The 56,455-nt window shown below is 72.2% G+C and carries 52 protein-coding genes and 1 pseudogene (1 of these 53 cut by a window edge); 18 read left to right on the top strand and 35 right to left on the bottom strand.

Going from position 1 to position 56,455, the window contains the following annotated elements; genetic code table 11:
- The 5 genes in view from HW837_RS44615 to HW837_RS44595 are tightly spaced (at most 15 nt apart) and all read right to left on the bottom strand, a layout consistent with a single transcriptional unit that may run on beyond the window.
- Positions 1-386 carry the start of a type III pantothenate kinase gene (locus HW837_RS44615; RefSeq protein ID WP_045562636.1) on the bottom strand. It extends 412 nt beyond the left edge of the window, so 386 of the gene's 798 nt are visible here — the first part of the coding sequence; its start codon is at positions 384-386; its stop codon lies beyond the left edge, outside the window.
- A 15-nt stretch (positions 387-401) separates the two neighbouring features.
- Entirely contained in the window at positions 402-1,385 is a 984-nt protein-coding gene (nadC, locus tag HW837_RS44610; RefSeq protein ID WP_045562635.1) for a carboxylating nicotinate-nucleotide diphosphorylase, read from the bottom strand.
- Between the two features lie 5 nt (positions 1,386-1,390).
- A complete protein-coding gene (locus tag HW837_RS44605) occupies positions 1,391-3,103 on the bottom strand; it encodes an L-aspartate oxidase (RefSeq protein WP_045562634.1) in 1,713 nt (570 codons plus the stop codon).
- Positions 3,100-4,092, bottom strand: a complete 993-nt coding sequence (panC, locus tag HW837_RS44600) for a pantoate--beta-alanine ligase (protein ID WP_045562633.1) — start codon at positions 4,090-4,092, stop codon at positions 3,100-3,102. The genes HW837_RS44605 and panC overlap by 4 nt, the downstream gene beginning before the upstream one ends.
- The gene (locus HW837_RS44595; RefSeq protein ID WP_045562632.1) at positions 4,089-5,045 is read right to left on the bottom strand and encodes a Rossmann-like and DUF2520 domain-containing protein; all 957 of its coding nucleotides are present in this window, start codon (positions 5,043-5,045) and stop codon (positions 4,089-4,091) included. The genes panC and HW837_RS44595 overlap by 4 nt, the downstream gene beginning before the upstream one ends.
- 209 nt (positions 5,046-5,254) lie before the next feature.
- Between HW837_RS44595 and HW837_RS44590 the strand changes: the two genes are divergently transcribed.
- Together HW837_RS44590 and HW837_RS49365 are read left to right on the top strand one after the other, a co-directional pair.
- On the top strand, positions 5,255-6,445 hold the full coding sequence (locus tag HW837_RS44590) for a threonine aldolase family protein (RefSeq protein ID WP_045562631.1): 1,191 nt from the start codon (positions 5,255-5,257) through the stop codon (positions 6,443-6,445).
- 45 nt (positions 6,446-6,490) lie between these two features.
- Positions 6,491-6,857: pseudogene (locus tag HW837_RS49365) on the top strand (DUF5937 family protein); the annotation flags it as partial.
- Positions 6,858-6,962: 105 nt separating this feature from the next.
- Here HW837_RS49365 and HW837_RS44585 read toward each other — a convergent pair.
- Together HW837_RS44585 and HW837_RS44580 are read right to left on the bottom strand one after the other, a co-directional pair.
- A complete protein-coding gene (locus HW837_RS44585; RefSeq protein ID WP_045562630.1) occupies positions 6,963-7,634 on the bottom strand; it encodes a response regulator in 672 nt (223 codons plus the stop codon).
- A gap of 82 nt (positions 7,635-7,716) precedes the next feature.
- Positions 7,717-8,919 (bottom strand): sensor histidine kinase, encoded by a 1,203-nt coding sequence (locus HW837_RS44580; RefSeq protein ID WP_045562674.1) that lies wholly within the window; start codon positions 8,917-8,919, stop codon positions 7,717-7,719.
- Between the two features lie 118 nt (positions 8,920-9,037).
- Between HW837_RS44580 and HW837_RS44575 the strand changes: the two genes are divergently transcribed.
- Positions 9,038-10,030 carry an SAM-dependent methyltransferase gene (locus HW837_RS44575; protein WP_193382083.1) on the top strand — a complete coding sequence of 331 codons (993 nt, stop codon included), beginning with the start codon at positions 9,038-9,040 and terminating at the stop codon, positions 10,028-10,030.
- A 12-nt stretch (positions 10,031-10,042) separates the two neighbouring features.
- Here the strand turns inward: HW837_RS44575 and HW837_RS44570 are convergent, their stop codons facing one another.
- Positions 10,043-11,203, bottom strand: coding sequence for an NADH-quinone oxidoreductase subunit D (locus HW837_RS44570; protein WP_045562628.1), 1,161 nt, complete (start codon positions 11,201-11,203; stop codon positions 10,043-10,045).
- A gap of 31 nt (positions 11,204-11,234) precedes the next feature.
- Between HW837_RS44570 and HW837_RS44565 the strand changes: the two genes are divergently transcribed.
- A complete protein-coding gene (locus tag HW837_RS44565) occupies positions 11,235-11,750 on the top strand; it encodes a PH domain-containing protein (protein WP_193382082.1) in 516 nt (171 codons plus the stop codon).
- A 143-nt stretch (positions 11,751-11,893) separates the two neighbouring features.
- A complete protein-coding gene (locus HW837_RS44560) occupies positions 11,894-13,195 on the top strand; it encodes a PH domain-containing protein (protein ID WP_107073845.1) in 1,302 nt (433 codons plus the stop codon).
- Positions 13,196-13,379: 184 nt separating this feature from the next.
- Here HW837_RS44560 and HW837_RS44555 read toward each other — a convergent pair whose 3' ends face one another.
- Both HW837_RS44555 and HW837_RS44550 read right to left on the bottom strand, forming a co-directional pair.
- Entirely contained in the window at positions 13,380-15,245 is a 1,866-nt protein-coding gene (locus tag HW837_RS44555; RefSeq protein WP_237270672.1) for a hypothetical protein, read from the bottom strand.
- A 336-nt stretch (positions 15,246-15,581) separates the two neighbouring features.
- Entirely contained in the window at positions 15,582-16,706 is a 1,125-nt protein-coding gene (locus tag HW837_RS44550) for an alpha/beta hydrolase (RefSeq protein WP_093791963.1), read from the bottom strand.
- Positions 16,707-16,899: 193 nt separating this feature from the next.
- Here HW837_RS44550 and HW837_RS44545 point away from each other — a divergent pair, with 193 nt between their 5' ends.
- Complete coding sequence (locus HW837_RS44545) at positions 16,900-18,762, top strand: phosphatidylglycerol lysyltransferase domain-containing protein (RefSeq protein WP_237270669.1); 1,863 nt, start codon at positions 16,900-16,902, stop codon at positions 18,760-18,762.
- A 164-nt stretch (positions 18,763-18,926) separates the two neighbouring features.
- Here HW837_RS44545 and HW837_RS44540 read toward each other — a convergent pair whose 3' ends face one another.
- The 11 genes from HW837_RS44540 to dacB all read right to left on the bottom strand — a co-directional run bounded on the left by HW837_RS44540 (position 18,927) and on the right by dacB (position 30,105).
- Positions 18,927-19,412: a DUF3180 domain-containing protein gene (locus tag HW837_RS44540; RefSeq protein WP_045562624.1), complete on the bottom strand. Its 486-nt coding sequence runs from the start codon at positions 19,410-19,412 to the stop codon at positions 18,927-18,929.
- 119 nt (positions 19,413-19,531) lie between these two features.
- Positions 19,532-20,143: a 2-amino-4-hydroxy-6-hydroxymethyldihydropteridine diphosphokinase gene (gene folK, locus HW837_RS44535; protein WP_045562623.1), complete on the bottom strand. Its 612-nt coding sequence runs from the start codon at positions 20,141-20,143 to the stop codon at positions 19,532-19,534.
- On the bottom strand, positions 20,140-20,499 hold the full coding sequence (folB, locus tag HW837_RS44530; protein ID WP_045562622.1) for a dihydroneopterin aldolase: 360 nt from the start codon (positions 20,497-20,499) through the stop codon (positions 20,140-20,142). Before folB ends, folK begins: the two co-directional genes overlap by 4 nt.
- Positions 20,500-20,757: 258 nt before the next feature.
- Entirely contained in the window at positions 20,758-21,261 is a 504-nt protein-coding gene (locus HW837_RS44525) for a nuclear transport factor 2 family protein (RefSeq protein WP_045562621.1), read from the bottom strand.
- A complete protein-coding gene (folP, locus tag HW837_RS44520; RefSeq protein WP_045562620.1) occupies positions 21,258-22,124 on the bottom strand; it encodes a dihydropteroate synthase in 867 nt (288 codons plus the stop codon). Before folP ends, HW837_RS44525 begins: the two co-directional genes overlap by 4 nt.
- 58 nt (positions 22,125-22,182) lie before the next feature.
- Complete coding sequence (folE, locus tag HW837_RS44515) at positions 22,183-22,788, bottom strand: GTP cyclohydrolase I FolE (RefSeq protein WP_045562619.1); 606 nt, start codon at positions 22,786-22,788, stop codon at positions 22,183-22,185.
- A 202-nt stretch (positions 22,789-22,990) separates the two neighbouring features.
- Positions 22,991-25,006, bottom strand: coding sequence for an ATP-dependent zinc metalloprotease FtsH (gene ftsH, locus HW837_RS44510; RefSeq protein ID WP_045562618.1), 2,016 nt, complete (start codon positions 25,004-25,006; stop codon positions 22,991-22,993).
- Positions 25,007-25,185: 179 nt separating this feature from the next.
- A complete protein-coding gene (hpt, locus tag HW837_RS44505; protein WP_045562617.1) occupies positions 25,186-25,746 on the bottom strand; it encodes a hypoxanthine phosphoribosyltransferase in 561 nt (186 codons plus the stop codon).
- Between the two features lie 91 nt (positions 25,747-25,837).
- Positions 25,838-26,989, bottom strand: coding sequence for a tRNA lysidine(34) synthetase TilS (gene tilS / locus HW837_RS44500; protein WP_045562616.1), 1,152 nt, complete (start codon positions 26,987-26,989; stop codon positions 25,838-25,840).
- A 191-nt stretch (positions 26,990-27,180) separates the two neighbouring features.
- Complete coding sequence (locus tag HW837_RS44495) at positions 27,181-28,305, bottom strand: zinc-dependent metalloprotease (RefSeq protein WP_045562615.1); 1,125 nt, start codon at positions 28,303-28,305, stop codon at positions 27,181-27,183.
- A gap of 147 nt (positions 28,306-28,452) precedes the next feature.
- A complete protein-coding gene (gene dacB / locus HW837_RS44490; protein ID WP_045562614.1) occupies positions 28,453-30,105 on the bottom strand; it encodes a D-alanyl-D-alanine carboxypeptidase/D-alanyl-D-alanine endopeptidase in 1,653 nt (550 codons plus the stop codon).
- A gap of 79 nt (positions 30,106-30,184) precedes the next feature.
- Between dacB and HW837_RS44485 the strand changes: the two genes are divergently transcribed.
- Both HW837_RS44485 and HW837_RS44480 read left to right on the top strand, forming a co-directional pair.
- A complete protein-coding gene (locus HW837_RS44485) occupies positions 30,185-30,676 on the top strand; it encodes an inorganic diphosphatase (RefSeq protein WP_045562613.1) in 492 nt (163 codons plus the stop codon).
- Between the two features lie 182 nt (positions 30,677-30,858).
- Positions 30,859-32,553 carry a threonine/serine exporter family protein gene (locus HW837_RS44480; RefSeq protein ID WP_193382084.1) on the top strand — a complete coding sequence of 565 codons (1,695 nt, stop codon included), beginning with the start codon at positions 30,859-30,861 and terminating at the stop codon, positions 32,551-32,553.
- Between the two features lie 138 nt (positions 32,554-32,691).
- Here the strand turns inward: HW837_RS44480 and HW837_RS44475 are convergent, their stop codons facing one another.
- The 3 genes from HW837_RS44475 to HW837_RS44465 all read right to left on the bottom strand — a co-directional run bounded on the left by HW837_RS44475 (position 32,692) and on the right by HW837_RS44465 (position 37,099).
- Positions 32,692-33,678, bottom strand: coding sequence for a DedA family protein (locus HW837_RS44475; RefSeq protein ID WP_045562612.1), 987 nt, complete (start codon positions 33,676-33,678; stop codon positions 32,692-32,694).
- A gap of 204 nt (positions 33,679-33,882) precedes the next feature.
- Positions 33,883-34,644 (bottom strand): MerR family transcriptional regulator, encoded by a 762-nt coding sequence (locus tag HW837_RS44470; RefSeq protein ID WP_045562611.1) that lies wholly within the window; start codon positions 34,642-34,644, stop codon positions 33,883-33,885.
- 424 nt (positions 34,645-35,068) lie between these two features.
- A complete protein-coding gene (locus HW837_RS44465; protein ID WP_193382849.1) occupies positions 35,069-37,099 on the bottom strand; it encodes a helix-turn-helix domain-containing protein in 2,031 nt (676 codons plus the stop codon).
- Positions 37,100-37,303: 204 nt separating this feature from the next.
- Here HW837_RS44465 and gad point away from each other — a divergent pair, with 204 nt between their 5' ends.
- Complete coding sequence (gad, locus tag HW837_RS44460) at positions 37,304-38,743, top strand: glutamate decarboxylase (RefSeq protein ID WP_045562609.1); 1,440 nt, start codon at positions 37,304-37,306, stop codon at positions 38,741-38,743.
- A gap of 188 nt (positions 38,744-38,931) precedes the next feature.
- On the opposite strand, the gene HW837_RS44455 is transcribed toward gad, so the two are convergent.
- The 5 genes from HW837_RS44455 to HW837_RS44435 form a co-directional block, all read right to left on the bottom strand.
- Positions 38,932-39,729, bottom strand: a complete 798-nt coding sequence (locus tag HW837_RS44455) for an ABC transporter permease (RefSeq protein ID WP_093791957.1) — start codon at positions 39,727-39,729, stop codon at positions 38,932-38,934.
- Positions 39,726-40,715, bottom strand: a complete 990-nt coding sequence (locus HW837_RS44450; protein WP_193382080.1) for an ATP-binding cassette domain-containing protein — start codon at positions 40,713-40,715, stop codon at positions 39,726-39,728. Before HW837_RS44450 ends, HW837_RS44455 begins: the two co-directional genes overlap by 4 nt.
- Positions 40,716-40,825: 110 nt before the next feature.
- Complete coding sequence (locus HW837_RS44445) at positions 40,826-41,467, bottom strand: PadR family transcriptional regulator (RefSeq protein WP_045562607.1); 642 nt, start codon at positions 41,465-41,467, stop codon at positions 40,826-40,828.
- 153 nt (positions 41,468-41,620) lie between these two features.
- Positions 41,621-43,081, bottom strand: coding sequence for an aldehyde dehydrogenase family protein (locus HW837_RS44440; protein ID WP_045562606.1), 1,461 nt, complete (start codon positions 43,079-43,081; stop codon positions 41,621-41,623).
- A 110-nt stretch (positions 43,082-43,191) separates the two neighbouring features.
- Positions 43,192-44,016 (bottom strand): helix-turn-helix domain-containing protein, encoded by an 825-nt coding sequence (locus HW837_RS44435; RefSeq protein ID WP_060883799.1) that lies wholly within the window; start codon positions 44,014-44,016, stop codon positions 43,192-43,194.
- 445 nt (positions 44,017-44,461) lie between these two features.
- Here HW837_RS44435 and HW837_RS44430 point away from each other — a divergent pair, with 445 nt between their 5' ends.
- Complete coding sequence (locus HW837_RS44430) at positions 44,462-44,962, top strand: ATP-binding protein (RefSeq protein ID WP_060883800.1); 501 nt, start codon at positions 44,462-44,464, stop codon at positions 44,960-44,962.
- A gap of 78 nt (positions 44,963-45,040) precedes the next feature.
- Here HW837_RS44430 and HW837_RS44425 read toward each other — a convergent pair whose 3' ends face one another.
- The 5 genes from HW837_RS44425 to rpmG all read right to left on the bottom strand — a co-directional run bounded on the left by HW837_RS44425 (position 45,041) and on the right by rpmG (position 47,727).
- Positions 45,041-45,307, bottom strand: coding sequence for a DUF397 domain-containing protein (locus HW837_RS44425; protein WP_193382079.1), 267 nt, complete (start codon positions 45,305-45,307; stop codon positions 45,041-45,043).
- A gap of 467 nt (positions 45,308-45,774) precedes the next feature.
- Positions 45,775-46,008, bottom strand: a complete 234-nt coding sequence (rpsR, locus tag HW837_RS44420) for a 30S ribosomal protein S18 (protein ID WP_045562603.1) — start codon at positions 46,006-46,008, stop codon at positions 45,775-45,777.
- 6 nt (positions 46,009-46,014) lie between these two features.
- The gene (locus tag HW837_RS44415; protein ID WP_193382078.1) at positions 46,015-47,265 is read right to left on the bottom strand and encodes a CobW family GTP-binding protein; all 1,251 of its coding nucleotides are present in this window, start codon (positions 47,263-47,265) and stop codon (positions 46,015-46,017) included.
- Between the two features lie 5 nt (positions 47,266-47,270).
- The gene (locus HW837_RS44410; protein WP_045562601.1) at positions 47,271-47,555 is read right to left on the bottom strand and encodes a type B 50S ribosomal protein L31; all 285 of its coding nucleotides are present in this window, start codon (positions 47,553-47,555) and stop codon (positions 47,271-47,273) included.
- A gap of 7 nt (positions 47,556-47,562) precedes the next feature.
- Positions 47,563-47,727, bottom strand: a complete 165-nt coding sequence (gene rpmG / locus HW837_RS44405) for a 50S ribosomal protein L33 (protein ID WP_033524681.1) — start codon at positions 47,725-47,727, stop codon at positions 47,563-47,565.
- A gap of 61 nt (positions 47,728-47,788) precedes the next feature.
- Here rpmG and rpmB point away from each other — a divergent pair, with 61 nt between their 5' ends.
- The 4 genes from rpmB to HW837_RS44385 all read left to right on the top strand — a co-directional run bounded on the left by rpmB (position 47,789) and on the right by HW837_RS44385 (position 50,122).
- Positions 47,789-48,025 (top strand): 50S ribosomal protein L28, encoded by a 237-nt coding sequence (gene rpmB, locus HW837_RS44400; protein ID WP_045562600.1) that lies wholly within the window; start codon positions 47,789-47,791, stop codon positions 48,023-48,025.
- Positions 48,025-48,330, top strand: coding sequence for a 30S ribosomal protein S14 (rpsN, locus tag HW837_RS44395; RefSeq protein ID WP_045562599.1), 306 nt, complete (start codon positions 48,025-48,027; stop codon positions 48,328-48,330). Before rpmB ends, rpsN begins: the two co-directional genes overlap by 1 nt.
- 509 nt (positions 48,331-48,839) lie before the next feature.
- Positions 48,840-49,313 (top strand): hypothetical protein, encoded by a 474-nt coding sequence (locus tag HW837_RS44390; protein ID WP_045562598.1) that lies wholly within the window; start codon positions 48,840-48,842, stop codon positions 49,311-49,313.
- A 239-nt stretch (positions 49,314-49,552) separates the two neighbouring features.
- The gene (locus HW837_RS44385; protein ID WP_045562597.1) at positions 49,553-50,122 is read left to right on the top strand and encodes a DUF4232 domain-containing protein; all 570 of its coding nucleotides are present in this window, start codon (positions 49,553-49,555) and stop codon (positions 50,120-50,122) included.
- Positions 50,123-50,168: 46 nt separating this feature from the next.
- Here the strand turns inward: HW837_RS44385 and HW837_RS44380 are convergent, their stop codons facing one another.
- A complete protein-coding gene (locus tag HW837_RS44380) occupies positions 50,169-51,371 on the bottom strand; it encodes a DUF2786 domain-containing protein (RefSeq protein WP_045562596.1) in 1,203 nt (400 codons plus the stop codon).
- Between the two features lie 170 nt (positions 51,372-51,541).
- Here HW837_RS44380 and HW837_RS44375 point away from each other — a divergent pair, with 170 nt between their 5' ends.
- The 4 genes from HW837_RS44375 (at position 51,542) to HW837_RS44360 (ending at position 56,315) form a co-directional block, all read left to right on the top strand.
- A complete protein-coding gene (locus HW837_RS44375; RefSeq protein ID WP_234442817.1) occupies positions 51,542-52,387 on the top strand; it encodes an ABC transporter ATP-binding protein in 846 nt (281 codons plus the stop codon).
- Entirely contained in the window at positions 52,381-54,600 is a 2,220-nt protein-coding gene (locus HW837_RS44370; protein ID WP_193382077.1) for an ABC transporter permease, read from the top strand. Before HW837_RS44375 ends, HW837_RS44370 begins: the two co-directional genes overlap by 7 nt.
- Before the next feature lie 218 nt (positions 54,601-54,818).
- Positions 54,819-55,484, top strand: coding sequence for a LysE family translocator (locus HW837_RS44365; protein ID WP_193382076.1), 666 nt, complete (start codon positions 54,819-54,821; stop codon positions 55,482-55,484).
- A gap of 75 nt (positions 55,485-55,559) precedes the next feature.
- Positions 55,560-56,315 (top strand): Clp protease N-terminal domain-containing protein, encoded by a 756-nt coding sequence (locus HW837_RS44360; protein ID WP_193382075.1) that lies wholly within the window; start codon positions 55,560-55,562, stop codon positions 56,313-56,315.
- Positions 56,316-56,455: the final 140 nt, after the last annotated feature.

Genomic DNA, 56,455 nt, shown 5'->3' with positions numbered 1-56,455 from the left:
GGACCGCCGTACAGCTCGACGGCGGCGACCGCGTTGATGATGCGGTCGGCGCCGACCTCCTTGGGGTTGTCGGTGAGGATCGGGACGCCCGTCTTCACCCCCGGCTCGACGAGGACCGCGGGGACGTCGCCGTAGTAGCGGCGGGTCACCTCGCGCAGTTCGTGCAGCACCGAGGGGACGGTGGCGCAGATCGCGATGCCGTCGATGCCGTCGCCCAGTTCCTCACCGAGCAGCGGGTGCATGCCCATGAGGCCCTGGAGGAGGACCGCCAGTTCGTCGGCGGTGCGGCGCGCGTCCGTGGAGATGCGCCAGTGTTCGACGATGTCCTCGCCGTCGAACAGACCGAGGACGGTGTGGGTGTTGCCCACGTCGATCGTCAGCAGCATGGCCCGTCCCCGTCCCTACTCGGCCGCGCGCAGGTCGAGGCCGATGTCCAGGATCGGGGACGAGTGGGTCAGCGCCCCGACGGCCAGGAAGTCGACGCCCGTGTCCGCGTACGCCTTGGCGTTGGTGAGGGTCAGCCGGCCCGAGGCCTCCAGGAGGGCGCGGCCGTCGACGATCGAGACGGCCTCCTCGCATTCGAGCGGGGTGAAGTTGTCCAGGAGGATCAGATCGGCGCCCGCGTCGACGACCTCGCGCAGCTGGTGCAGGGTGTCGACCTCGACCTCGATGGGCACCTCGGGGAACATCGCGCGCACGGCCTCGAAGGCCTGGGCGACTCCGCCCGCGGCGACGACGTGGTTGTCCTTGACGAGGGCCGCGTCCGAGAGGGACATGCGGTGGTTGATGCCGCCGCCGCAGCGGACCGCGAACTTCTCCAGGGAGCGCAGCCCCGGCGTCGTCTTCCTGGTGTCGCGCACCTTGGCCTTCGTGCCCTCCAGCGTGTCCGCCCACGCGCGCGTGGCGGTCGCGATGCCGGAGAGGCGGCACAGCAGGTTCAGGGCGCTGCGCTCGGCGGTGAGCAGGTCGCGGGTGGCGCCGGTGACGCTGAGGAGCTTCTGGCCGGCCTCGACACGGTCGCCGTCGTCGACGTGCCGCTCGACCTCGAACTCGTCCGTGCAGGCCACCGAGAGGACCGCCTCGGCGACACGCAGGCCCGCCACGACGCCGCCCTCGCGGGCGGTGAAGTCGGCGGTGGCCCGCGCGTCCTCGGGGATCGTGGCGACCGTGGTCACGTCCACGCCGTGGTCGAGGTCCTCCTGGATGGCGACGTTGGCGATGTCCTCGACCTCCACGGGGTCGAGTCCGGCGTCGGCCAGGAGCTGGGCGAGCGCGGGATCGAGCCCGCACTCCAGGTACTCCTCGCTGAGGCCGTCGTCGGCGCCGCAGGCGCAGCCGTCGCCGCAGCCGCCGCTCTGGGCGAGGGGAAGGTCGGGGGTGCTCACGTCTGTCACTGCTCCTGCTGCTGCCGGGTCGGGGGGAAGTCTGCGGTATCCGTGGTGTGTACGGCGAGCGTCCGGTCCGGATTCAGCCGTACGACGATGTGGCGGCGCCAGGCGGTGTCGTCGCGCTCGGCGCGGTCCTCGCGCCAGTGGCAGCCGCGGGTCTCCTCGCGCAGCCGGGCGGCGGCGACCAGGACGCGGGCCACACACAGGAGGTTGGTGGTCTCCCAGGTGTCGACGCCGGGCTCGGCCGTCTTGCCGTTCTCCGCGAGGGCGTCGCGGGCCTGGGCGTGCAGCCGGTCCAGGGCGGCCGCGGCGGTGGCCAGGGACGCCTCGGAGCGCAGCACGCCGGCGCCTTCGGTCATGGTCCGCTGGATCGCGAACCGTATCTCCGGGGCGAGCAGCGGGTGCGCGGGCTGCTCGGCGTGCGGGACGGGCTGGGGCACGCGCGCGTGGAGGGTGTTCTCGGCGTGGGCGGCGGCGATGTCGGCGACGATGCGCTCGGCGTAGACCAGGCCCTCCAGGAGGGAGTTGGAGGCGAGCCGGTTGGCGCCGTGCACGCCGGTGCAGGCGACCTCACCGCAGGCGTACAGGCCGGGGACGGTGGTGCGGCCGTGGGAGTCGGTGCGCACGCCGCCGGAGGCGTAGTGGGCGGCCGGGGCGACCGGGATGGGCTCGGTGACCGGGTCGAGGCCGTGGGCGCGGCAGGCGGCGAGGATCGTCGGGAAGCGGTGCTCCCACATGTGCGCGCCGAAGTGCCGGGCGTCCAGGTACATGTGTTCGGCGCCCTGTTCCTGCATGCGGCGCATGATGCCCTTGGCGACGATGTCCCGGGGAGCGAGTTCGGCCAGCTCGTGCTGTCCGACCATGAAGCGGGTGCCGCCGGCGTCGACCAGGTGGGCGCCCTCGCCGCGGACGGCCTCGGAGACCAGGGGCTGCTGGCCCTCCGCGTCCGCGCCGAGGAACAGCACGGTGGGGTGGAACTGGACGAATTCGAGGTCGGAGACCTCGGCGCCCGCGCGCAGGGCGAGGGCCACGCCGTCGCCCGTAGACACCGAGGGGTTGGTGGTGGCGGAGAAGACCTGGCCCATGCCGCCCGTCGCGAGGACGACCGCGGGGGCGTGCACGGCTCCCACGCCGTCGTGCTGGCCCTCGCCCATGACGTGCAGGGTGACACCGGCGGTGCGGCCCTCGGCGTCCGTCAGGAGGTCCAGGACGAGCGCGTTCTCGACCGTGCGCAGTCCCCGCGCGCGTACCGCCTCGACGAGGGCCCGGGAGATCTCGGCGCCGGTGGCGTCGCCGCCCGCGTGGGCGATGCGGCGGCGGTGGTGGCCGCCCTCGCGGGTCAGCTCCAGGCCGCCCTCCTCCGACTCGTCGAAGTGGGCGCCGGTCGCGATCAGTCGGCGTACGGCGTCGGGGCCCTCGGTGACCAGGAGGCGTACGGCTTCCTCGTCGCACAGGCCCGCGCCGGCCACCAGGGTGTCGTCCAGGTGCTGTTCGGGGGTGTCGCCCTCGCCGAGGGCCGCGGCGATGCCGCCCTGGGCCCAGCGGGTGGAGCCGTCGTCGAGGCGGGCCTTGGTGACGACGACCGTGGTCAGGCCGGCGGCCTCGCAGCGCAGCGCGGCGGTGAGGCCGGCCACGCCCGAGCCGACGACCACGACGTCGGCGTCGACGGACCAGCCCGGGGCTGGCGCGTGCAGTCGTATGCCTGTGCTGGTCACGAGGCGGCTCCGAAGGTCAGGGGGAGGTTGTCGATCAGCCGGGTCGTCCCCACCCGGGCCGCGACGGCGAGGACGGCTTCGCCGGTGAAGTCGTCGGGGATGTCGGTGAAGTCGGACGGGTCGACCAGGGCCAGGTAGTCCAGGGTGAGCGGCGGCTTCATGCGCAGGGCCTCGTCGAGGACCAGCCGGGCGGCGGCGCGGACGGCGGCGGGGCCGCCGGGGGCGGACTTGGCCATGGCGTGCGCGTCGGCCGCCGCGCGGGACTCGCCGATCGCGCTCAGCGCCTCGGCACGCGCGCGCGAGGCGGGCACCTCGCGGGCGCGGGCGCGCAGCGCCTCCTGCGCGGCGTGCCGGTCGCGGCCCGCGAACAGGGCCTGGGAGAGCGCCAGGGCGGTGCGGCGCTCCCCGGTGGACAGGTACCGGTTGCGGCTGGACAGGGCCAGCCCGTCGGGCTCGCGGACCGTGGGGACGCCCACGATCTCGATGCCGAAGTTCAGGTCGCGGACCATGCGGCGGATCAGGGCGAGCTGCTGGGCGTCCTTCTGGCCGTAGAGCGCCACGTCCGGGCGGGTGAGGTGGAGCAGTTTGGCGACGACGGTGAGCATGCCGTCGAAGTGCCCGGGGCGGGAGGCGCCCTCCAGGCGTTCCCCCATGGGCCCGGCGGTGATCCGGACCTCCGGTTCGCCGCCCGGGTAGACCTCGTCGACAGACGGGGCGAACACCACGTCCGCGCCCGACTGTTCGGCGAGCTCGACGTCGGCGTCGAGGGTGCGCGGGTAGCGGTCGAGGTCCTCGCCGGCACCGAACTGGAGGGGGTTGACGAAGACGGTCACGACGACCTCGCCCGTGTCGCCGGCGATCTCGCGGGCGGCGCGGACCAGGGTGGCGTGGCCCTCGTGCAGGGCGCCCATGGTCATCACGACGGCCCGGCGTCCCGTACGCGCGCGTGCGTGCAGTTCGCCGGCGGTGCGCAGCACGGTGATGGTCATCGGGCGTTCCCTTCGGTCCCGTCGGTGCCGCCCGCTCCGGTGGCGCGGTCCGTCCCGCCGGCGAGCACCCCGAGGAGGTCCTCGGCGAGCTCCGGCTTGAGCAGTCCGTGGGCGAGGGCCCGGTCGGCGGTCGCGCGGGCCATCGCCAGATAGCCGGCGACGGTGGCCGGGGCGTGCGCGCGCAGTTCGGCGACGTGCGCGGCGACCGTGCCCGCGTCCCCGCGCGCGACGGGGCCGGTGAGGGCCGCGTCGCCCGACCTGAGGGCGTTGTCCAGGGCGGCGCCGAGCAGCGGGCCGAGCATGCGGTCGGGGGCGGTGACCCCGGCCGTGCGCAGCAGCTCCATGGACTGGGCGACCAGGGTGACCAGGTGGTTGGCGCCCAGGGCGAGGGCGGCGTGGTAGAGCGGGCGGTTCTCCTCGGCGATCCACTCGGGCTCGCCGCCCATCTCGATCACCAGCGCCTCGGCGGCCATCCGCAGCTCGTCCGGGGCCGTGACCCCGAAGGAGCACCCGGCGAGCCGCTGCACGTCCACCGCGGTCCCCGTGAACGTCATCGCGGGGTGCAGCGCCAGGGGGAGCGCACCGGCCCTGAGCGCGGGGTCCAGCACCTTCGCGCCGTACCGCCCGGAGGTGTGCACGAGGAGCTGGCCCGGGCGTACGGAGCCCGTCTCCGCGAGGCCCTCGACCAGCCCCGGCAGGGCGTCGTCGGGGACGGTCAGCAGGACCAGGTCCGCGTGGCGCAGCACATCGGCGGGGGGCATCAGCGGGACGTCGGGCAGCAGTTCGGCGGCGCGTCGCCGGGAGGCGTCGGAGACGCCGGAGACGGCCACCGGCCGGTGACCCGCCAGCTTCAGCGACGCCGCCAGCGCGGGACCGACCCGGCCGGCGCCGACGACACCGACGGCGAGCCGCGCGGGGCGGTCCTTCGGCTCCGGTTGCTGGAATGTACTCACTCGGTGGTGACCTTCCCGTTCCAGTCCGCTCTGGGTACCGGACGATTTCTCGTCATGTTAACGCGATCGGTCACAGGGGTGTTCGGTCGTCCACAGGCTGTGGGTGACGCGGGACCGTTTCCGCAGGTCGTGTCGGGGAGCCCGGCGGGCGCGGAATCGGCGAGGAAAACCGGGTGCCGGGCGGGCCCCGGCCGGGGGATGATCCCGGGATGAGCGAAGCGGCGGGGACCACCGAGGACGGCACGGCCGACGGGGACTCCCCGGCGATGCTGCGGTACGAGCGGCGGCGGGCGGCCCACCGGACGGCGTCGCGGGTGCTGTCGCGGACCAGTGCGCTGGCGACGATCCGCGAGCGGCTCTCCCTGCTGGACCTGGCCGGCGAGGTGTACGACCTGGACAAGTCGGCGGACCTCTACGGCAACGGGGTCGTCGAGGCGCTGGAGGAGCGGACCGCCGCGCTGCTCGGCATGGAGGCCGCCGCGTTCTTCCCGACCGGCACGATGGCCCAGCAGGTGGCCCTGCGGTGCTGGGCGGGCCGTACCGGGAACCCGACGGTGGCCCTCCACGGGCTCTCCCACCCCGAGAGGCACGAGCGGTACGCGTTCAGCCGGGTCAGCGGATTGCGCCCGGCCGTGCTGACGAGCGAGCCCCGGCTGCCGAGCGCCGACGAGGTGCGCGGCTTCGACGAGCCCTTCGGCGCGCTGATGCTCGAACTGCCGCTCAGGGAGGCGGGTTTCGTGCTCCCCTCCTGGGAGGAGCTGACGGCGGTCGTCGACGCGGCGCACGAGCGGGAGGCGGTCGTCCACGTCGACGGGGCCCGGCTCTGGGAGTCCACGACCCACTTCGGCCGCCCCCTCGACGAGATCGCCGGCCTCGCCGACAGCGTCTACGTGTCGTACTACAAGTCCCTCGACGGCTACAGCGGTGCCGCGATCGCCGGCCCCCGGACCCTGGTCGACGAGGCGAAGGCCTGGCGGCACCGGTACGGCGGCGACCTCTTCCACCAGTTCCCCACCGCCCTGTCGGCCCTGGTCGGCCTGGAGCGCGAGCTGCCCCGGCTGCCGGAGTACGTGCGCCACGCGCGCGTGGTCGCCGCCGCGCTGCGGGAGGGGTTCGCGGAGGCGGGGGTGCCGTGGTCCCGCGTGCACCCCGAGGAGCCGCACACCCACGAGTTCCAGGTCTGGCTGCCGTACGACGTCGATGTCGTCGCGGAGGCCTCGGTCCGCCAGGGCGAGCGGACGGACACGCTGCTCTTCGCCCGCCCCTGGGACCGGGGCGGGCCGGGGCTGGCGGTCACCGAGGTCGAGGTGCGGGCCTCGGCGCTTCAGTGGACGGCCGAGGACGTCCGGCGGGCGGTCGGGGACTTCGTGGCACTGGTGGAGAAGGTCGCGGGCGAATAGCCGCCGGGCCGGGCCGCGCGGGCGGGGCACCATGGGGACACGAGTGTGCGCATCGACATCACCGGGCCGCGGCGGGAGAAGGTGGCCGTCGTGCCCTCGCCACCGGCCGAGCTCGGCATGGCGCTGCACGTGCTGTCCGAGCCCGGGCACCAGCCCCGGGCGCCAGGGCTGGGTGACGGGGCTGGGTGACGGGGTGACAGCCCGGCTCGACGCGCATCTCGCCGACCGGATGTCCGAGGCGGACTTCCTGTGGCGTACGTCGTTCTCGGACCTGTTCATGCCCTTCGCCGGGATCCCCGGCCGTGACACCCTCCCGGGCGCGACGCTCGCCGCCGACCTCGATCTGCTGGACGAGCTGACGGACGACCAGTTCGTCGACGCCGGGCTGGAGTTCGTCTGCTCCCCCGAGTACGCCTACGACTGGGTTCGCCGGGCGGCTGCTGGCGGACCCGCCCGGTGTGCGGGGAGGGCCTGCTCAGATGACCGGCCGAACCGGGTGAGCCGTACGCCGGACGCCTCAGCCGTGTCCCCCCGCGCGCACCAGCCCGGTCTCGTACGCCAGGACGACCACCTGGACGCGGTCGCGCAGACCCAGCTTGGTGAGGATGCGGCCGACGTGGGTCTTCACCGTGGCCTCGGAGAGGACCAGGCGGGCGGCGATCTCGCCGTTGGAGAGGCCCTGGGCGACGAGGATCATGACCTCGCGTTCCCGTTCGGTGAGCCGTTCCAGCTCCTTGTGCCGGGGCTCCGAGCCGGTGCCCGGGAGCATCGGGGCGAACCGGTCCAGCAGCCGCCGGGTCGTGGACGGCGCGACGACCGCGTCCCCGCTGTGCACGGCACGGATCGCGGCCAGCAGCTCACCGGGCGGCACGTCCTTGAGCATGAAGCCGGAGGCGCCCGCCTTCAGCCCGGAGAAGGCGTACTCGTCGAGGTCGAAGGTGGTCAGGATGAGCACCTTGGGCGGCTCGGGCTCCGCGCAGATGCGCCGGGTGGCCTCGACCCCGTCCAGCTTGGGCATCCGGACGTCCATGAGGACCACGTCCACCTCGGTCGACCGCACCACCTGGAGGGCCTCGACGCCGTCGCCCGCCTCGGCCACGACCTCCATGTCCGGCTGGGCCGCCAGCACCATCCGGAACCCGGTGCGCAGCAGCACCTGGTCGTCGACGAGCATCACGCGGATCGCCATCGGTTCCTCTTCCGTCTACAGATGTCGGTGGTCGGTGGTCGGCTGACAGCGTCTACAGGTGTCAGCGGCCGGCACGGCCTGGTCAGTGCGCGGCCTTCAGGGGCAGCAGGGCGCTGATCCGGAAGCCGCCGCCGGGGCGGGGGCCCGCGTCCAGCGTGCCGCCGACCATACCGACGCGCTCCCGCATCCCGATGAGGCCGTGCCCCTGACCGTCGGCGCCGCCCTCCTCGTACAGCTCGTGGGGCGCGCCCTTGCCGTCGTCCTCGACGAGCAGACCGAGGCCGTCGTCGAAGTAGACCAGCCGGACACTCGCACCGGCGTTCGGGCCGCCGTGCTTGCGGGTGTTGGTGAGTGCCTCCTGGACGATGCGGTACGCCGTCAGCTCCACCCCGCTGGGCAGCGGGCGCGGGGTGCCCTCGATCTTGAAGTCCACCGGCAGCCCGGCGACCCGGCACTGCTCGACCAGGTCGTCGATCTGCTCGACGTCGGGCTGCGGGACGTACTCGCCGACCTCCTTGTGCTCACCGGTGCGCAGCACGCCCAGCAGGCGGCGCATCTCGGCGAGGGCCTGGCGGCCGGTGGAGGAGATCGTCTCCAGGGCCTTCTTGGCCTGGTCGGGGGCGGCGTCGAGGACGTACGCGGCACCGTCGGCCTGGACGACCATCACGGACACGTTGTGCGCGACCACGTCGTGCAGTTCACGGGCGATCCGGGCGCGCTCGGCGGCGACGGCGACCTTGGCCTGCGCCTCGCGCTCCTTCTCCAGCCGGGCGGCGCGCTCCTCCAGCTGCGCGAAGTACGCGCGGCGGGTGCGCAGCGAGTCGCCGAGCACCCAGGCGAGGGCGAAGGGCACGGTCAGGAACAGCGCGAGCACCGCGTTGCCCATCGTGCTGGTGTCCTCCACGGTCCAGCGCAGCTGTCCCAGCGTCGCCGCGCAGAGGCCGCCGCCCAGGGCGAACCAGGAGGCCCAGCGGGCGCCGTTCGCCGCGACCGTGTAGATGACCACGAGCATCGCGAAGTCGGCCGGGATCCTCGGCACGTCGAGGATCAGCTGCGCGATGCCCGCCGCGGCAGCCAGCATCAGCATCTTCTCGGGCATCCGGCGCCGCAGGGCGATCGACAGACAGAGCACGAGCGAGATCACCACGAACGCGGTCTCGTTCGTGTCGGTCCCGTAGTCCGGGTCGATCGCTCCGCCGGCCAGGGTCACCGCGAGCAGGACGACGGCCCAGAAGCTGTCGACCCATGTCGGGTGCCGGCGGAGGAAGTCATAGAGGCGCTGCACGTAACCCAGCGTAGGGAAGGCCGCGGTGTGCACGGGTCAACCGGAGGGCCGATCCATGACGGGGGCATGTACTCCCCAAGGTGGAGGCGGCGTCGGCCCTTCCGCTTAGCCTGGTGCTGTGACGGATCATCCACGGGCCCGGTCCTGGCGCACGGCGACCGAGGAGGCCCTCTACGGGCCCACGGGCTTCTACCGGCGCCCGGAAGGGCCCGCCGGACACTTCCGGACCTCCGTGCACGCCTCCCCGCTCTACGCGGCCGCCGTGGCGCGGCTGCTGTGCCGGGTGGACGAGGCGTCGGGGCGGCCGGACGAGCTGGCCTTCGTGGACCTGGGGGCCGGGCGCGGCGAGCTGGTGAGCGGGGTCCTGGACGCCCTCCCCGCCGAGGTGGCGTCCCGCACGCGCGCGTACGCCGTCGAACTGGCCGGCCGGCCCCCGGCTCTCGATCACCGCATCGAGTGGGTCGCCGAGCCGCCGCAGGGGGTCTCGGGGCTGCTGTTCGCCAACGAGTGGCTGGACAACGTGCCCGTGGACGCCGTCGAGGTGGACGCGGCGGGCACGGCCCGGCTGGTGCTCGTCCGGGAGGACGGCGCCGAGGTGCTCGGGGCGCCCGTCGGCGGGGCCGAGGCCGAGTGGCTGGCCCGGTGGTGGCCGCTCGCCCCCGAGGAGGGGCTGCGGGCCGAGGTCGGGCTGCCCCGGGACCGGGCGTGGGCCGCCGCCGTGGCGGGCCTCGTACGCGGACTCGCCGTCGCCGTCGACTACGCGCACCTCGCCGGCTCCCGGCCGCCCTTCGGGACGCTCACCGGCTTCCGCGACGGGCGGGAGACCGCACCGGTCCCGGACGGGTCGTGCGACATCACCGCGCACGTGGCGCTGGACGCGTGCGCGCTGCCGGGTGCGCGGCTGCTCACCCAGCGGGAGGCCCTGCGCGCCCTGGGCGTCACCGGCGGCCGTCCGCCGCTCTCCCTGGCCACCACCGACCCGGCGGCGTACGTACGGGCCCTCGCGGGCGCCGGCGAGGCCGCCGAGCTGACCGCGCCGGGCGGCCTGGGCGACTTCGGGTGGCTGCTCCAGCCGGTGGGGATCCCGGACCCGCTGCCGCGCGACCAGTGAGGCCGGGCCGCCCTACTTGTCGATGTCCCCCACCACGAAGAACAGCGAGCCGAGGATGGCCACCATGTCGGCCACCAGCGTCCCCGGCAGCAGTTCCGTGAGGGCCTGGATGTTGTTGTACGAGGCGGAGCGAAGCTTCAGGCGGTAGGGGGTCTTCTCGCCCTTGCTGACGAGGTAGTAGCCGTTGATGCCGAGGGGGTTCTCGGTCCAGGCGTAGGTGTGTCCCTCGGGGGCCTTGAGGACCTTCGGCAGGCGCTGGTTGACGGGGCCGGGCGGCAGGTCGGCCAGCCGGTCCAGGCAGGCGTCGGCGAGGGCGAGGGCGTTGTGCGTCTGCTCCAGCAGGCACTCGAAGCGGGCGAGGCAGTCGCCCTCCTCGCGGGTGACGACCCGAAGGACGTCCTGGAGTTCGCCGTACGCCAGGTACGGCTCGTCGCGCCGCAGGTCGAAGTCGACACCGGAGGCGCGGGCGATCGGGCCGCTGACCCCGTACGCGTGCACGGTCTCCGGCGCGAGGACGCCCACGTCCCGGGTGCGCCCCCGGAAGATCTCGTTGCCGAGCACCAGGTCGTCGAAGACGTCCATGCGGGAGCGGACGTCGGCGACGGCCGCACGCGCGCGTGCCGTCCACCCGGCCGGCAGGTCCTCCTTCAGACCGCCCACCCGGTTGAACATGTAGTGCATCCGCCCGCCGGAGATCTCCTCCATGACGTTCTGGAGCTCCTCGCGCTCCCGGAAGGCGTAGAAGACCGGAGTGATGCCACCGAGCTCCAGCGGGTACGAGCCGAGGAACATCAGGTGGTTCAGGACCCGGTTCAGCTCGGCGAGGAGCGTGCGCATCCAGACCGCGCGCTCCGGGACCTCCATGCCGAGCATGCGTTCGACACCGAGGACGACGCCGAGTTCGTTGGAGAAGGCGGAGAGCCAGTCGTGGCGGTTGGCCAGCATGATGATCTGGCGGTAGTCACGCGCCTCGAAGAGCTTCTCCGCGCCCCGGTGCATATAGCCGATGACCGGCTCGGCATGCTGGATCCGCTCGCCGTCGAGGACCAGGCGCAGCCGCAGCACACCGTGCGTGGACGGATGCTGCGGGCCGATGTTCAGCACCATGTCCGTGCTCTCGGCGGCACCGCCGATACCGACCGTCGTCTCTCGGGTCTCCGTCGGGGGAGTCATGGACACAGTCTGTCGTACGTACGCTGGCGGAATGGAGACGGGGAGCTTGGGGACCTTCGAGGACGGCGCCGGGCGCGCGGAGGACGAGCCGGTCTGGACGGGACTGCCGCCCGGGCTGCTGCGGATGAGGCGGCTGCTGCTGGTGGTGTGGCTGGTGCCGGTCACCGTCGGTACGGCCGTCCTGCTGGGCCGGCTGGCGGGGCCGCCCTGGGCGGCGTTCGCGCTCCTGCCCCTGGGGCTGCTGCTCTGGGGCTGGCCGATGCTGGGCCGCAACTGGCGGTCGTGGCGGTACGCCGAGCGGGCGGACGACCTGCTGATCAGCCGGGGGGTGCTCTGGCGCGAGGAGACCGTCGTGCCGTACGGGCGCATGCAGCTGGTCGAGGTGACCTCCGGTCCCGTCGAGCGGCACTTCAAGCTGGCGAGCGTGCAGCTGCACACGGCCGCGGCCGCCACGGACGCCCGTATCCCGGGCCTCGACCCGGCCGAGGCGGAGCGCCTGCGCGACCACCTCACCCAGCTGGGCGAGGCCCGATCGGCAGGGCTGTGACGGTGTCGGCACAGGAGGCGGGCGGGGCGCTGGGGGACGACCCGGTACGGGCGGAGCGCGCGGTGGGGGCGGACGGCGCGACGGAGGACGAGGCCGTACGGGCGGACGGGGAGGACGAGGCCGTACGGGCGGACGGAGCGGGGGTGGAGAAGCCGGTCGTCGAGCATCGGCTGCATCCGGTGACGCCGTTGCGGCGGGCCTGGGCGCCGGTGGCGGTGCTGATCGGATGGGGGGTGCACGATCCGGACGGCGCGCAGCGGCAGCTGATGCGGCTCGACACGTCGACCCTGCTGATCGGGCTCGCCGTGTTCGTCCCGGCCGCCGCCCTCTACGGCTTCCTGACCTGGTGGTTCACCCACTTCGCGGTGACCGACAGCGAACTGCGCATCCGGACCGGCCTGTTGTTCCGCCGCACCGCCCACATCCGTCTCGAACGCATTCAGGCCATCGACGTCACCCGCCCGCTGCTCGCCCGGATCGCGGGCGTCGCCAAACTCAGACTCGATGTCGTCGGCACCGACAAGAAGGACGAGCTGGCCTATCTCGGCGAGGCGCACGCCGTCGCTCTGCGGGCCGAGCTCCTGGCCCGCGCGGCCGGTTTCGCGCCGGACACCGCGCACGAGGTCGGCGAGGCGCCCGTACGGCAGGTGCTGAAGGTCCCGGCGGGCGTGCTGGCCATGTCCGTCGTGCTGACCGGCGCCACCTGGGGGACCCTGGTGGCCGCGATCGTCGTACCGTCCGTGCTGTGGTTCGCCACGGAGAGCGTGTGGACCGTCCTCGCGACCGCGCTGCCGCTGATCGGCGCGGCCGGGGCGAGCAGTGTGGGGCGGTTCGTCGGGGAGTACGACTGGACGGTCGGCGACTCCCCCGACGGGCTCCGCATCGACCACGGGCTCCTCGACCGCGCCCACGAGACGGTGCCGCCGGGCCGCGTGCAGACCGTGCGCATCGTCGAACCGCTGCTGTGGCGGCGCCGCGGGTGGGTCCGGGTCGAGCTGGACGTGGCGGGCTCGACCAACTCCGTCCTGCTGCCGGTCGCGCCGCGGGAGGTGGCCGAGTCGGTCGTCGCGCGGGTGCTGCCGGGGACACGTGTGCCGGACGCGACGGCCCTCGTACGGCCACCGGGGCGGGCGCGGTGGTGCGTGCCGTGGTGGTGGCGGGGGTACGGACTGGCCGTCGACGACAAGGTGTTCGCGGCACGGCACGGCCTGCTGCGCCGCCGGCTCGACCTCGTACCGCATGCGAAGGTGCAGAGCGTACGGCTGTCGCAGGGGCCCTGGCAGCGGCACAAGGGGCTCGCCGACGTCCATGTCGACACCGGCGCCAACAAGACGGTGACGGCCCGTCTGCGCGACGCGGACGAGGCGGCGGCCCTGCTGCGGGCCCAGGCGGAACGGTCCCGCACGGGCCGCCGGGAGGCGCTGCCGGACCGGTGGATGGTGTAGGACGCGGCGGAAGCGGGCGGGGACGGCGGCGGGGGCGGGGCTCGAACGAGGGAGTCGGCGCCTGTCGGGTGCAGCGGGTGCAGCGGGTGCAGGCAGACCCGGGGGCCCTCTGGACAGACCGGCGGCCGCCCACCGGGAAGGGTGGGCGGCCGCAAGGGTGGCGCGATGACCTCCGTCGGCTCGGCTAGGACGCCGCCGTGCGCAGGCCCTGGAGGTCGATCTGTTCCGTCTCGTCGTGTGCCGTGAGGTCGATGACCTGGCCGATGCCCCGGGAGGCCTCGTCGGCGCGCTTGAACCGGGCCTCCGACTCGGCCTTGTGGAGCGCGAGCGCCTCCTGGCCGACCACATCGGCGAGGTCCTCGTTCTGCACGGCGTCCAGGACGTCCGCCTCCTTCTGCGTACCGAAGAAGTCGAACCCTCCCTCCACCGCGGTCCGCCGCCGCGGCGCCGCCGGAACGACCGCCACGGCCGTGGGCACCGTGAAGTGGCCGACCGGCGGAAGCGCGGGCAGCGCCGCCGGGGCCATCGGCTCCGCCCGCTGCTCCTGCCCGGCACGCCCCGACGGGTCCACGCGGGTCAACTCCTCCACCCCCGTCGAACCGGTCGGCGCCGCCACCACGGGCACGGGGCCGCCGGCCGCACGCTCATGACCCCGGTCCGCCACCGAACTCCCCACCGCGTCGCCCTCCTCGGCGGTGAGCACCGGCACCGGCTCCTCCTCCACCTCGGCGGAACGTCCCTGCCGCGTGCCCCCGTCCGTCGGCCCGTCCGGGTCACCCTTGGGAGAAGGGCCCTTGGGGGAACCGCCCTTGGGTCCCTCGCCCTTGGCCGTCTCGTCGGATGATTCGGCGGGCTCGGTGGACTCGGCGGGCTCGAAGGACTCGGTCGGCTCGGTGGACTGGCCGGTTTCGGCGGGCTCGGTGGATTCCACGAAGTCGGCGGGCTCGGCCGGCGTCGGATCGTCGGCAGGCGTCTCCGGTGCCTCGCCGACCGACCCATCGATCGACCCATCGACCGACTCCTCGACCGGTTCGTCGGCCTGCTCGCCGGTCGGCTCCTCCGCCTGCTCGCCCGTCGGCTCCTCCGCCTGCTCCCCGACCGCCTGCTCCAGCGACTCGTCGACCGGCTCGGCGATCGGGTCATCGCCCGCCGTGTCGGCCTGGTCGTCGACGTCCAGGTCCACGTCCCCGGAGTCGGAACTCCCGGGCTCCGCACCCCCGGTCGTGTTCGCCCCCGCGTCCTTCACCGAGCCCCGCTGGGTGATGATCCGGTCCAGCGCCGAGTTCGCGCGCAGGAAGAGCGACGAACCGTCCGGCGAGAACACCGAGGGGGACGTTGTCTCCGCCTCCGCCCCCTCCGCGCCCTTCTTGGCGGAAGTCCCCGTAGCCGCCCCGCCCGTCGCGCCTTGTGCCGCCGCCTTCGCCGCCGCGGCCTTGGACGCCGTCTCCCACGAGGCCCAGGGCGCTCCCGGCGCGGGGGTCCCCTGCGGCGGCACCGTCGAGGTCCGGGACACCGCCGTGGCCGCGTCGCCGTCGCCCGCCTCCGCGTCCGCGTCCGCGTCCGCCGCGGGCAACGCCCGCGTGTCCTCGGGGCCGGTCGCCTCGATCTCCAGCAGACGGCGGCCCTCCAGCGCGCTGGCCCGCTCGGTCTCGGCGGTGGCGTAGCGCCTCAGCAGCGCCGCGTGCTCGTTGCGGAGGTTGGCCAGTTCGGTGCGCTTGGCGCGCAGCTTGTGCTCCAGCTTGGTGCGCAGCTCACGGGATTCGTCGAGGTCGGTCTCCAGTTCGGCGACCTTCTCCTCGTGACGCCACTCGTCGCTCGCACGCGCGCGCGTGAGGTCGGCGACGCGTTTGCCCGCCTCGACGTCCCAGCGGCGCATGACCGCCGCGCCCACGGCCGCGGTCGCCGCGGCGACGGCGGCCATGACCCGGAGCACCGCCGACCCGGAGAACAACCATGGCCCGAGGGCGCAGACGAGCGAGACGCCTGCGATCGCCGTGGGGGGCAGCAGCCTGTGCAGAGGCGGTGAATGGCGGTGACGTCCACGTGGCATGGCCAGAAACTTACCGCGCGTAGGCGAATGATGGTGCCCCGGGTCACAAAAACTCAGCCGCCCCTCTCACCTCTCACAAGCCTTCACAAGCGTGCCCAGCTCCGGTGCGGCAATGCGCCCACCGGCGGCTCCTCCAGTGGATCAACCCCATTGAATGCGGATACGCCTTGGCCGCATCCGGCTCTTTCCCGGCCGGTGAATTCCACGAATTGCCGATCCCGCCGCCGAACCGTTACCGAACTCGTCGCCGACCCGTCGCCGCGCCGTGACCGAACCGCTCTTCACCGGCCCACCTCGCCGGTCACCCGGCCGACTTCGCGAGGTGCCCCGGCGGCTTCACCTGTCGCTCAACCGCCCGCTGATCCACTGCAACGTCGCCGGGATCTCCCGGCGCCACGTGTTGAAGTTGTGCCCTCCGCTGTCGAGGATGATCGACGAGATCCGCGTCGGCCGCTTCTCCTTCACCTGTTCGATGAACTTCAGCGTGGCCTTGTAGTTGGTCTCCCCCTGTTTGCTGCTGGTGACCAGCAGAGAGGTGTCCGGCGCCGGACGGTGCCTCAGATACCAGAACAGGTCCGCCTCGTTCCGCAGTGTCTTGTTCCCCTGGAAGAGATCACCGGTCGTCGGGTCGGTCGGCGCCTTGTAGTACGGCGAGAGGCCCGCGCCGGCGGCGAACACCCCGGGGTGGTGCATGGCGAGTTTCAGCGCACAGTAGCCGCCGGTCGAGTCGCCTATGACACCCCAACTGCCCGGCTTCTTCCCGACCCTGTAGTGATGGCCGACGGCGTCCGGCAGATCCCTGGCGAAGAACGTCTCGGTCTGCGGCCCGCCCGGGACGTCCACACACTCGGTGTCACGCGGCGGCGCCACGGTCGGCCGCAGCATGACCAGGATCATCGGCTGCGCCTTCCCGTCGCGGGCCAACGCGTGGGCCGTCTGCGGAAAGTGGAGCCCCTTGATGAGCGCCTCGGCGGTGCCCGGATAGCCGGTGAGGACGACCGCGGCGGGGAAACTGCGGGTGCGGTACCGGGGCTGGAAGTACTCCGGCGGCAGATACACGTACGCCGGGCTCGCGATCCGGCTCCTGCGGCCGACGATCTCGACCTTCTGGATCTGGCCGCCGACCGCGGGACGGCCCCCGCCGGCCACGTTCACCTGCTGGGTGTCGACGACCCGCAACGGCCCCCCGGTCTCGACCCCGTCGTGGTCGACGACCACCCCCTGCCCGGTCTCCCGGCCGAGGAGGTCCGCCCAGCTGGCGTAGAACCCGAACGCCTGGTTGGCGGCGAGGCCGACCGACACGAAGACGGCGATCTGCGTGGCCAGCAGGACGGCGATCCGACCGCCGACCGACCGCCATCCGCGCCGGGCCAGCTTCGGCCACAGCCACACCGTGCCGATGAACAGCAGTACGGCGGACAGCACGGCCAACGCCAGCACCTTGTTGCTCGTAAGACCCATCGGGACGTCCCCCGCCGACCTTTCTTTCCTAGTCTTTCCCTGTCCTTTGGTTCAGCTTTCCGATGGAGAGTGAACCTCCCCCGCCGCTGCACCGTCCTAGAGGGCGCAATGTCGCCGGATGCCGGAAAAGGCACCGGATCCAAGCTCTCTCGCGGAACTACGGGATGCGATGTCTGTCAGGACAGATGGGGAAATGTCGGGTGCGGTTCCGGTCCGATCGGACCGCTCCGCGCCGAGCGCCGACCGGCAGCCGAAGGGCGCGCCCCGGGGCGTACCGCATGGTGCCCTGCGCGGCGCGCTGCGCGGCCCGCGCCCCGAGGCCGTGCCCGCGCTGGTCGCCAGGGCCTGCACACTCGTCGGGCTCGTGGACATCGCCGCGGGGGTGTTCCCCCGCTTCCGCAACAGCCGGATGCACGCGCTGGCCGAGGTGCTGCCCGGCGCGCTCGGCCCGTTCGCGGCGGCGCTCTCCCTGAGCGCCGGCGTCCTGCTGCTGCTCCTCGCCCACGGTCTGCGCCGGCGCAAACGGCGCGCCTGGCGGGCGGCCGTGGTGCTGCTCCCGGCCGGGGCGATCGCCCAGTTCGCCTATCGGCACTCGCTCGTCGGCGTGCTCGTCTCACTCGCCCTGTTCATCCCGCTGCTGCGGCACCGCGACGAGTTCCCCGCCCTGCCCGACCCCACCAGCCGCTGGCGGGCGCTCACCAACTTCGTGCTGATGGGCGCCGGTTCGATCGTCCTCGGTCTGGTCGTCGTCAGCGCCCACCCGGGACGGATGGTCGGCGACCCGAGCCTCGCCGACCGGCTCGAACACGTCATCTACGGCCTGTTCGGCTTCGAGGGCCCGGTCGACTACGCGGGCACCACGTCATGGACGGTGGCCTTCTCCCTCGGCGCCCTCGGTCTGCTGACCGCCATCACCACCATCTACCTGGCCTTCCGCCCCGAACACCCGGCGGCCCGCCTCACCGACGACGACGAGGCGCGGCTGCGCGCCCTGCTCGACAGGCACGGCGGCCGCGACTCGCTCGGCCACTTCGCGCTCCGCCGCGACAAGGCGGTCGTCTTCTCCCCGAGCGGCAAGGCGGCGGTGACGTACCGCGTCGTCTCCGGGGTGATGCTCGCCAGCGGCGACCCGATCGGCGACGTCGAGGCCTGGCCCGGCGCGATCGAACGCTTCATGGACGAGGCCAAGGCCCACTCCTGGACCCCGGCCGTCATGGGGTGCTCGGAGACCGGCGCGGAGGTCTGGACCCGGGAGACCGGCCTGGACGCCCTCGAACTGGGCGACGAGGCGGTGGTGGACGTCGCGGATTTCTCCCTCGCCGGACGTGCGATGCGCAACGTGCGTCAAATGGTGAAGCGCATCGAGCGCCTCGGTTACGAGACCCGGGTACGGCGCGTCCGTGACCTCGGCGAGGCCGAGCTGGACCGCGTCCGCCGCGCCGCCGAGGACTGGCGCGGCACCGACACCGAGCGCGGATTCTCCATGGCGCTCGGCCGCATCGGCGACCCGGCCGACGGCGACTGCCTGATCGCCACCGCGCACAAGGCCGACGAGACCCCCGGCCCCTACGGCGACCTGAAGGCCGTCCTCCACTTCGTGCCCTGGGGGCCGGACGGCGCCTCGCTGGACCTGATGCGCCGCGACCGCTCCGCCGACCCCGGCATGAACGAACTGCTCATCGTCGCCGCCCTCCAGGCGGCGCCCCGCCTGGGCGTCCGGCAGGTCTCCCTGAACTTCGCGATGTTCCGCTCGGCCCTGGCCCGCGGCGAGAAGATCGGCGCCGGCCCGGTCCTGCGCGCCTGGCGCGGCCTGCTGGTCTTCCTCTCCCGCTGGTTCCAGATCGAGTCGCTCTACAAGTTCAACGCCAAGTTCCACCCGCGCTGGGAGCCCCGCTTCGTCGTCTACGCCGCCTCCCGCGACCTCCCCCGCCTCGGCCTGGCCGCCATGCAGGCCGAGGGCTTCGTCAACCTCGCCCTGCCCCGCCTGCTGCGCCGCCGCGCGAAGGCTCCGGCCCCCTGTGCCCATGCGGTGCGCTCCGCGAGCAACGCCGCCTGAGTGGCCGCGCCGCAGGGTCGGCGCGGCCCGCCGTAGGAACAGTGCGGCCCTAGGAACAGTGCCGGCCGTAGCAACAGTGCGGGCCGTGCGTGGCTGGCCGCGCAGTTCCCCGCGCCCCTTTCGTGGCCTTCGGCCGACTCAAGGGGCCGCGGGCCCGCCCGATGTCATGTCGCCCGCGCCGCCCCGCCGCCCGTGTCGTCGTCCTCCGGGAGTTTGCAGACGCGCTCCAGGAAGAAGGCGGCCACTATGACGGCGATGCCCGCGAGGACGGAGAAACCGGCGTAGATGGCCTGGTCACGGCGGGCCGGGACCTCCAGGGACTCCAGCAGGAAGACCCCGACGCCGCCGTACATCCCGGCGACGAGAGCGGCGACGAGAGCGCTGGCCTGGCCGAAGACGACCGCGCGGGCGGCCATCAGGGGGTCGACGCCCTTGGCCTCCGGCCGGCGCTCCCGCTGGGCCTTGAGCCGGCTGCGCAGCGACAGCGCGGTGGCCGTCAGGACGACGGCGATCAGAGCGAGCACGATGGGGGCGGCCAGCGGGACGCTCGGCAGGGTGTCCACCGAGTTCCACAGCCGGGCCCCGGCCCAGGACAGCACCCCCGCCACCACGAACACCGCGGCCAGCGTCCTGATGCGCAGCTCTTTCACGATGCCCCTTCGACGAGCCCGATGGTCCACGGACGCCGGGCCCCACGGGCGCCGGGTGGTCGGCCCGGCGCGTGGTCCCGACGGCGTCAGGATGATCCCGACCCGGTAGACCTTAACGACTACTCGGGCAGCTGGAGTTCCAGGTCGGCGCGGGGCGACACACCCTCGCGGGTGATGCCGTCGAGGAGCTGGGCGACCGGGCCCCGGCCGGCGAGCCGGGCCTCCGGCTCCACGTCGTGCCACGGCGCGAGCACGAAGGCCCGCTCGTGCGCCCGCGGGTGCGGCAGGGTCAGCGCCGGGTCGTCGGAGACGACGTCCGCGTACGCCACGATGTCGACGTCCAGCGTGCGCGGGCCCCAGCGCTCGTCCCGCACCCGGTGGAAGGCCTCCTCCACCGCCTGGGCCCGCTCCAGCAGCGAGGAGGGCGGCAGGGTGGTCTTCAGGACCACCACGGCGTTGAAGTACGAGGGCTGGCTGCCCGGCGCCACACCCCACGGCTCGGTCTCGTACACCGGCGAGACGGCCTTGATGCGGACGCCCGGGGTGTCCTCCAGCGCGTCGACGGCGCCCTGGAGGTTCTCCAGCCGGTTGCCCAGGTTCGAGCCGATGGAGATCACGGCCCGGCGGGGGTTGTGCAGGGTCGTGTCGGCCTCGTCCACCTTCTGCACGACGGAGGCCGGCACCGGCTGGACGGTCGGGTCGCTCTGACCCCCGGTGAAGAACGCGGTCATACTCGGCTCCGGGTGATGGTGACGGTCGTGTCGTCGAAGGGGACCGTGATCGGCGCGTTCGGCTTGTGGACGGTGACCTCGACCTCCTGGACCACCTCATGCCGCAGACACGCCCGGGCGATGCGCTCGGCGAGCGTCTCGATGAGGTTCACCGGCTCGCCCTCGACGATGGCGACGACCTCCTCCGCGACGATCCCGTAGTGCACGGTCTTCGCCAGGTCGTCGTCGGCCGCGGCCGGCCGGGTGTCCAGCCCGAGCGTGAGGTCCACGACGAAGGTCTGGCCCTCCTCGCGTTCGCCCGGGAACACCCCGTGGTACCCACGGGCCCTGAGGCCGCGCAGCGCGACACGATCCACGCGAATCACTCCTGCCGTCGTCGGGAACGGCCGGCGCCCTCCGCCTCGTCCGAGGACGGTCGGCACACCGGCCACCTTCGAATCTACCTGCGGGCACTGACAGCGCTCACCCACGGAAGGCTCGATTCCACTCTCGTACGGACAGGGTTCATCGAGCGTTTCCCCGGGGGAACGCGGCGGCTCACGGGTCGGAAGCCGCCCCTACCCGCGCACCCGTGTCCCCAATCGCCCCTTGGGCCCCGCGGCACACCCGCCCACTCAGGAAGGTGACTCCTCGGCGTCGTCGTCCTCGGACTCCGCCAGGACCGGGGACCCGTGGTGCGACCACAGCTTCCAGCCGTCGGATGTGCGACGGAACACATTCGTGGCGACCACCAGCTGCCCCACGAGCGGCCCCAGCTCGTCACCGCCGTCCGGCGCGGGGCCCCCGCTGAGGATGTTCTCGGTGCAGGTGACGAGCGCGGTGTCCCCGGTGACCGACACATGCACGTCGGTGAGGAAGAACTGGATGTACTCCGTGTTCGCCATGATCAGCGCGTACGAGCGCAGCACCTCGCCGCGTCCGGTGAGGACCGGCCAGCCGGGGTGGACGCAGGAGATCACGCCGGTCTCGGCGGGGTCGTGCCACTCCTCGTCCACGCCCACGTCGGCCGGGGCCAGCCAGAGCGCGGAGAGCGTTTCGAAGTCGCCCTGTTCCATGGCCTCGTAGAAGGCCCGGTTGGCGAGTTCGACCTGTTCGACGTCGGTGTGGGGAGCGCTCACCGCTCCCGGGCCCCTTCGATGGCGCGGGTCACACGGACCGCGTCGGCGGTGGCGCGGACCTCGTGCACGCGGACCGCCCAGGCGCCCTGCTGCGCGGCCAGCGCCGACACGGCGGCCGTGGCCGCGTCCCGTTCCCGCGCGGGCGGCGGGGCACCCTCGGAGCCCGCCAGCACCCGGCCGAGGAACCGCTTGCGGGAGGCGGCGACCAGCAGGGGCCGGCCGAGGCCGTGCAGCCGGTCGAGGTGCGCGAGGAGGGCGAGGTCGTGCTCGGCGTCCTTGGAGAAGCCCAGCCCCGGGTCGACGACGACCCGGTCCGCCTCGATGCCGCCCTCCAGCACGGCCTCCACGCGCGCGTGCAGCTCGTCCAGCACCTCGGTGACGACGTCCGCGTAGACGCCCTTGACGTTGCCGCCCTCCAGGAAGCCGCGCCAGTGCATCACCACGAAGGGGGCGCCCGCGTCGGCGACCACCGGGATCATCGCGGGGTCGGCGAGTCCGCCGCTGACGTCGTTGACGAGGGCGGCGCCGGCCGCGAGGGCCTGCTCGGCGACGGACGCGCGCATGGTGTCCACGGAGACGGTGACGCCCTCGGACGCCAGCCCACGGACGACCGGGACGACCCTGCGCAGCTCCTCCGCCTCGTCGACGCGGGCCGCGCCGGGGCGGGTCGACTCACCGCCGACGTCCACCAGGTCCGCGCCCTCGCCGACCATGTCCAGGCCGTGCTTGACCGCCGCCGTGGTGTCGAAGAAGCGGCCGCCGTCGGAGAAGGAGTCCGGGGTGACATTGACGACCCCCATGACCGCACATCGGTCCCACCGGGGCAGTCCGGCCACCCACCCACGCCGGTTCAGCTTGCTCATGCGTCAAGCCTAGGCCCCCGGCAGCAGCCGCGGTCCTCCGCTCCCGGGACTGGGGAGGTCAGTGGGCCATGATGAGGCTCATCGCCTCGTTGCGGGTCGCCGCGTCCCTGAGCTGGCCGCGCACCGCCGACGTTATGGTCTTCGCGCCCGGCTTGCGGATGCCCCGCATCGACATGCACATGTGCTCGCACTCCACGACCACGATCACCCCGCGCGGCTCCAGGATCTCCATCAGCGAGTCGGCGATCTGCGTCGTCATCCGCTCCTGCACCTGCGGGCGCCTCGCGTAGACGTCCACGAGCCGCGCCAGCTTCGACAGGCCGGTGATCTTGCCGCTGGTGGAGGGGATGTACCCGACGTGGGCGACGCCCCGGAACGGGACCAGGTGATGCTCGCAGGTGCTGTACACCTCGATGTCCTTCACCAGCACCATCTCGTCGTGCCCGAGGTCGAACGTGGTGGTCAGCACATCCTCCGGCTGCTGCCACAGCCCCGCGAAGATCTCCTTGTACGCCCGCGCCACCCGCGCCGGCGTCTCCCGCAGCCCCTCCCGGTCGGGATCCTCGCCGACGGCGATCAGAAGTTCTCGTACCGCGTTCTCGGCGCGCTTCTCGTCGAACTCGCCGATGGTGCCCTCGCCGTCCAGCGTCACGGGGTCGGTCATGTCGTGCCTCGCTCCTGAGCCTGTGACACGTACGGATGACGCGTCTCGTCCTCGGCCTTCTTGCGGCCTTTTTTCGGCCATACGAAAATGCCGCGCCCCCCAGGCTAGAACCAGGGGGGCGCGGCAATCATTCCGGGCCTGACGAGGCGGACCGGGCCGGGAGCCGGCAGGCTCCCGGTGGCCGGTTCTCATCTGTTCGGCGTCAGCTCTCCGGGCTCTCCTCCGGGGTCGCCTCGGCGGGCGCCTTGGTGGTGATCGCCGGAGCCGCGCCGTTGGCGCCGTTCGTCAGTGCGAGCTCCTTCGGGGAGAGCACCGGCGGACGGGTGGACGGGGTGCGGCGGGAGGAGCCGGTCCAGGCGGGCCGGGCCGGGCGCTTGACGATGGCGGAGAAGATCTCGGCGATCTCCTCCTTGCCCAGCGTCTCCTTCTCCAGCAGCTGGAGCACCAGGTTGTCGAGGACGTCGCGGTTCTCGACCAGGATCTCCCAGGCCTCGTTGTGCGCGTTCTCGATGAGCTTCTTGACTTCCTCGTCCACGAGCGCGGCGACCTCTTCCGAGTAGTCGCGCTGGTGAGCCATCTCACGTCCGAGGAACGGCTCCGTGTTGTCGCCGCCGAACTTGATGGCGCCGAGCCGCTCGGTCATGCCGTACTGCGTGACCATCGCGCGGGCCAGGTTGGTGGCCTTCTCGATGTCGTTCGCGGCACCCGTGGTCGGGTCGTGGAAGACCAGTTCCTCGGCTGCCCGGCCACCCATCATGTACCCGAGCTGGTCGAGCATCTCGTTGCGGGTGGTCGAGTACTTGTCCTCGTCCGGCAGGACCATCGTGTAGCCGAGTGCACGGCCTCTCGACAGGATCGTGATCTTGTGGACCGGGTCGGAGTTCGGTGAGGCCGCCGCGACCAGGGCGTGTCCGCCCTCGTGGTACGCGGTGATCTTCTTCTCCTTGTCCGACATGATCCGGGTCCGCTTCTGCGGGCCCGCGACCACACGGTCGATCGCCTCGTCCAGCATGTGGTTGTCGATCAGCTTCTTGTCGCTGCGGGCCGTGAGGAGCGCGGCCTCGTTCAGGACGTTGGAGAGATCGGCACCCGTCATACCGGGGGTGCGGCGGGCGACGGCGCCGAGGTCGACGTCGGGCGCGACCGGCTTGCCCTTCTGGTGGACCTTGAGGATCTCCAGACGGCCCTGCATGTCCGGGCGGTCGACCGCGATCTGACGGTCGAAGCGGCCGGGGCGCAGGAGCGCCGGGTCGAGGATGTCCGGGCGGTTCGTCGCGGCGATGAGGATCACACCGCCCTTGACGTCGAAGCCGTCCATCTCGACGAGCAGCTGGTTGAGCGTCTGCTCGCGCTCGTCGTGACCGCCGCCGAGGCCGGCACCGCGGTGACGGCCGACCGCGTCGATCTCGTCGACGAAGACGATCGCCGGGGCGTTCGCCTTGGCCTGCTCGAAGAGGTCACGGACCCGGGAGGCACCGACACCGACGAACATCTCGACGAAGTCGGAACCGGAGATCGAGTAGAAGGGGACGCCCGCCTCGCCGGCGACGGCGCGCGCGAGGAGCGTCTTGCCCGTACCGGGCGGGCCGTACAGCAGCACGCCCTTGGGGATCTTGGCGCCGACGGCCTGGAACTTGGCCGGCTCCTGGAGGAACTCCTTGATCTCGTGGAGCTCCTCGACGGCCTCGTCCGCGCCGGCGACGTCCGAGAAGGTCGTCTTCGGGGTGTCCTTGGTGATGAGCTTGGCCTTGGACTTCCCGAAGTTCATGACCCGGGAGCCGCCGCCCTGCATCTGGTTCATCAGGAACAGGAAGACGACCACGATGAGGACGAAGGGGAGCAGAGACAGCAGGATGCCGACGAAAGCGTTCTGCTTGGTCGGGGAGACCGTGTAGCCGTCGGGGATCTGCTTGTTCTGGAACTTGTCCTGCAAGGTGTTGGCGAGGGTGACGCCCTGGTCGCCGATGTAGCTCGCCTGGATCTTCGAGCTGCCCTCGATCTTCTGGCCGTCCTTGAGCTGAACCTTGATGGTCGACTCTTCGCCGGTGGTCAGCTTGGCTTCTTTGACCTTGTTGTCATTGATCGCCTGGACCACCTGGCCGGTGTCCACCGTCTTGTAGCCGCCGGACGAGCCGACGACCTGCATCAACACGACCACGGCAAGGACGGCCAGCACGATCCACATGACTGGCCCACGGAAGTATCGCTTCACGTCCATCCATACGGAGCGGTGCCGCCCCGTCCCTCCTGCCATAGTGAGTTTGATAAAAGACTGTTCTTCGGACGGTACCCCAGCTTTGTCACACGAAGCCGCAGCGGACTGCTGTCAATACCGTCCTCGCAGTCTCCAACGGCGCGAAACCCGCTGGGGTTCCCGAGCGTCTTGCGGGGGTTGGTTCAGCCGCCGTAGACGTGGGGCGCGAGCGTACCGACGAACGGGAGGTTGCGGTACTTCTCGGCGTAGTCGAGGCCGTAGCCCACGACGAACTCGTTGGGGATGTCGAAGCCGACCCACTCCACGTCGATGGAGACCTTCGCGGCGTCGGGCTTGCGCAGCAGCGTGCAGATCTTCAGGGACTCGGGCTCGCGGGAGCCGAGGTTGGAGATCAGCCAGGACAGCGTCAGCCCGGAGTCGATGATGTCCTCGACGATCAGGACGTGCTTGCCCTTGATGTCGGTGTCGAGGTCCTTGAGGATCCGCACCACGCCCGAGGACTGGGTGCCCGCGCCGTAGGAGGACACGGCCATCCAGTCCATGGTGACCGGGGTGGACAGCGCCCGGGCGAGGTCCGCCATGACCATCACCGCGCCCTTGAGGACACCGACGATCAGCAGGTCCTTGCCCGCGTACTCCGTGTCGATCTTCGCGGCCAGCTCGGCCAGCTTCGCGTCGATCTCTTCCTTGGTGATGAGCACCTCTTTGAGGTCGGTGCCCATGTCTTTCGCGTCCACCCGCATCACTTTCGGTCGTCCCAGGGCCGCTTCCGGACGCCCGCGTCCCGTGCGGGGGGCTCGGGGCCCGTCGCGCGGGCCCCGTCGGCGTCCGGTTTCAGCCTTGCCGAATCACCAGTCTGCCACCCTGCCGCCGGGCGACGACCCGGCCGGGGAGATTGATGGCCCCCTGACCGCGCCAGCCGGTGATCAGACGGTCGATCTCCTCGATGTGCCGGGCGAAGAGGGAACCCGCCGGGGCACCGGCCTCGATGGCGGCCCGGCGCAGGATCCGGCGGCGCACCGCGGGCGGCAGGGCGTAGAGCTTGGCGCACTCCAGCAGGCCCGCGGCGTCACGGACGGCGGGCTCGGCCTGGCGGGCCCAGCTGTCGAGGGCGTCGGCGTCGTCCCGGGAGAGCTGGGCCGTACGGGCGAGGGCCTCGACGACGCCCTTGCCGAGCGCCTTCTCCAGGGCGGGCAGGCCCTCGTGGCGGAGCCGGGAGCGGGTGTAGGCGGGGTCGGCGTTGTGCGGGTCGTCCCAGACGGGCAGCGACTGGACCATGCAGGCCTTGCGGGCGGTCTGCCGGTCGAGCTGGAGGAAGGGGCGCCGGTAGCGGCCGTCGGCCCCCGAGACCGCGGCCATGCCGGACAGGGAGCGGATGCCGGAGCCGCGGGCGAGCCCGAGGAGGACGGTCTCGGCCTGGTCGTCGCGGGTGTGGCCGAGGAGGACGGCGGCGGCGCCGTGGCGTTCCACCGCGGCGTCCAGGGCGGCGTAGCGGGCGTCGCGGGCGGCGGCCTCGGGGCCGCCGTCGCGGCCGACGGTGACGGCGACGGACTCGACCGGGTCGAGGCCGAGTTCCCGCAGGCGCAGGGCGACTTCCTCGGCGCGCAGGTCGGAGCCGGGCTGCAGGCCGTGGTCGACGGTGATGCCGCCGGCGCGGACGCCGAGCTTGGGGGCCTCGAAGGCGAGGGCGGAGGCGAGGGCCATGGAGTCGGCGCCGCCGGAGCACGCCACGAGCACGAGCGGCTGCTCGTGCGTGTCGGAGCCCGCGCGTGCGGCACCCGGGCGTGCGGAACTGCCACGCCTGACCTCGACGGGCACGGCCACGGGGGGCGTGGGCACCGGTGGTGCGCCGGGGTCCGAGGGCGCGCCCGGGAGCGCGTGGGCGGGCGCGTGGAGGCTGGTGTTCGTGTGGTGTTCGGTGAGGAGGTCGTGGAGTACGCGGCGGACCGCCAGGCGTATCGCCGCGACCGCGGGGTGGGGACCCATGTCCGGTTCCCTTCATGAAATTGTCGGGGGGTGAGCCCGAGTTCGGTCACTCAGAGTGTGTAGATGGTGACAGAACCGGGCCGTTCCCCGAGCATTGCACGCCTACCCCTCGCTCACGGTCCCTCGGACGGGTGATTGGAGGGGCGTTCGCCTGCCGTCGGCCGGATTCGCGCACCACGCTCACGCGCGGCTCACGACTCCGCCTTGCGATGCACCCGCGCGACCCAGTCCGCCGGTTTGGCGATCTCCGCCTTGGTCGGCAGGGTGTTCGGGGAGGTCCACACCCGGTTGAAACCATCCATACCGACCTGTTCGACGACCGCCCGTACGAACCGCTCGCCGTCCCGGTACTGCCGGAGTTTGGCGTCGAGGCCCAGCAGCTTGCGCAGGGCCTGGTCGAGGCGGGAGGCACCCTTGGCGCGGCGCTGCTGGAACTTCTCGCGGATCTCGGCGACCGAGGGCACGACGGCCGGGCCGACGCCGTCCATCACGAAGTCGGCGTGGCCCTCCAGGAGGGACATGACGGCGGTCAGCCGACCGAGGATCTCGCGCTGGGCGGGGGTCTGCACCAACTCCACGATCGAGTGACCGTCGTCGCCGACCTCGCCCTCGGGACGGCCTCCCGCGAGTGACTGGGCGGCCTCCCTGATGCGCTCCAGGAAGGTCGAGGGGTCGACCTCGGTCTCCCCCAGGAACGACTGGATTTCACCCTCCAGATGGTCCCGCAGCCAGGGGACGGCCGTGAACTGGGTGCGATGGGTCTCCTCGTGCAGACAGACCCAGAGGCGGAAGTCGTGGGGCTGTACGTCGAGTTCGCGCTCCACGTGCACGATGTTCGGGGCGACGAGCAGGAGTCGGCCGCCGCCGTTCTCGCCGGCGGGCAGTTCGCGGCTCGCGGGGGCGAAGGTCTCGTACTGGCCGAGGACCCGGGAGGCCAGGAAGGACAGGAGCATGCCCAGCTCCACGCCGGTCACCTTGCCGCCGACCGCGCCGAGGACGGCTCCGCCGGGGGTGTTGCCGCGACGTTCCTGCATCTTGTCGAGCAGTGGCTTCAGCAGTTCCCGGAAGCCGGCGACGTTGGCCCGGACCCAGCCGGGCCGGTCGACGACGAGGACGGGGGTGTCGTCGCCCGTGTCGGGGAGCATCCGGGTGAAGGCCCGGACGTGCTCCTCCGAGGCCTTCGCGTGCCGGCGGAGCTCGGAGACGATGGCCCTGGCCTCGTCGCGGCTCACCTCGGGGCCCGGCCGTACGAGCCGGGTCGCGGTCGCCACCGCGAGATTCCAGTCGACCATCTCGGCACCACCGATACGAGTCATGTTGTCAACCGTACGTGAGCGCTGCCGCTTGGGGCAGGCCGTGGGGTCGGGTGCGTTGGGGCCGGTGGGTACGTGCGGGCAGGTGGAGGTCCTCGCGCAGTTCCCCGCGCCCCTGAAGGCTTGGGGCTGCGCCCCTGCCTTCCCCTCTCAGCGGCAGCCGCAGGTCGCCAGGGTCGATGTCGCGTCGGTGAGGAGGTTCTTGGCCGGGTCGGTGTTCTCCAGGGGGGTCTCCGTGGCGAGGAAGGCGAAGGCGAGGAGGCGGCCGTCGGCGTCGACGACGGTGCCGGCGAGGGTGTTCACGTTGCTGAGGGTGCCGGTCTTGGCGCGGACGACGCCCGTGCCGTCGGCGTCGCTGGGGTAGCGGTTGCGCAGGGTGCCGGTGAAGCCGGCGACGGGGAGGCCGGTGAGGACGGGGCGGAGTCCGGGGTGGTCGGGGGCCGCGGACCTGGCGAGGAGGGCGGTCAGGAGGGCGGGGGTCAGGGCGTTGCCTCGGCTGAGGCCGCTGCCGTCCGCGAACTCGACGCCCTCCAGGGGCACTTCGAGCTTCTTCAGTTCCTTCTTGATGGCCGCCGCGCCGCCCTCGAAGCTCGGCTGCTCGCCCGTCGCGAGCGCGACCTGGCGGGCGAGGGCCTCGGCGATGTCGTTGTCGCTGTTGGTGAGCATGCGCTCGACCAGGGTGGAGAGGGGTGGCGAGGAGACCGCCGCGAGTTCCTTCGCGTTCTTCGGGGCCGTGGCGGAGCCCCCGGTCCTCACCTTGACGCCCCGGTCCTCCAGGAGGTCCGCGAACTCGGCGGTCGCGTCCCCCACCGGGTCCGGGTCTCGGTCCGCCTGGCCGCTGGAGGAGTCGTCGAGGCGGGCCTCGTCGACCATCAGCGGGACGACCAGCGCGAGGTTGGGGTTCGCGCCGATGGTGTGCTGCTCGGGGCCCTCGTAGAGGGAGGTGTCGTGGGCGAGGGTGATCTCGTTCAGGTGACGCCGGTCGAGGGCGGCGGCGGTCCTGTCGGCGAGGGTGCGCAGGCTCGCGTAACCGTCTGTGTCCTTGTGGCCGGAGAGAGTGGGGTCGCCGCCGCCGACGAGGACGACCTCGGCCGAGTCGGGCTTCAGCACCGTGCGGGTCTCGATGCGGTGGTCGGGGCCGAGCGCCGAGAGGGCCGCGGCGGCCGTGGCGATCTTGGTGGTGGAGGCGGGTGTCAGGGCGTCGTCCGCGTTCTGGGCGTACAGCTGCTCGCCGGTCTCGACGTCGACGACGGAGGCCGCGCGGCGGGGGCCCAGGACCGAGGAGGTCAGCAGCGGGTCCAGGCGGGCCGCGAGAGCGGCGGAATCGGGTACGGAGCCCGCGCCCGAGACTCCGCCGAGGCCGGCCAGGACGGAGGGGGCGCTCGGCGCGGGCTTGGGCGCCCCCGCCGCGCTACCGGACGACGTACCGGAACCACCTCCGTGATCTGCGCCACCCTGGCCTTCGGGCGATGCCGCCCAGTCGCGCTCGGCCGTACGCTGACCGGAGGAGTCCCAGGGTCCGGCGGCGGCCACCGCCCCGGCCGAGAACACCAGCCCCAGGGTGGCCGCGCCGGCGGTGAACTGGAGGGTCGTGAGCTTCCTCGCTCTCCCCGTGAGCTGCGAAGAGCGTGCCGTGACGGCGCTCGTGACGCGTACGACGCCGGGTTTCACCACCTGTGCGACGCGCGCGGCACCGGGCTTCACGGCGCGTGTGACGCGCACGATCCCCGGTTTCACGCCGTGCACCACCCGCGCCACACGCGGTCTCGCGGCCCGCCAGACCTTCGGCTCCCGCACGACCACCAGCCCCTTTCGCGATCACACACCTGCGTGAGGGACACTTAACCACCAGAACTATGTGTTGATCATGGAGGAGTCACCGGTGGAGTTCGACGTCACGATCGAGATTCCGAAGGGTTCGCGGAACAAGTACGAGGTGGACCACGAGACCGGTCGGATCCGCCTGGACCGTCGCCTCTTCACCTCGACCGCCTACCCGACCGACTACGGCTTCGTCGAGAACACTCTCGGCGAGGACGGCGACCCGCTGGACGCGCTGGTCATTCTTGACGAGCCGACCTTCCCGGGCTGTCTCATCAAGTGCCGTGCGATCGGCATGTTCCGTATGACGGACGAGGCCGGCGGCGACGACAAGCTGCTCTGCGTCCCGGCGACGGACCCGCGCCAGGAGCACCTGCGTGACATCCACCACGTGTCGGAGTTCGACCGCCTGGAGATCCAGCACTTCTTCGAGGTCTACAAGGACCTGGAGCCCGGCAAGTCCGTCGAGGGCGCCGACTGGGTCGGCCGCGCCGATGCCGAGGCCGAGGTGGAGAAGTCGTACAAGCGCTTCAAGGAGCAGGGCGGTCACTGACCCCGCCTGAGGTCTACGGCTGTCTTGCCGATCGATTCCGCGAACGGGCCGCGTGTCCCCAGGAGGGGCGCGTGGCCCGTTCGCGTATCCGTGTGTGTCGGTGCGCATACTGAGGCGTACCTGAGGTGTCGTACAGGGAGCGCGGCGGAGTGGGAGTGACGAAGCCCGGTAACGGCGGGCCGATGGAGGACCGCAAGCCGGTGTCGGACGAGGCGGGCAGTGCCTTCGCGCCGGTGGGATTCACTCTGGGGATCGACGGTGACGCGTCGGTGACCTCGGAGTTCGCGATCCCGGCGGGGCTGGACGTACCGGCCGCGGGGGCGGAGACCGAGGCGCAGACGACCTCCGAGTTCGCCCTGCCGGACGGGCTGGCGCCGCCGGAGGGGGTCCCGGACGAGCACGAGGGGTCGGCGTTCAGCGTGCCGCGGACCTACAGCGCTCGGCACGCGCCGGTCGCGTTCACGCCGGCCGGCGGGATCCCGGCCGTCAGTCTGACCAAGGACGTGCCCTGGCAGGACCGGATGCGCACGATGCTGCGGATGCCGGTGGCGGAGCGGCCCGCGCCGGAGCGGGCGCCGCGCGTGGAGGGCGACACGGGTCCCGCCGTCCCGCGTGTGCTCGACCTCACTCTGAGGATCGGTGAACTGCTGCTGGCGGGCGGCGAGGGCGCGGAGGACGTGGAGGCGGCGATGTTCGCCGTGTGCCGGTCCTTCGGCCTCGACCGCTGCGAGCCGACGGTGACCTTCACCCAGTTGTCGGTCACCCACCAGCCGTCGCTGGTGGACGACCCGGTCACGGCGTCCCGGATCGTCCGGCGCCGGGCCACCGACTACACCCGGCTCGCGGCGGTCTTCCGGCTGGTGGACGACCTCAGCGACCCGGAGAGCGCGATCTCGCTGGAGGAGGCGTACCGACGGCTCGCGGAGATACGGCGCAACCGGCATCCCTATCCCGGCTGGACGCTGACGCTGGCCAGCGGGCTGCTGGCGGGGGCCGCGTCCGTGCTGGTCGGCGGCGGCGTGGTCGTGTTCGTCGCGGCGGCGCTCGGCGCGATGCTCGGCGACCGGCTGGCGTGGCTGTGCTCGGGGCGGGGGCTGCCGGAGTTCTACCAGTTCCTGGTCGCGGCGATGCCCCCGGCGGCGATCGGGGTGACGCTGACCGTGGCGCACGTGGACGTGGAGGCGTCCGCCGTCATCACCGGTGGGCTGTTCGCGCTGCTGCCCGGGCGGGCGCTGGTGGCGGGTGTGCAGGACGGCCTGACCGGCTTCTACATCACCGCCTCCGCGCGGCTCCTGGAGGTCATGTACCTCTTCGTGGGCATCGTGGTGGGGGTGCTGCTCGTCCTGTACTTCGGTGTGAAGCTGGGCGCCGAGCTGCATCCGGACGCGGCGCTCGGCAGCGCGGACCGGCCGCTGTTGCAGCTCGGGGCGTCGATGCTGCTGTCGTTGACGTTCGCGCTGCTGCTCCAGCAGGAACGATCCACCGTGTTGGCCGTGACCCTCAACGGCGGTGTGGCCTGGGCGGTGTACGGGGCCATGCACGACGCGGGCGAGATCTCGCCGGTGGCTTCCACGGCGGTGGCGGCGGGGCTGGTGGGCCTGTTCGGCCAGTTGCTGTCGCGGTACCGGTTCGCTTCCGCGCTGCCCTATACGACCGCCGCGATCGGGCCGCTGCTGCCGGGTTCGGCGACGTACTTCGGGTTGCTGGGGTTCGCGCAGAACGACGTGGACGCGGGGCTGGTGTCCCTGACCAAGGCCGCGGCGCTGGCGATGGCCATCGCGATCGGGGTGAACCTGGGGTCCGAGCTGTTCCGGCTGTTCCTGCCGGGGGCGGCTCGGGCGGGCCGTAAGGCCGCGAAGCGGACGCGGGGCTTCTAGCGCCGGGTGCCTAAGAGCTCGATCGCTTCCGTGAGACGGCGACTGCGGGTGGTCCGTGGCTGATCGCGCCCACGCGGCGGAGCCGCAAAGAGAAACAGCCCCGCGCCCCTGAAAAACGGGGCGCGGGACCTTGGTTGTTCAGTACCGCGGGTGGTCCTGGCCCTGGTAGCCCTGCTGGTTCTGGTTCTGGGGGTACTGGCCGCCCTGCGGGTACTGGCCGCCCTGGGGGTACTGCGGGGCGTAGGGCTGCGGTTGGGGCTGCTGGTGGCCGTAGCCCTCCTGGTAGCCCTGCTGCTGGTAACCCTGGTTGTCGTAGCCCTGGTTGTCGTAACCCTGCTGACCGTAGCCCTGGTTGTCGTAGCCCTGCTGACCGTAGCCCTGGTTCTGGTCGTACGGCTGCTGCTGGGGCTCGTCGGTCGGCGGGATGCGGCGGAGCTGGGTCGTGGCGTCGTCCATGACCGGGGCGGCGGCGGAGTGCTGCTGCTCGGGCTGCTGGGGCTGGTTCTTCTTCGCCTTCCGCGCCTTGAGGAGCTCGAAGATGATCGGGAGCACCGAGATGAGGACGATGAGGATGAGCATCGCCTCGATGTTCTTGTGCACGAACTCGATCTGGCCGAGCCAGGAGCCGAGGAGGGTGACGCCCGCTCCCCAGAGGATGGCGCCGACGACGTTGAAGACGAGGAACGTGCGGTACCGCATGCCGCTGACGCCCGCGATGATCGGCGTGAACGTGCGCACGATGGGCACGAAGCGGGCCAGGATCAGGGACTTCGGGCCGTGCTTCTCGAAGAACTCGTGGGCCTTGGTGACGTTCTCCTGCTTGAAGAAGCGGGAGTCGGGGCGGCTGAAGAGCGCGGGGCCGACCTTCTTGCCGAACATGTACCCCACCTGGTCGCCCAGGATGGCCGCGACGCAGATCAGCACGATCGCCAGCCACAGCGGGAAGTCCAGCGTGTTCGAGGTGATCAGCATGCCGGCCGTGAACAGCAGCGAGTCACCGGGCAGGAAGAACCCGAAGAACAGGCCGGACTCGGCGAACACGATCAGGAGCAGGCCCCAGATGCCGAACGAGTTGAGCAGGTAGTCCGGATCCAGCCAGCTCGGTCCGAGGGCGATCGTCTGCACGGTTCCGGGCTCCTGGGGGGTGAGGAAGAGTGAACGCCTGCGGGTGGGGACCCACGAGGGCGGGTCGCACAGGGGTGGGACCCATAGGGGTGACCAAAGCTATCAACGCACGGTCACCCCCCTAGGTTCCACCGGTTCCTCCAGAGTGCCCTGTGGCCGCACCGAGACCAAGCTGTGTGGTCAGGGGTGCGGTCGTAAGGGGGATCAGGGGCGCCGCCGGGCCGCGTTGGCGTTGATCGCGTCCCGCAGGTGCTCGGCGAGACCGGGCCGGGTGGAGTCGTAGAAGGCCTTGAAGCGCTCGTCGGAGACGTACATCTCGCCGAGGCCCTGGTGCATCTCGTACGGGCAGTCGTAGAACCAGGTGCCGATGTGCTGCCGGTGCTCCTCGGCCATGCTCATGGCCGCCTCGCCGGTCGGCTCCTCGCCGGCGGCCATCAGGGCGTCGTAGCGCGCGCCCCAGTCGGCCACCTCGTCCTGCATGCGCTTCCAGTCCTCCTTGGTGTACGTGGCCGTGCGGCGCTGCGACTCGGCGTACGCCTCCGTGCCGCCCCAGCGCTGTTCCGCCTCCTCGGCGTACTGCTCGGGGTCCTTGTCGCCGAAGACCTCGAACCGTTCCTCGGGGGTGAGGTTGATGCCCATCTTGCGTGCCTCCATGGCGTGCTCCACGGCCGCGGCCATCTTCCGCAGTCTCTCGATCCGGGCGGTCAGCAGGTCGTGCTGGCGGCGCAGGTGCGCCTGCGGGTCCGCGTCCGGGTCGTCGAGCAGGGTCGCGACCTCGTCGAGGGGGAAGCCGAGCTCCCGGTAGAACAGGATCTGCTGGAGCCGGTCGAGGTCGCCGTCGCTGTAGCGGCGGTGACCCGCGTGGGTGCGCTCGCTCGCCACGAGGAGGCCGATCTCCTCGTAGTGGTGCAGCGTGCGCACCGTGACCCCGGCGAAGCCCGCGACCTGTCCCACGGTGTGGCTCATGACTTCCGCTCCCTTCTCGGTACGTGCTCCAGGCTGGGTCCTCACGTGACGTGAGGTGCAAGTCCTTTGTGCCGGGCGGTGGGCGCCGGGCCGCGCGGTGCGCGCCGCGCCGTAGCGGACTGTGCACTTCCGCAAGGCGTGGGACTGGTGAAACGCACTGGCGACGGGTCACACACGCCCCACTGTGCACAACGCGAAGCCCGGGCGCGTGGACCGTGCACTTGTGCAATGGCCCGCTCCCCGTGGTTCTCCTACGGTGGGTCCCGGTCGACGGACGGCAGGTCCGCCGACGGGACGCCGGGCCCGGCACGGGGGTGCGGGCCGGGTGTCCCGTCGCGGGCCGGACCCCCTGTGTCGGTCCGCACGGGGATGCCGGAGCTGCCCGTGCACGTGTTGGGGCACGTGCACGGGTTCGGGCCCGGGGTCAGGGGCGGGGCGGCTGGGTCAGGGCGGGGCGGCCCAGCAGGACGTGCAGGGCGAGGGCGATGTCGGCCACGGTCACCACGTCGGTGTCGGTGATGCCGACCATCCTCGTGGAGAAGTCCATGCCGAGGAGGCCGGCCGCGTCCCGGGTGTGGTTGCGGACGGTGGCCTCGGAGAGGCCGAGGGCGCGGGCGGTCTCCCTGGTGCTGAGGTTCGTCTCCAGCCAGACGCAGAGGGTCTCGACGAGGTCGCGCTGGTCCGCCCGTACGGGGCGCAGGCGTTCCTCCGCCCAGGCCGTGGGGCCGCCGTCCTCGGCCGCGGCCGCCATCAGCGCCGCGAAGTCGGGGGGCCGGGGAGGGTCGGGGGTGTGGGGGTCCGGGGCCGGGGCCGGTAGAGCGAGGATGTCGAGGGCCAGCAGGGTCAGGACGCGGTCGTTGGCGGAGCCGCGCAGGTCGAGGGAGAGGATCTTCCCGGCCCGGTTGAGCCGCTGGGTGACCGTGTTGCGGTGGACACCGAGGCCGCCCGCGGCTTCGGTGTGCTTGAAGCTGAGGGCGGTCGGAAGGGTCTCCAGCAGGAGTTTCCGCTCGTCGCCCCGGCCCGGGAAGTCGTCCAGGAGCGGGGCCATCAGCGCCGCCGCCCACGCCTTCGCCGCCCGCCGGGGCAGCAGGGGCGCGAACTTGGTCTTGGAGCCGCCCAGCCGGATGCGGTGCGGGGTCCCGGCCGCGTCGCCCACCGCCGTCAGGGCCTCCAGATAACCGACCGCCGTCTCGGCGAGCGGGTGCGGTCGGCTCTGGCCCAGCAGATGCCCCCCGCGGGCCGCGATCATCTCCTTGAGGACCGTCTCGACCCGGTCGCTCTCCCGGACGGGGTCGAGGATGAGGATGTGCTTCGGCTTGCCCGGACACGGGGACACGATGGCCTGCTCGGCCAGGGCCCGCTCGCACCAGCTGAGGGTGGCCTCGCGCTCCTGCGGGCCGGTGTCGACGACGAAGACACGCGCGGTGTCGGTGTCCAGCAGAGCCTGTGCGGCGCCCGTGTAGACCACCTGCGCCAGAACCGTTTCTCCGCGCATGAGCAGCTGGAACGCGGCGTGCCGCACCGCCCGCGGGGTCTGGGTCCTGGCCTGGTGCTCGCGGCGGGCCTGGTCGCACAGTCCGAGGAGCTTGGCCGCGTGCTGGATCAGGGCCGTGGCCGCGCTGTCGAAGGGTGCGTGGGAGGCGATGGCCAGCCGGGCCTCGTCCTCGCTCTCCGGGAATCCCGGGGTCGCGGCGGCGCCCGGGGAGATCGACACGATCCGGGTGTGCATGGCGCCGCTGGGCGCGCCGTGTCCGTCGTGCGGGCTGGGCGCGTCGTACAGGTTGGGTGCGCCGTGTGCGCCGTGCGCGCCCGTGATGACGGCGTGGGCCAGGCCGGCGGGCGCGCTGTCGGGCGCCGCCGCGAGGACGCCGCGCCGGGCCGAGCTGACGAGCACCTCGGCGTCCAGGGCCACCGAGAGCCAGTCGGCGATGCGCCGTGCCGCCGTGGGGTCGGCGAGGCGGGCCGGCAACCGGTTGAGCAGGCCGTCGAGGTGGGCGACCTGGCGCTCCGCGAACTGGGCCCGCCGCAGCCGCAGATCCTCGTTGACGTGGTCCCAGGCGGCGGTCTCGGCGGAGGTCGCGAGCAGGGGCAGTTCCAGGCGGTTCGCGGCGGCGAGGGTGGCGTCGGGGAGGGTGCGCAGGTCGTGGCCGGGGGTGCCGATCACCAGGCCGGCCGCCTTGCGCCGGTCCAGGAGGCGGATCAGGTGGTCGAGCACCCGGACGTGGGCCGGGGTCGGCCCGGGGGTGTCCAGGGTGACCAGGAACAGTGTCCCGTCCTCGAAGGGCTCGAAGGGGGTGTCGGCGGAGAGTGCGCCGAGCGTGTGCGGCGCCTCGCGGAGCGGCCGTACGACGACCTCGGCGACCCGGGTCGCCCCGTGGCGGGAGGCGTGGCCGGGTTGGAGGAACCTCAGCCGGAGCTGCTCCCGCTCGTTGATCAGGTAGTCAAGGGTGGGCAACTCCGCCGTCCCTCCCCGGTCACGCACGTGGGTCCGCGGAACGCTCAACTCCACCTGCTGTGTTCGCTCTTGTCATACGTCATGCGCATTCGGCAGCGTAACGGACGGATCATATGACCGACACGCCCTCCTCACAGGTCACGCGCACCCCGTCCGTACGCCCGCGAGGTGCGCGTCCCCGGCAGCGGACCTACCGTCGAAGACATGCCACTGCACCGATGGGACAGCGACGCCCCGCAGGACCCCGGGCGCAACCGGAACGACGGGCACCGGCTAGCCGTGAACCCCTTCTACGGCCAGGCCAACCCGGTGGGCGGGATGGCCGAGGCCCCGCCCAAGCACCGGTTGCCCGACGCGCCGCTGGCCCCCTCGACGGCGTACCAGCTCGTCCACGACGAACTCATGCTGGACGGCAACTCCCGGCTGAACCTCGCCACCTTCGTCACCACCTGGATGGAGCCCGAGGCGGGCGTGCTGATGGGTGAGTGCCAGGACAAGAACATGATCGACAAGGATGAGTACCCGCGCACGGCCGAGCTGGAGCGGCGGTGTGTGTCGATGCTCGCCGATCTGTGGAACGCGCCGGATCCGGGCGCCGCCGTCGGCTGCTCGACCACCGGGTCCAGCGAGGCCTGCATGCTCGCCGGGATGGCCCTCAAGCGGCGGTGGACGAACCGGAACGCGGACCGCTACCCGTCGGCGGGCGCCCGGCCCAACCTGGTCATGGGGGTCAACGTCCAGGTCTGCTGGGAGAAGTTCTGCAACTTCTGGGAGGTGGAGGCCCGGCTGGTGCCCATGGAGGGCGACCGGTACCACCTCGATCCGGCGGCGGCCGCGGCCCTCTGCGACGAGAACACGATCGGGGTGGTGGGCGTCCTCGGCTCCACCTTCGACGGGTCGTACGAGCCGATCGCCGAGCTGTGCGAGACACTCGACGACCTCCAGGAACGCACGGGGCTGGATGTGCCGGTGCATGTCGACGGGGCGTCCGGGGCGATGGTCGCGCCCTTCCTCGACGAGGACCTGGCCTGGGACTTCCGGCTGCCGCGGGTGTCGTCCATCAACACCTCCGGGCACAAGTACGGGCTGGTGTATCCGGGGGTGGGCTGGGCGCTGTGGCGGTCCGCCGCCGAGCTGCCGGAGGAGCTGGTGTTCCGGGTGAACTACCTGGGCGGGGACATGCCCACGTTCGCGCTGAACTTCTCCCGGCCGGGGGCGCAGGTCGTGGCGCAGTACTACACGTTCCTGCGGCTCGGGCGGGAGGGGTTCCGGGCCGTGCAGCGGTCGACGCGGGACGTGGCCATGTCACTCGCGGACGAGGTGGCGAAGCTCGGGGACTTCCGGCTGCTCACCCGGGGCGACGAGTTGCCGGTGTTCGCCTTCACCACGGAGGAGGGGGTCACCGCGTACGACGTCTTCGACGTGGCCCGGCGGATGCGGGAGAGGGGCTGGCTGGTGCCGGCGTACACCTTCCCGGAGAACCGGGAGGACCTGTCCGTGCTGCGGGTGGTGTGCCGCAACGGGTTCACGACCGACCTCGCGGGGCTGTTCCTGGAGGATCTGGGGCGGCTGCTGCCTGAGCTTCGGCGGCAGTCCGGGCCGGCGGTGCGGGACAAGGGGGCGGCCACCGGGTTCCATCACTAGGGCCCCGTGACCAGTCAGGGGGTGCGGTCAGGTGCTTCTCGCCCCCGCCGCCCCTACCCGTCCCATCCTCGCCAAGGGGCTGTGCCCCTTTGACCCCCAGGCGTCCGTTCGGTGGGGGCTGGTCGCGCAGTTCCCCGCGCCCCTGAAAAAAGCGGGGCTGCGCCCCGGCTTTTTTCGGCGCTTCTCCGCTACTTGCTCAGGGCGGCGAACTTGCGTACCGCCAGCGGGAAGAAGATCGCCAGCAGGGCCAGGGGCCAGGCGATCGCTGTCCAGAGGTGGTTCGCTTCGGCGCCCGGGGTGCCGAAGAGGTGGCGTACCGCCGTCGCCGTGTGGGACATCGGGTTCCAGTCGACGACCGTGCCGAGCCAGCCGGGCATGGAGGCGGGGGTGGCCAGGGCGTTGGAGAGGAAGCCGATCGGCCAGACGAGGATCTGTACGGCGGTGAGGAGTTCGGGTCGGCCGGCCAGCATCGCGAGGTGGATGCCGATCCACAGCATCGCGAAGCGGAAGAGCAGCAGGAGGCCCACCGCGCCGAGGAAGGCCGCGGGCCCGCCGTGTGCGCGCCAGCCGAGCGCGAACGCGACGGCCATGAGGACGGCCAGGCCCACCGCCGACTGGAGCATGTCCGCGACCGAACGGCCCACCAGGACCGCCCCGTTGGTCATCGGCATCGAACGGAACCGGTCGATCACCCCCTTGTTGAGGTCCTGGGTGACGGCGAGCATCGTGCCCTCCAGACCGAAGGCCATGGTGAGCGCGAGCATGCCGGGGACCAGGTAGTCGAGGTAGCTGCCGGTCACCCCGCGGCCGCCGCCGATCAGATAGCCGAACATCAGCAGCAGCATCACGGGGAAGACCAGCCCGACGAGCAGCTGCACCGGTTGCCGTGCCCAGTGGGCGAGTTCGCGGCGGGTCATGGTCCAGGAGTCGGTCAGGGCGTGCGCGCCCACAGCCGTGTGCGCGGTCGTCGGTGTCGTCGTGGTCATGCTCGTACGGCCTCCTTCGTACGGTCGTCCCCGGTGAGGTGCAGGAACACCTCGTCCAGGGTCGGGCGGCGCAGGGCGATGTCCTCGGCCTCGATGCCGGCGTCGGCGAGGGCGCGGACGACCGCGGTGAGGGCCGTCATGCGGTCGCTGACCGGGGCGCTGAGGCGGCGGCGGTCGGTGTCGACCGTGATGTCACCCTCGGGGACCGGCAACAGGGCCTTGGCGGCGCCCAGTTGCCCGGCGTCACGCAGGACGAGGTCGATGCGGTCGCCGCCGGTCAGGCGCTTGAGCTCGTCCGCCGTGCCGTCGGCGACGACCCGGCCGCCGTCGACCACGGAGATCCGGTCGGCGAGCTGGTCGGCCTCCTCCAGGTACTGGGTGGTGAGCAGGACCGTCGTACCGCCGCCGACCAGGGAGCGGACGGAGTCCCAGACCTCGGTGCGGCCGCGCGGGTCGAGGCCGGTCGTCGGCTCGTCCAGGAAGAGCACCTCCGGTTCGGTGATGAGGGACGCGGCGAGGTCGAGGCGGCGGCGCATACCGCCGCTGTACTGCTTGACGGCCTTGCGGCCGGTGTCGCCGAGGCCGAACCGCTCCAGGAGTTCGCCGGCCCGCACGCGCGCGTGGCGGGCGCCCAGGTGGTGGAGACGGCCGAACATCTCCAGGTTCTGCCGACCGCCGAGCTCCTCGTCGAGTGCCGCGTGCTGGCCGAGGAGGCCGATGCGGAAGCGCACCTCGCGTGCGCGCGCCACCACGTCGTGCCCCGCGACCTCGACCCGGCCCGCGTCCGGCCGCAGCAGGGTGGTCAGGATCCTGACCAGGGTCGTCTTGCCCGCGCCGTTGGGACCGAGGATCCCGTGCACGGTGCCGCGCGCCACGCGGAGATCCAGTCCGTCGAGGGCGACCTTGCCGTCCCTGCCGCTCTTCCCGCTCCTCCCGCCGCCGTAGACCTTGCGCACCCCTTCGACCGTGATCGCCGCGTCCGCCATCGGGGCCTTCCTCTCGGTCGCCGTTCGCTCCACCGCTCACCTCCGCCACGGTAGTCAAACTTGACTACACGGATGAAGATAAACCCTCGAAGGCTGGTGGTCAAACTTGATTAGCGGTCGTCCCCCGGGTGCCGCTCACCGGTCGCGTACGGGTTGTCCTGGCCCTCCGCGAGGACGCCGACGAACGGCTCACCCTCCCCCGCGAAGGTGTAGGCGCCGCCGCGGATGCGGTCGATGAGGCCGCGGGTCCACTCGGCGCCGCTGTCGGAGGAGTGGAGCCAGAAGTTCATGATCTCGCCGATGTGCCCGAACTGGGCCGGGCCCTTCTCGGGGGCGTAGTACTCGGTGATGCCCTCGCGCCAGGCGCCGATGGCCTTCACCCGCTCCTCCAGGAGGGCGAGCACCTCCGCGCGGCCGAGGTCGACCATGAAGCCGAGGCCGGCCGAGAGCATGTCCGGCTTCTGGTGGTAGGTGGCGAGGGACTCCCGCAGCAGCGCGAGGAACTCCTCGGTGCCGGCGTCCGTGATCGTGTACTCGGTGCGGGGCGGCCCGCCGGCCGTGGAGGGGGCGATCTCGTGCTCGACCAGCAGTCCCTGCTTCGCCATCTGCTTCAGGGCGTGGTAGATCGAGCCGGGCTTGGCGTTGGACCACTCGTGCGCGCCCCAGAACTCCAGGTCGTTGCGCACCTGGTAGCCGTGGGCCCGCCCGTGCTGGCGCACGGCGCCGAGCACGAGAAGACGGATCGCTGACATGGGCCCAGCGTAGAACCAGGGGGCGCCGCCCCGGCTCACGCCCCGGCGCCCCGGACCCCCGGCCCACCGGACGCCGCTCGCAGACATGCACCTCCGGTACGGGCGGGTGCATGTCTGCCCGGGCGTGATCCTCGGCCCCGGAAGCGGTCGTCCTCAGAAGGGGAAGAAGCTCCGCTTGTGCTGGACCGAGATCCACTTCTGGGTGGTGAACGCGTCCACCGTGGTCTCGCCGTTGAGGCGGCCGATGCCGGAGTGCTTCTCGCCGCCGAAGGGGACGAGCGGCTCGTCGTGGACGGTGCCGTCGTTGACGTGGAACATGCCGGTGTCGATCTGCTTGGCGAACGCGACACCCCGCTCGATGTCGCCGGTGTGGACGGCGCCGCTGAGGCCGTAGGGGGTGTCGTTGACGATGCGGACGGCCTCCTCCTCCCCGTCGAAGGGGACGAGGAAGACGACCGGGCCGAAGACCTCCTGCTGGAGGAGGGCGGAGCCGGCGGGGAGGTCGGTGAGGACGGACGGCTCGACCAGGTTGGCGGTCGTGGAGCCGTGGACGAGCGCGGTGGCGCCCTCGGCGAGGGCCTGCTCGACGACGGACTTCAGCGAGTCAGCCTGCGAGGAGTTGATCACCGGGCCGATGACCGTGCTCGGGTCGGTCGGGTCGCCGACCTTCAGGGACTTCACCTTGGCCACGAACTTCTCGGTGAACTCGTCCCGCACCGAGCGGTCGACCAGGACGCGGTTGGCGGCCATGCAGACCTGGCCCTGGTGGACGTAGCGCGAGAAGACGGCCGCGTCGACCGCGTAGTCGATGTCCGCGTCGTCCAGGACCACCAGGGCGCTGTTGCCGCCCAGTTCGAGGACGGTGCGCTTGAAGTTCTGGGCGGCGACGGTGGCGACGTGGCGGCCGACCTTGTCGGAGCCGGTGAAGGAGATCAGCTTGGGGATCGGGTGCTCGATGAAGGCGTCGCCTATCTCGGCGATGTCGGTGACGACGACGTTGAGCAGCCCGCCGGGCAGGCCGGCCTCCTCGAAGATCTTCGCGACCAGGGTGCCACCGGCGATGGGGGTGTTCTGGTGCGGCTTCAGCACCACGCCGTTGCCGAGGGCGAGCGCGGGGGCGACCGACTTCAGGGAGAGCAGGAAGGGGAAGTTGAAGGGGCTGATGACGCCCACGACGCCGACGGGTACACGGTAGAGGCGGTTCTCCTTGCCGTCGATCGGCGACGGGAGGATCCGGCCCTCGGGGCGCAGCGCGAGCTGAATCGATTCGCGCAGGAACTCCTTGGCGAGGTGCAGTTCGAACCCGGCCTTGAGATGCGTACCGCCGAGCTCGGCGATGATCACCTCGGTGATCTCCTGCTCGCGCTCCTCGATGACCTTCAGGGCCTTCTCGAAGACCGCGCGACGCGCATAGGCGTTGACCTGGGCCCATTCCTTCTGCGCGGTCTGGGCGGCCCGGTAGGCCTCGTCCACTTCGTCGACCGTGGCGATGGTGATCGACGCGAGCTTCGCGTCGTCGTACGGGTTGAAGTCGATGATGTCCCAGGAGCCGGAGCCCGGGCGCCACTCGCCGCCGATGTACTGCTGGGCCAGGTCGGTGAAGTAGGACGACATGTGATCCTCAATCAGTCGGCATCGATCAAGATTGATCACTCGTCATCGTACTTGTGAGTAAAGGGAGTTGGAGAGCTACTCGGGAGACTCTGTGAAGACTCGCGGGGCGCTCAGGAGAGCTGGAGCAGGCCCCGCAGCAGGTCCCTGCTCTCGGCCGGGGACGGGCTGTCGTCATGGAGCCGCTTGATCGCCCGCTCGTAGTGGGCGATGTCCTCGGCCTTGTCCAGGTAGAGGGCGCTGGTGAGCTGTTCGAGATAGACGACGTCGGTGAGGTCGGACTCGGGGAAGCTCAGCAGGGTGAAGGCGCCGCTCTCGCCGGAGTGGCCGCCGAAGCTGAACGGCATGACCTGGACCGTGACGTTCGGGCGCTCCGAGATCTCGATCAGATGCTGGAGCTGCCCCCGCATCACGTCCCGGTCGCCGTACGGCCGGCGCAGCGCGGCCTCGTCGAGGACGCAGTGGAACTCCGGGGCGCTCTCGGCCACCAGGTACTTCTGGCGCTCCATGCGCAGGGCGACCCGCTTGTCGATCTCCGCCTCGCTCGCGCCCCGCATGCCCCGGGCGACGACCGCGTGGGCGTACGCCTCGGTCTGCAACAGCCCGTGCACGAACTGGACTTCGTAGCTGCGGATGAGGTGGGCCGCCGCTTCGAGGCCGACGTAGGTGGGGAACCAGCTGGGCAGGACGTCCGAGTAACTGTGCCACCAGCCGGCGACGTTGGCTTCCTTCGCCAGGGAGAGCAGCGAGGTGCGCTCGGTCTCGTCGGTGACGCCGTAGAGGGTCAACAGGTCCTCCACGTCACGGGTCTTGAAGCTGACCCGGCCGAGTTCCATCCGGCTGATCTTCGACTCGGAGGAGCGGATCGAGTACCCGGCCTTCTCCCGGGTGATCCCCTGCGACTCGCGCAGCCGCCTGAGATGCGAGCCCAGCAGCATCCGCCTCACCACCGACCCGCTCGATTCACCGGCGCCCACGTTCGTCCAGCCTCCCCAACTTCTTCAAGGGCCGCAGTCTGCCACTAAACCACTCCGATCCGCACTCGCCCGGTTACAGAAATGGAAAGTCTTCAACTGCTGAGACGGATGAGACGGAGGAGGAGAGAAGGGAGTGTGGCCGAGACGCGACACGAAGAACACCCCGCGGACACAGGAGATCGCCAGAAAGTCGCCTGGAAACCGTCAGCCGGAACCCGTCGGGAGCGATCGAGGGGGCAGAAGAAATGTTCAGCAAGCGGTATGTGAAGGTCCAATTCGGGCGCGTGCACGTGCATCTGCCCTTGCATCTGCTGTACGCATCAGAAACCATGGTCCCGCGCCACCGCTGCATCGCAACGACCGCAGACACCCGGGAGTGCCTCGCATGGGGACGAATGGATCGACCATGCTCGAACCCTTACGGCAGGGACTTCCGCCACTTGATCCCGCGACCGTGTCCGACGCCGCGTCCTGCGCGCTGCCGCCCCGCTACGAAGCGGTGCGCGAGGCACGGCAGTTCACCCGGGGCACGCTCGACCAGTGGCGGCTCGGCGAACGCTTCGACGATGTCTGCCTGGTGGTCTCGGAACTCGTCACCAACGCCCTGCGGCACGGTCTGCCCACCGGCAACGGAGGGTGTCTCGCCCAGGACCCGCCCGTGCGGCTGCACTTGATGCGCTGGACCGAGCGGCTGGTGTGCGCGGTGCGCGACCCCAGTCACGACAGCCCGGTCGCGGGCGACTCCGAGGACTTCTCCGCGGAGTCGGGCCGGGGGCTGTTCCTGGTCGACTCGTTCGCGGACAGCTGGGGCTGGCACCCGCTGGGCGGCGCGCTCAGCGGCAAGGTGGTGTGGGCGCTGTTCCAGGTGGAGCCGGCGCCGGGCCACCCGTCTTCCGCCCGCAGGTGAACCGCGGCGCTTTTCGGCGCCGCGGTTCTACGCGTGTCACACCGTGGCATCCCGCCGGTCGCCCGCCGACGGCGGGCCTCATCCGACCAGGTGGTCGAACTCCCCGTCCTTGACGCCCAGGAGCATCGCCTCGATCTCGGCGCGGGTGTAGACGAGCGCCGGGCCGTCGGGGAAGCGCGAGTTGCGTACCGCCACCTCACCGCCGGGCAGCCGGGCGAACTCCACGCAGTTGCCCTGCGAGTTGCTGTGCCGGCTCTTCTGCCAGGCCACCGCGTGGAGCTCGGTCAGCTCCGTCGCGGCCATGCCGTTGTACACGTCATCCACGCCGTACACGTCGTGGTCCACAGGTCGCTCCCCGGGGTGGTGCAGTAGTGCGCTGGATGCGCGTTGGCTCTGGTGTGGCCGGTGTTGCAGGTGGTGTCTGCGTTGCCAGTGATGCGGTGGTCAACTGCCCCGGATCATAGCTTTGTTCACGTGCCGATGCATGAGCGGATGCACGTGCACGCGGGGTGTCCCCACGGTTACGGCACCAGAGAGACGTAAGACGTGGCGATCCTGTTCCATCCGGGCCCACATATCTCCGTACGGGGTGGGGATCCGGGCGGTTCAGGGCGGAGCGAGCGACTTCCGCGGAATGGCGGAAAAAGGACGGCCCCGGGGAGGTCGTGGAGCCTCCCCGGGGCCGGGTGGGGGGTGGTTCTCGTCAGGCGGTTCGCCACTGGCGATTCGCTTCTGACGGTTCGCTTCAGGCGGTCGCTTCAGGCGGTCGCTTCTGACTGTTCGCTTCAGGTGGTCGCTTCGGGCTATGCGCTTCAGCGGGTGGCGTACGGCAGGAGGGCCATCTCGCGGGCGTTCTTGATGGCCCGCGCGAGCCGGCGCTGCTGCTGTGCGGTGACTCGGGTCACGCGGCGGCTGCGGATCTTGCCCCGGTCGGAGATGAAGCGGCGCAGGAGGTCCGTGTCCTTGTAGTCGATGTACGTGATCTTCGCCTGGTCCAGCGGGTTGGGGCGGGACTTGGCGGGCTTGCGCTCCGGCTTGCGGGGCATGGCGGTTCAGACCTCCAGGAAGGTGTCGAAGGGGCGCGGCAGCCGTTCCCAGGCGTCGCGGCCCGCGGCGTACTCGGCGTCGGTGAGCAGGCAGGACTCCAGCAGCTGTTCGAGTCCGTCGCGGTCCAGGCCCGGGGAGGTGAAGACGAGGTGCTGGCAGCGGTCGCCGTGCTCCGGGTGCCAGTCGAGGGCGGCGGCGGCCCGGCGGACCGGGGGCACCATGTCCCAGGCGGCGTCCGGCAGCGAGGCGAGCCAGGGGCCGACCGACTCCACGCAGAGGGCACCGCCGGCCGCGTCCCAGTGGAGCAGGGTGTCGGGGCGCTCGGCCAGCCAGAAGCGGCCTCGGCTGCGGGCCGCCGCGCAGCAGAGGTCTTCGAGTGCCTCGTAGAGGCGTTCCGGGTGGAAGGGGCGGTGGCGGTGCCAGACGAGGGTGGTGACGCCGTGTTCGTCGGCGTCGGTGGGGAGGAGGGCGCTCGCGGGGTGCTGGGCGGCTGCGGCGGCGTCCACGTCGAAGCCGGCGAACGCTGCGGCGAGCAGGGCCGGGGAGCGCCGTAGGGGTTGGCGCACGTCGCCGGGTGCGGGTGCGTCGTGGCTGGTCGCGCAGTTCCCCGCGCCCCTTTCGGGGCCTGCGGCCACCTCGGGCGCCCTGCCTCGGTCGCCGATGGGCACCCTCTGCGCTGTCGGGTGCAGTTGGGCCAGGAGGGCTCTGTCCTCGTCGTCCGCGTCCGCCGAGTCGAGTACGGCCAGGATCGGGGCGTACTCCAGCTGGCGGGCGAAGGTGTCGGCGACCGTGCGCTGGTCGGTGGTGGCGGCGGCGAGGCCCCCGTCGGCGAGGTCGTCGCCGTTGCCGAGGTAGGGCAGCAGGAGGGCGGGGTCGACGGCCGTGATCACCGAGGTGAGGCGGAGGCCGCTGGCCGCGACCACCTCGGCCATGGCCTTGGGCTCGACCGAGTCCCACAGTTCGACGATCGCGAGGCGGGTGAGGCCCGCGTCGGCGAAGCGCTCCAGTTCGGGGACGAGGTCCTCGCGCAGCGCGCAGCAGGCGCAGTCGTTGACGAGCGGGGTCTCACCGGTGGAGATGAGGCCCGCCGCGTCCCGGACGGTCCGGACGACCCTGGCGTCCGGACCGTCGGTGGCGGTGGAGAGGTCGTGGTGCAGCGCGACGCTGCCCGGGACCCCGGCGAGCAGCGCCTCGACGGCGGCCCGCCGGGCGTCGGCGTGCAGACCGCCGACGATCGCGACAGACAGCTGGGTCACGTCGGTCAGCCCCGCTTCTTCCCGGTCGCTCCGGCCGCCCCGGAGTTCTTGGCGCCGTACCGCTTCTCGAACTTCTCCACGCGGCCGGCCGTGTCCAGCACGCGCGCGGTGCCCGTGTAGAAGGGGTGGCTGACGTTCGAGATCTCGACGTCGACCACCGGGTAGGTGTTGCCGTCCTCCCACTCGATCGTCTTCTCGCTCGTCATCGTCGAGCGGGTGAGGAAGGTGTGGTTCGCGGCACGGTCCCGGAAGACCACGGGCCCGTACGACGGGTGGATGTCCTTCTTCATCGGCGCCTCAGCGCTCCTCTCGGAAGTCGACGTGACGGCCCGCCATCGGGTCGAACTTGCGCAGCGTCAGCCGGTCCGGGTCGTTCCGGCGGTTCTTGCGGGTGACGTAGGTGTAGCCGGTGCCGGCCGTGGACCGGAGTTTGATGACCGGGCGGAGTTCGTTGCGTGCCATGGTGGTACCTTACTGAAAATGAATTCCATTTGCATCACCTGATCGAGAGAGGTGCATCACCTTGTCCGCCCACTGCATGCTGACCGGCGCCCAGCCCGGCTTCGGCAACCGCATCTCGCACTCCCACCGGCGTACGTCCCGCCGCTTCGACCCCAACATCCAGTCGAAGCGGTACTGGCTGCCCAGCGAGAACCGCCATGTGCGGCTCCGGCTGAGCGCGAAGGGGATCAAGACCGTGGACGTCATCGGCGTCGAGGCCGCGGTCGCCCGGATCCGTGCGCGGGGGGTGCGGGTCTGATGGCGAAGCAGAGCAAGATCGCGAAGAACGAGAAGCGCCGGGAGATCGTCGCGCGGTACGCCGAGCGGCGGGCCGAGCTGAAGGAGATCCTGCGGCGGCCGTCCTCCACGGAGGCGGAGCGTGCCGCCGCCGAGCGGGAGCTGCGCGCCCAGCCGCGCGACGCCAGCGCCACCCGCGTCCGCAACCGGGACCAGGTGGACGGGCGGCCCCGGGGGTACTTCCGGACGTTCGGGCTGTCCCGGGTGAGTCTGCGGGAGCAGGCGCACGCGGGGTATCTGCCGGGGGTGCGCAAGTCGTCCTGGTAGGGCGCGGGTGTCGGGGGCGGGCGGGGCGGGTGCCGGGGCGGGCGGGCGCGACGGGGGGCGGGCGCCGGGCCGGGAGCGGGGGCGCGGGCGCTGGGGACGGGTGCCGGGGCGCGGGCGCCGGGGGTGGGTCTCGGTGCGGGTGGCGGGGCAGGTCTCGGTGTGCGCGCCGGGGGGAGGTCTCGGCGCGGGCGCAAGGGCGGCTCTCTGTGTCCGCGCCGGGGTGGGTCTCGGTGCGGGTGCCGGGGAAGGTCTCCGTGTGTGTGCCGGGGTGTTCTGTCGTCCTCGGGGTTCTCACAGTTCCCGGCCGGTTGTCGCCGAGGCGCTGCTGGTAGCTTGCCGCTGTCGCCGCGGCGACCGGATCCGGCCACACTCTCGGGAGAACTCCAGTGATGACTAGGGCGAGCGGGGCGACCACGGCGATGGGGGCGACGGCGACAGAGCCGGTGAGCGGGGCTGCCGGGGTTTCCCGGGGTTCCGGGGCCTTCTCCGGCCGTCGGGGGCCGCGTGTCGTGGCCGGGGTGGTCGGGCTCGCGGCCGCGCTCGTGCTGACGGCGTGCAGCGGCGGCGGTGACGGGGACTCCGCGGACAAGGAGTCGTCGGCCGCCCCCTCGGCGACGAAGGGGTCGGACAGCGGCGGCTCGGGGGACTCCTCCGGCGCCGAGACCGAACTTCAGGGCAACTGGCTGGCCACGACCGGCGGCAAGCCGGTCGCCCTGTTCGTCAACGGCGACGAGGCCGCCCTGTTCGTCGGCACCTCGGTGTGCAGCGGCAAGGTCTCCGACGCGGCGAACATGCAGATGATCAGCCTCAAGTGCCAGGACGGCAGCGACGACCGCACCGAGGGCATGGTGGACAAGGTCGCCGCCAAGTCCCTCACGATCACCTGGGAGGGCGGCGTCGGCGAGGAGACGTTCCGGAAGGCGGACGGGTCGATGCCGTCCGGGCTGCCGACGGATCTGCCCACGGCGAGCGCGGGGTCGTAGACCTGTCCCTTCGGGCAGCGGGGACTTCGGGCAGCGAGGGCTTCGGGCAGCGAGGGCTTCGGGTAGCGGGGGGCGGGGGTCATCCGGCCGTGGGCCGGTGGAATTGTGCCTCGCGCGGCCCTCGGGTCGGAGATCATGTGTCGGACGGGCCACGGAACCTCCGGGTTCCGTGGCCCGTCCGCACGTTCACACCGCCACCGGCTGTGCTGTGACAGCCACGAACTCCACCGGGAACCCCCATGCGCACCGCTCCGACCGCCATCGCCGCCGCCCTTCTCGCGGCCCTCACGCTGACCGCCTGTAGCGGGAGTGACGGGGGTGATGGAGGTGACGGCGGGAACGACGGCAAGACCGGGGCCGCCACCACCGAGAGCGCGCGGAAGGGCGCGTGCACGGCCGCGCGGGTCGGCTTCGAGGTCGGTCCCAGCAGCGCGGCCCCGGCCGCCGGGGACGAGGGGGCCGTCCCGGTCACCGTCACCAACAAGGGCGACGCCGCCTGCACGCTGAAGGGGCTCGCCGGGGTCGACCTCGTCGCCGGTGACAAGTCCTGGGCGCTCCAGCCGCAGGAGGGCGCGTCCGAGGAGACCGAGGTGACGCTCCAGGGCGGTCAGTCGATGAGCTTCTCCGTCTTCTACGTGCGCGGGGTCGCCGGTGACGCGGAGAAGAGTGCCGCCGTGGACCAGCTGAAGCTGACCCTGCCCGGGGACAGCAAGGTCAGCAGCTTCAAGTGGCCGGACCCCGAGGTCGCGGTGAAGTCCGAGAGCACGTTGGAGGCGACGGTGGGGCCGTTCCTGCCGGTGGGCGACTGAGCCGGTGGGCGGCGACCGAGCCGCCGGGGCCGGGGTGGTCTTCTCGTCATGAGGGGAGCCGGGGGCGTGCCCTGACCTGGGCGCGGTCCGCCGCTTCGGCGCCCTGTCGCCAGCCGGCGAGGTCGCTGACGCCCCGGACGCGGGTGGTGACCGTGTCCGGGAACATCCGGCTGAACTCGTCGTGGACGGCGACGTCACGGGCGGCGAGGACGGGCAGCAGGTCCTGTTCCGGGGCACCCGCCCCGTCCGCGCCCCCGGCCTCCGCCGCGGCGGCCCGCGCCTCGGCGACCTGGGCCTCGGCGACCGCCGCCAGCCGGTCGCCGATGCGGTGGGCGTAGGCGGCCAGGAAGGACTGCCGGAAGGTCTTGGTCCGCTTGCGGCCGCCCTTGCGTTGGGCCGCCTCCGCCTTGGTCATGGCGGTGGTGGCCTGCACGAGGAGCGAGGTGTGCAGCAGCTCGACCACCTCCAGGTCGGCCTCGAACCCGACCACCGTGGAGAACCCGAGGGCCTCGTTCCACACGGCCTCGCAGCGGTTGGCCCGGGCGACCGCGTCGAGGAGGACCGCCTTGGCCGTCTCGTACGGCGGGTCGACGCCGATCCGGCACGCGCCGGGCGCGTCCTTGCTGTGCGCGCGGGCCGCGAGCAGCGCCTCGTCGATGCTGTGCCGCGCCATCAGCTCCTGCGCCTTCGCGCTGAGCGCCTCCGCCTCCTCCGGGAATCCGGTCGCCTCCGCCTTGGCGAGCAGCGCGCGGATCCGGCTGAGCATGCGGGACTCGGGGTGGGGCGAGTTCTTGCCGGCGCCGGCCTCCCGCGGGCGGTCCAGGGGGTCGAGGGTGGGCAGGCGCAGGAGGAGGCGGTACAGCTCCAGGGACACGGTGGCGTGCGAGAAGCGGTCCGCGCGGGTGGGGTGGGCGGCGAGTTCCGCGATCTCGTCGAGCTGGGCGGACCAGCGGGGACCGGGCGGCTGGGGGCGGGCGCCCGCGCGTGTCTCCTCGTGCTCGGCGACGACGAGCCGTGCGAGCAGCCGTACGTGCTCGTCCGCCAGCTCGCGTCGCGCGTACCGGACGACGTCGGCGGGCTGCCAGCCCCGTCGCCAGGCCCCGGCGACGAACTCCCGTCCGCGCCGGGCGAGTTCGGCGTCGGCCGCCGGGTCGGCGGCGAGCAGGGAGGCGCCGGTGTCGAGGGCGGCGTCGGTGTCGGCGTAGAGCGCCGCCTCGAAGGCGCGGTCCACCGTGCTGGTCGTACTCACGTGTTCGATCGTGTCATGGGCGTGGGGTGGGGGTTCCGGGGCGGGGTTGCGGGGCGGGGTTGCGCTTCCCGAAGGCGCGGTGGACCGCGCGGAAGGGTAGTGCTGGCCCTACCCCCAGGACGCCCCTCAGACGTCGTGTGCGGGCCGGGCGGGGACGGTTCGCTTGGGGCATGACCACGGTAGAGAGAGACAGGGCCTCCTCGGAGGCGGGCAGGGTGTCGGCGGGGGACGGGGAGACGGCGGGTGTCGCCGTACGGGTACGGGGGCTGCGCCGGGCGTACGGGGCGGTCGCCGCGCTCGACGGGGTGGACCTGGACTTCGGGGTCGGGACCTTCACGGCGGTGATGGGGCCCTCGGGGTCGGGGAAGTCGACGCTGTTGCAGTGTGCGGCGGGGCTCGACCGGCCGTCGGGCGGGACCGTGCGGGTCGACGGTGTGGAGCTGGCCGGGCTGAGCGAGCGGCGGCTGACGCTGCTGCGCCGGGAGCGGATCGGCTTCGTCTTCCAGGCCTTCAACCTCCTCCCCTCCCTGACCGCCGCGCAGAACGTCGCCCTGCCGCTGCGGCTCGCCGGGCGGCGCCCCTCGCGGGGTGCGGTGCGCGAGGCCCTGGGCCGGGTGGGGCTGGCCGAGCGGGCCGGGCACCGGCCCACGCAGCTGTCCGGCGGCCAGCAGCAGCGGGTCGCCCTGGCCCGGGCGTTGATCACCCGCCCCGCCGTGCTCTTCGGCGACGAGCCCACCGGGGCGCTGGACACCACGACCAGCCGTGAAGTGCTGCGGCTGTTGCGGGAGTTGGTGGACCGGGAGGGGCAGACCACGGTGATGGTGACCCATGATCCGGTGGCCGCCTCGTACGCGGACCGGGTGGTGTTCCTGGTCGACGGCCGGGTGAGCGGGGAGCTGGTCCGGCCGTCGGTCGAGGCGGTGGCGGCGCGTATGGCGGGGCTGGAGCGGGCGGCGGGCGACGGCGCGGCAGGCGACGGCGCCTCCGTCGGCGCCGACGGAGGTGTGACGTGCTGACGCTGTCGTCGTTGCGTACGCGGTGGGCCGCGTTGCTCGGGTCCTTCGTCGCCGTGATGGTGGGGGTCGGGGTGATGACCGCCATGGGTCTGGGGCTCGCGGCGTCGCTCGATCCGCCCGCGCGTGCGCCGGAGCGTTTCGGCTCCTCCCCCGTCGTGGTGGCGGGCCTGGACCGGCTCACGGTGGAGGTGCGGCGGGGGCCGGGTACGGCCCGGGTCTCGCAGCGGCTGGCCCGTCCACACCCTGTGGACAGAGAGTTGCTGGCGGAGCTGCGGAAGCTGGGGCCGGTGACGACGGGCACGGGCGGCGGTGCGGGGGCGGCCGGGGTGGACGCGGCCGACGTGGACGCGGTCGGGGTGGACGCGTCCGCGGCCGAGGTGCGGGCGGTGGTCGGGGAGCGGGCGCGGGTGCTGACCGGTGACGCCCGGCGGCAGGTGGATCCGTCGTACGAGCGGGACGCGGAGGCGCTGGTCGCCGTCAACTCGCTGCTGGGGACGGCCGGCGGGGTCGCCACGTTCGTGTCGGTGTTCGTGACGGCGTCCACGTTCGCGTTCGTGGTGGCGCTGCGCAGGCGGGAGTTCGGGCTGCTGCGGATGGCCGGCGCGACCCCGGGTCAGGTGCGGCGGATGCTGCTCGGCGAGGCCCTGGCGGTGGGGCTCGTGGCGTCGGGCGCCGGGTGTGCGCTGGGCGCGTGGGGAGCGCCGCTGCTGGTACGGGAGTTGGTGGACGGCGGGGTCGCGCCGACCTGGTTCGCGGTGCCGGACGCGGTGGTGTGGCCGTGTCACGTGGCCTTCTGGACGGGTGTGGCGGTGGCCGTCGCGGGGGCGTGGGTGGCGGCGCGGCGGGCCGGGCGGATCGGGCCCGTCGAGGCGTTGCGCGAGGCGTCCGTGGACACGGGGGTGCTGCCGCTGTCCCGCCGGGTGATCGGTTCGCTGCTGCTGGTGGGCGGAGTGGGGTTGCTGGCCTGGAAGCTGGGGACGGACCCCGCCGAGCTGCTGAAGCGGAAGACGTACACCACCCAGCCGATGCTGCTGATCACGGCGGTGGCCGCGCTGGCGCCGCTCTTCGTGCGGCCGGTCGTACGGCTGGTGGGCGCGGCGCTGCCCGGGGCCGCCGGGCTGCTGATCCGGGAGAACGCGGCCACGTCCGTACGCCGCACCGCGGCCGTCGCCGCGCCGGTGCTGGTGACCGTCGCGCTGGCCGGGTCGCTGCTGGGGTCGGCCGGGACCGTGGCCGGGGCGAAGGGCGCGGAGGCGGCGGCGCGGACCGGGGCGGACTTCGTCGTCACCGCCGAGGACGGCGCGGGGCTGCGCGAGGAGGCGGTGCGGGGTGCCGTCGGGGGCGCGGCGACGGTGGTCGGGTCCGCCGCCACCGCCGTGTACGTCGTGGAGGAGGGGACCGCGCTGGTGCGGTCCGAGGCGCGGGCGGTGACGGACCCGGCGGGCCTCGCGGAGGTGTCGCGGTTGCCGGTGGTCGCCGGGGACGTACGGGATCTCGACGACCGGTCCATCGTCGTGAACGAGGAGTGGGAGCGGCACGAGGTCGGGCAGAGCGTGCGGGTGTGGCTCGGGGACGGGCGGCCGGTACGGCTGCGGATCGCGGCGGTGCTCGCGGAGGGGACCGGGGACAACGGGGCGTACGTCACGGCCGCGAACGCGGGCGGGGCCGTGGTGGACCGGGTCGACGTGCGGGTCGCTCCGCGCGGGAGCGGGGTGGAGCGGGCGGGGGTGGCGGCGGCGCTCGAAGGGGCGCGGTCGGAGCGGGCCGGCTGGACGGTGCGGACGACCGGGGAGTGGCTCGCGGCGAACCGGCCCGGCACCAAGGCGCACACCCGGCTCGGGTTCCTCGTGGTGCTGGGGATCGCCCTCGTGTACGCGGGGATCTCGCTGGCCGGGACGCTGTTGATGGCCACGTCGGCGCGGGGTGCGGAGCTGCGGTCCCTGCGGCTGGCCGGGGCGACGCGGGGGCAGGTGCGGGTGGTCGTGGTGGGTGAGGCGCTGGTCGCGGTGGCGGCGGGCGTGTTGCTGGGGATCGCGGTCACCGCGGTGAATCTCGCGGGGGTGGCGGGGGCGTTGGGGGTGTTGTCGGCGCCGGTGGGGGTGACGGTGCCGTGGGAGGTGCTCGGGGCGTGCGTGGGGGCGTGTGTCGCGGTGGGTGGAGTGGTGGCGGTGGCCGGGGTGGGGGTGGGGGCTGGGGCAGGAGGGGGGAGGTAGGGGGGCGGGGTCGGAGGTCGGGGGTCGGGCGCCTGAGGGGGTGGGGGGTGCGGTCGGGGGGCGTGTGCGGGCCGGTGGGGCTTCTCGCGCGGTTCCCCGCGCCCCTGACGGGGCGGGGTGGGGGTGAGGGTGGGCCGGGTGGTGGGAGGTGGGAGGTGGGTGTCTCGGGTGGTGGAAATCCGTCGACCCGGTGCAGATCAACTGGCGAAGGTGGAGCCATGGTTGATGGATCTCTCTATCTGGCGTTTCTGGTGGCGGCGTTCGCGCTCTGCGTGACTCCCGGGCCCGACATGATGTTCATCGTGGCTGTCGGGTCGCGGGGCGGACCGGCGGTCGGAGTGATGGCCGCGGCGGGCGTGGCCGGCGCCATGCTGGTGCACACCGTGGCCGCGGCGTTGGGACTCTCCGCCCTGTTCGAGACGCTGCCGGCCCTCTACCACGTCCTGCGGTGGCTGGGCGCCGCCTACCTGCTGTACCTCGCGGTGAAGGCGTTCCGCGACCGCTCCGCCCCCGGAGACAGCGACGGCGACGGCGACGGCACGGAATCCGACCCGTCGGCGTACGGCCGTGCGGGCGCCGGACTGCGGCGGGCCTCCTGGCAGGGCGCCGTCACCAACCTGCTCAACCCCAAAGTCATCCTCTTCAACGTCGCGTTCCTGCCCCAGTTCGTCGACCCTTCCCTCGGCCACGTCCCCGGCCAACTGCTGCTGCTCGGCTGCACCATCGTCGTCATGGGCTTCCTCTGGGACGGCTCGATCGGACTCGCCGCCGGTCGCCTCACCCAGGTCCTGCGACGCAGCCGACGGGTGGCTCGGGGGCTCAACATCTTCACCGGGACCGTCTTCGCGGGGCTGGCCGTGCGGCTGGCGGCGGCGCCGGAGTGAGGCGGGATGAGGCGAGGTGAGGCGAGGTGTCAACTTCGGGTTGACGTCTCATGGCCGTCAACCTAAGGTTGACACATGACGACGAATCCGCGGCCCACCGCCTCCATCCGTCTCGACGAACTCATCGATGCCATCAAGAAGGTGCACCCGGAACCGCTCGACCAGCTCCAGGACGCGGTCATCGCCGCGGACCACCTCGGCGACGTGGCCGACCATCTGATCGGCCACTTCGTGGACCAGGCCCGGCGGTCGGGCGCCTCCTGGACGGACATCGGCCGGAGCATGGGCGTCACCCGCCAGGCCGCGCAGAAGCGGTTCGTGCCGAAGGCCGAGAACGACCTCGACGCCAGCCAGGGCTTCAGCCGCTTCACCCCCCGCGCCCGGAACGTGGTCGCGGCCGCGCACAACGAGGGCAAGGCCGCCGGCGCCGTCGAGGGGGTCCCGGCCCACCTCGTCCTCGGGCTCCTCGCCGAACCGGAGGGGCTCGCGGCGAAGGCACTCGTCGCCCAGGGCCTCTCCCCCGAGGCCGTACGGGAAGCCGCCACCGCCGTCCTGCCGCCGGCCGCTCCCGAGGTGCCCGAGCTCATCCCCTACGGCCCCGACGCCAAGAAGGTCCTCGAACTCACCTTCCGCGAGGCCCTCCGCCTCGGCCACAACTACATCGGCACCGAACACATCCTCCTCGCCCTCCTGGAGTTCGAGAACGGGGAGGGAGTGCTCAGCGGCCTCGGCGTCACCAAGGAGGCCACCGAGGCGGACGTGGCCCAGGCCCTCCAGACGATCGTGCAGGGGCAGGGGCAGGGGCAGGGGCAGGCCGAAGGACAGGGATAGGGGCAAGGGTCGCGCTGCCCGGATCCCGCGTCGAACCGGCGTTGAAGCTCCTATTGCTGTCAAGCGGTCTGGATCCAGTCGCGGTAGGCGTGAGCGAGGTCGTCGTCTCGGCTGAGGCCTCGTTCAAGTCGGGAGATGGT

The organism is Streptomyces caniscabiei (assembly GCF_014930365.1).
Taxonomy (GTDB): Bacteria; Actinomycetota; Actinomycetes; order Streptomycetales; family Streptomycetaceae; genus Streptomyces; species Streptomyces caniscabiei.
The sequence above is the reverse complement of the archived record's forward strand: the minus strand, read 5'-3'. Positions and strand labels throughout refer to the sequence as shown.

Bases quoted from the DNA above. Each gene is read 5' to 3' on its own strand.
- HW837_RS44430 (WP_060883800.1), top strand. From the start codon at position 44,462: ATGCTCGAACCCTTACGGCAGGGACTTCCGCCACTTGATCCCGCGACC.
- folP (WP_045562620.1), bottom strand. From the start codon at position 22,124: ATGAGCAAGCTGAACCGGCGTGGGTGGGTGGCCGGACTGCCCCGGTGG.
- HW837_RS44570 (WP_045562628.1), bottom strand. From the start codon at position 11,203: ATGACTCCCCCGACGGAGACCCGAGAGACGACGGTCGGTATCGGCGGT.
- HW837_RS44440 (WP_045562606.1), bottom strand. From the start codon at position 43,081: ATGTCGTCCTACTTCACCGACCTGGCCCAGCAGTACATCGGCGGCGAG.
- HW837_RS44360 (WP_193382075.1), top strand. From the start codon at position 55,560: ATGACGACGAATCCGCGGCCCACCGCCTCCATCCGTCTCGACGAACTC.
- gad (WP_045562609.1), top strand. From the start codon at position 37,304: ATGCCACTGCACCGATGGGACAGCGACGCCCCGCAGGACCCCGGGCGC.
- HW837_RS44435 (WP_060883799.1), bottom strand. From the start codon at position 44,016: ATGCTGCTGGGCTCGCATCTCAGGCGGCTGCGCGAGTCGCAGGGGATC.
- rpsR (WP_045562603.1), bottom strand. From the start codon at position 46,008: ATGCCCCGCAAGCCGGAGCGCAAGCCCGCCAAGTCCCGCCCCAACCCG.
- rpmG (WP_033524681.1), bottom strand. From the start codon at position 47,727: ATGGCACGCAACGAACTCCGCCCGGTCATCAAACTCCGGTCCACGGCC.
- HW837_RS44555 (WP_237270672.1), bottom strand. From the start codon at position 15,245: ATGCCACGTGGACGTCACCGCCATTCACCGCCTCTGCACAGGCTGCTG.
- HW837_RS44470 (WP_045562611.1), bottom strand. From the start codon at position 34,644: ATGAGCCACACCGTGGGACAGGTCGCGGGCTTCGCCGGGGTCACGGTG.
- HW837_RS44495 (WP_045562615.1), bottom strand. From the start codon at position 28,305: ATGACTCGTATCGGTGGTGCCGAGATGGTCGACTGGAATCTCGCGGTG.
- HW837_RS44375 (WP_234442817.1), top strand. From the start codon at position 51,542: ATGACCACGGTAGAGAGAGACAGGGCCTCCTCGGAGGCGGGCAGGGTG.
- HW837_RS44585 (WP_045562630.1), bottom strand. From the start codon at position 7,634: ATGGCGATCCGCGTGATGCTCGTCGACGACCAGGTGCTGCTGCGCACC.
- HW837_RS44450 (WP_193382080.1), bottom strand. From the start codon at position 40,715: ATGGCGGACGCGGCGATCACGGTCGAAGGGGTGCGCAAGGTCTACGGC.
- folE (WP_045562619.1), bottom strand. From the start codon at position 22,788: ATGACCGACCCCGTGACGCTGGACGGCGAGGGCACCATCGGCGAGTTC.
- HW837_RS44365 (WP_193382076.1), top strand. From the start codon at position 54,819: ATGGTTGATGGATCTCTCTATCTGGCGTTTCTGGTGGCGGCGTTCGCG.
- HW837_RS44410 (WP_045562601.1), bottom strand. From the start codon at position 47,555: ATGAAGAAGGACATCCACCCGTCGTACGGGCCCGTGGTCTTCCGGGAC.
- HW837_RS44550 (WP_093791963.1), bottom strand. From the start codon at position 16,706: ATGGGTCTTACGAGCAACAAGGTGCTGGCGTTGGCCGTGCTGTCCGCC.
- HW837_RS44445 (WP_045562607.1), bottom strand. From the start codon at position 41,467: ATGTCAGCGATCCGTCTTCTCGTGCTCGGCGCCGTGCGCCAGCACGGG.
- HW837_RS44590 (WP_045562631.1), top strand. From the start codon at position 5,255: ATGAGCGAAGCGGCGGGGACCACCGAGGACGGCACGGCCGACGGGGAC.
- HW837_RS44545 (WP_237270669.1), top strand. From the start codon at position 16,900: ATGTCGGGTGCGGTTCCGGTCCGATCGGACCGCTCCGCGCCGAGCGCC.
- HW837_RS44455 (WP_093791957.1), bottom strand. From the start codon at position 39,729: ATGACCACGACGACACCGACGACCGCGCACACGGCTGTGGGCGCGCAC.
- hpt (WP_045562617.1), bottom strand. From the start codon at position 25,746: ATGCGGGTGGACGCGAAAGACATGGGCACCGACCTCAAAGAGGTGCTC.
- HW837_RS44565 (WP_193382082.1), top strand. From the start codon at position 11,235: ATGGAGACGGGGAGCTTGGGGACCTTCGAGGACGGCGCCGGGCGCGCG.
- HW837_RS44480 (WP_193382084.1), top strand. From the start codon at position 30,859: ATGGAGGACCGCAAGCCGGTGTCGGACGAGGCGGGCAGTGCCTTCGCG.
- rpsN (WP_045562599.1), top strand. From the start codon at position 48,025: ATGGCGAAGCAGAGCAAGATCGCGAAGAACGAGAAGCGCCGGGAGATC.
- folK (WP_045562623.1), bottom strand. From the start codon at position 20,143: ATGACCGCGTTCTTCACCGGGGGTCAGAGCGACCCGACCGTCCAGCCG.
- ftsH (WP_045562618.1), bottom strand. From the start codon at position 25,006: ATGGACGTGAAGCGATACTTCCGTGGGCCAGTCATGTGGATCGTGCTG.
- tilS (WP_045562616.1), bottom strand. From the start codon at position 26,989: ATGGGTCCCCACCCCGCGGTCGCGGCGATACGCCTGGCGGTCCGCCGC.
- HW837_RS44385 (WP_045562597.1), top strand. From the start codon at position 49,553: ATGCGCACCGCTCCGACCGCCATCGCCGCCGCCCTTCTCGCGGCCCTC.
- panC (WP_045562633.1), bottom strand. From the start codon at position 4,092: ATGACCATCACCGTGCTGCGCACCGCCGGCGAACTGCACGCACGCGCG.